The sequence below is a fragment of the Bacillus sp. SJS genome (genome assembly GCF_000732485.2).
Lineage (GTDB): Bacteria > Bacillota > Bacilli > Bacillales > Bacillaceae > Metabacillus_B > Metabacillus_B sediminis.
Map to the genome: position 1 here is coordinate 57,672 of NZ_JAQV02000018.1, position 57,671 is coordinate 115,342.

General features: G+C 43.9%; 54 protein-coding genes, 1 pseudogene and 2 riboswitches (2 of these 57 cut by a window edge). Of the genes and pseudogenes, 28 read left to right on the top strand and 27 right to left on the bottom strand.

The genetic code is table 11. The features are described from left to right. The 3 genes from gerPC to AS29_RS10385 form a co-directional block, all read right to left on the bottom strand. Window positions 1-319, bottom strand: the 5' portion of a protein-coding gene (gene gerPC, locus AS29_RS10375; protein WP_035413751.1) for a spore germination protein GerPC. The gene continues 296 nt to the left of window position 1, outside the view; the window shows 319 of its 615 coding nt (coding positions 1-319); its start codon is at window positions 317-319; its stop codon lies off the left edge, out of view. Window positions 320-393: 74 nt separating this feature from the next. Continuing rightward, window positions 394-621 carry a spore germination protein GerPB gene (locus AS29_RS10380; protein ID WP_035413753.1) on the bottom strand — a complete coding sequence of 76 codons (228 nt, stop codon included), beginning with the start codon at window positions 619-621 and terminating at the stop codon, window positions 394-396. A gap of 11 nt (window positions 622-632) precedes the next feature. Next, complete coding sequence (locus AS29_RS10385; RefSeq protein WP_035413755.1) at window positions 633-854, bottom strand: spore germination protein; 222 nt, start codon at window positions 852-854, stop codon at window positions 633-635. A gap of 134 nt (window positions 855-988) precedes the next feature. Between AS29_RS10385 and AS29_RS10390 the strand changes: the two genes are divergently transcribed. Beyond that, window positions 989-2,134: a DUF418 domain-containing protein gene (locus tag AS29_RS10390; protein WP_035413783.1), complete on the top strand. Its 1,146-nt coding sequence runs from the start codon at window positions 989-991 to the stop codon at window positions 2,132-2,134. 36 nt (window positions 2,135-2,170) lie between these two features. Here AS29_RS10390 and AS29_RS10395 read toward each other — a convergent pair whose 3' ends face one another. Then, the gene (locus AS29_RS10395) at window positions 2,171-2,446 is read right to left on the bottom strand and encodes an aspartyl-phosphate phosphatase Spo0E family protein (RefSeq protein WP_035413757.1); all 276 of its coding nucleotides are present in this window, start codon (window positions 2,444-2,446) and stop codon (window positions 2,171-2,173) included. 120 nt (window positions 2,447-2,566) lie between these two features. Here AS29_RS10395 and AS29_RS10400 point away from each other — a divergent pair, with 120 nt between their 5' ends. Continuing rightward, the gene (locus tag AS29_RS10400) at window positions 2,567-3,391 is read left to right on the top strand and encodes an SPL family radical SAM protein (protein ID WP_035413759.1); all 825 of its coding nucleotides are present in this window, start codon (window positions 2,567-2,569) and stop codon (window positions 3,389-3,391) included. Between the two features lie 197 nt (window positions 3,392-3,588). Next, a complete protein-coding gene (locus AS29_RS10405; protein ID WP_035413761.1) occupies window positions 3,589-4,491 on the top strand; it encodes a fumarylacetoacetate hydrolase family protein in 903 nt (300 codons plus the stop codon). Between the two features lie 186 nt (window positions 4,492-4,677). Here the strand turns inward: AS29_RS10405 and AS29_RS10410 are convergent, their stop codons facing one another. Continuing rightward, window positions 4,678-5,871, bottom strand: a complete 1,194-nt coding sequence (locus AS29_RS10410) for an ornithine--oxo-acid transaminase (RefSeq protein ID WP_035413762.1) — start codon at window positions 5,869-5,871, stop codon at window positions 4,678-4,680. A gap of 323 nt (window positions 5,872-6,194) precedes the next feature. Between AS29_RS10410 and AS29_RS10415 the strand changes: the two genes are divergently transcribed. Continuing rightward, on the top strand, window positions 6,195-6,551 hold the full coding sequence (locus AS29_RS10415; RefSeq protein ID WP_197491599.1) for a YisL family protein: 357 nt from the start codon (window positions 6,195-6,197) through the stop codon (window positions 6,549-6,551). Window positions 6,552-6,604: 53 nt separating this feature from the next. Here AS29_RS10415 and AS29_RS10420 read toward each other — a convergent pair whose 3' ends face one another. Next, window positions 6,605-7,165 (bottom strand): DUF2777 family protein, encoded by a 561-nt coding sequence (locus AS29_RS10420; RefSeq protein WP_035413764.1) that lies wholly within the window; start codon window positions 7,163-7,165, stop codon window positions 6,605-6,607. Between the two features lie 294 nt (window positions 7,166-7,459). On the opposite strand from AS29_RS10420, the gene asnB reads away from it, so the two are divergent. The 6 genes from asnB (at window position 7,460) to AS29_RS10455 (ending at window position 15,182) form a co-directional block, all read left to right on the top strand. Next, window positions 7,460-9,301 carry an asparagine synthase (glutamine-hydrolyzing) gene (gene asnB / locus AS29_RS10425; RefSeq protein ID WP_035413767.1) on the top strand — a complete coding sequence of 614 codons (1,842 nt, stop codon included), beginning with the start codon at window positions 7,460-7,462 and terminating at the stop codon, window positions 9,299-9,301. A gap of 227 nt (window positions 9,302-9,528) precedes the next feature. Then, window positions 9,529-11,055, top strand: a complete 1,527-nt coding sequence (locus AS29_RS10430) for a phytoene desaturase family protein (protein ID WP_035413768.1) — start codon at window positions 9,529-9,531, stop codon at window positions 11,053-11,055. After that, entirely contained in the window at window positions 11,052-12,545 is a 1,494-nt protein-coding gene (locus tag AS29_RS10435; RefSeq protein ID WP_035413769.1) for a phytoene desaturase family protein, read from the top strand. Before AS29_RS10430 ends, AS29_RS10435 begins: the two co-directional genes overlap by 4 nt. Beyond that, window positions 12,511-13,344 (top strand): phytoene/squalene synthase family protein, encoded by an 834-nt coding sequence (locus AS29_RS10440; RefSeq protein ID WP_035413771.1) that lies wholly within the window; start codon window positions 12,511-12,513, stop codon window positions 13,342-13,344. The genes AS29_RS10435 and AS29_RS10440 overlap by 35 nt, the downstream gene beginning before the upstream one ends. A gap of 253 nt (window positions 13,345-13,597) precedes the next feature. Further along, window positions 13,598-13,768: a hypothetical protein gene (locus AS29_RS10450; RefSeq protein ID WP_156505927.1), complete on the top strand. Its 171-nt coding sequence runs from the start codon at window positions 13,598-13,600 to the stop codon at window positions 13,766-13,768. Between the two features lie 259 nt (window positions 13,769-14,027). Then, entirely contained in the window at window positions 14,028-15,182 is a 1,155-nt protein-coding gene (locus tag AS29_RS10455) for an MFS transporter (RefSeq protein WP_035410641.1), read from the top strand. A 279-nt stretch (window positions 15,183-15,461) separates the two neighbouring features. Here the strand turns inward: AS29_RS10455 and AS29_RS10460 are convergent. From AS29_RS10460 to AS29_RS10475, 4 genes and pseudogenes are all read right to left on the bottom strand, one after another. Beyond that, window positions 15,462-15,841, bottom strand: a pseudogene (locus AS29_RS10460) (YybH family protein). Between the two features lies 1 nt (window position 15,842). Then, window positions 15,843-17,327: a phytoene desaturase family protein gene (locus AS29_RS10465; RefSeq protein ID WP_035410644.1), complete on the bottom strand. Its 1,485-nt coding sequence runs from the start codon at window positions 17,325-17,327 to the stop codon at window positions 15,843-15,845. Between the two features lie 15 nt (window positions 17,328-17,342). Further along, the gene (locus AS29_RS10470) at window positions 17,343-17,999 is read right to left on the bottom strand and encodes a lysophospholipid acyltransferase family protein (RefSeq protein WP_035410646.1); all 657 of its coding nucleotides are present in this window, start codon (window positions 17,997-17,999) and stop codon (window positions 17,343-17,345) included. Then, window positions 17,968-18,753, bottom strand: coding sequence for a carotenoid biosynthesis protein (locus AS29_RS10475; RefSeq protein ID WP_035410648.1), 786 nt, complete (start codon window positions 18,751-18,753; stop codon window positions 17,968-17,970). Before AS29_RS10475 ends, AS29_RS10470 begins: the two co-directional genes overlap by 32 nt. Window positions 18,754-18,941: 188 nt before the next feature. On the opposite strand from AS29_RS10475, the gene AS29_RS10480 reads away from it, so the two are divergent. After that, entirely contained in the window at window positions 18,942-19,766 is an 825-nt protein-coding gene (locus AS29_RS10480) for an immunoglobulin-like domain-containing protein (RefSeq protein WP_035410651.1), read from the top strand. Window positions 19,767-19,809: 43 nt separating this feature from the next. On the opposite strand, the gene AS29_RS21360 is transcribed toward AS29_RS10480, so the two are convergent. Then, entirely contained in the window at window positions 19,810-19,944 is a 135-nt protein-coding gene (locus AS29_RS21360; protein ID WP_156505928.1) for a hypothetical protein, read from the bottom strand. A 137-nt stretch (window positions 19,945-20,081) separates the two neighbouring features. Continuing rightward, a riboswitch (cyclic di-AMP (ydaO/yuaA leader) is annotated at window positions 20,082-20,232 on the top strand. A 136-nt stretch (window positions 20,233-20,368) separates the two neighbouring features. Between AS29_RS21360 and AS29_RS10485 the strand changes: the two genes are divergently transcribed. Beyond that, a complete protein-coding gene (locus AS29_RS10485; protein WP_035410654.1) occupies window positions 20,369-22,195 on the top strand; it encodes an APC family permease in 1,827 nt (608 codons plus the stop codon). A 521-nt stretch (window positions 22,196-22,716) separates the two neighbouring features. Here the strand turns inward: AS29_RS10485 and AS29_RS10490 are convergent. Genes AS29_RS10490 through AS29_RS10500 form a run of 3 tightly spaced genes read right to left on the bottom strand, consistent with a single transcriptional unit; the run spans window position 22,717 to window position 24,845 of the window. Next, entirely contained in the window at window positions 22,717-23,523 is an 807-nt protein-coding gene (locus AS29_RS10490) for an SDR family NAD(P)-dependent oxidoreductase (RefSeq protein ID WP_035410657.1), read from the bottom strand. 24 nt (window positions 23,524-23,547) lie between these two features. After that, on the bottom strand, window positions 23,548-24,237 hold the full coding sequence (locus AS29_RS10495) for an SGNH/GDSL hydrolase family protein (protein WP_035410659.1): 690 nt from the start codon (window positions 24,235-24,237) through the stop codon (window positions 23,548-23,550). 11 nt (window positions 24,238-24,248) lie between these two features. Beyond that, entirely contained in the window at window positions 24,249-24,845 is a 597-nt protein-coding gene (locus AS29_RS10500) for a TetR/AcrR family transcriptional regulator (RefSeq protein WP_035410662.1), read from the bottom strand. A gap of 173 nt (window positions 24,846-25,018) precedes the next feature. Between AS29_RS10500 and AS29_RS10505 the strand changes: the two genes are divergently transcribed. Then, window positions 25,019-25,255 (top strand): DUF3977 family protein, encoded by a 237-nt coding sequence (locus AS29_RS10505; protein ID WP_035410664.1) that lies wholly within the window; start codon window positions 25,019-25,021, stop codon window positions 25,253-25,255. Between the two features lie 197 nt (window positions 25,256-25,452). On the opposite strand, the gene AS29_RS10510 is transcribed toward AS29_RS10505, so the two are convergent. Continuing rightward, the gene (locus tag AS29_RS10510; protein ID WP_035410667.1) at window positions 25,453-26,820 is read right to left on the bottom strand and encodes an MATE family efflux transporter; all 1,368 of its coding nucleotides are present in this window, start codon (window positions 26,818-26,820) and stop codon (window positions 25,453-25,455) included. A gap of 124 nt (window positions 26,821-26,944) precedes the next feature. On the opposite strand from AS29_RS10510, the gene AS29_RS10515 reads away from it, so the two are divergent. Next, a complete protein-coding gene (locus tag AS29_RS10515; RefSeq protein WP_035410670.1) occupies window positions 26,945-27,811 on the top strand; it encodes a helix-turn-helix transcriptional regulator in 867 nt (288 codons plus the stop codon). Window positions 27,812-27,903: 92 nt separating this feature from the next. On the opposite strand, the gene AS29_RS10520 is transcribed toward AS29_RS10515, so the two are convergent. Beyond that, window positions 27,904-28,959, bottom strand: a complete 1,056-nt coding sequence (locus tag AS29_RS10520) for an alkene reductase (RefSeq protein WP_035410672.1) — start codon at window positions 28,957-28,959, stop codon at window positions 27,904-27,906. A gap of 131 nt (window positions 28,960-29,090) precedes the next feature. Between AS29_RS10520 and AS29_RS10525 the strand changes: the two genes are divergently transcribed. Both AS29_RS10525 and AS29_RS10530 read left to right on the top strand, forming a co-directional pair. Further along, window positions 29,091-29,642: a GNAT family N-acetyltransferase gene (locus AS29_RS10525; protein ID WP_035410675.1), complete on the top strand. Its 552-nt coding sequence runs from the start codon at window positions 29,091-29,093 to the stop codon at window positions 29,640-29,642. Between the two features lie 215 nt (window positions 29,643-29,857). After that, window positions 29,858-31,264: an amino acid permease gene (locus tag AS29_RS10530; protein ID WP_051860792.1), complete on the top strand. Its 1,407-nt coding sequence runs from the start codon at window positions 29,858-29,860 to the stop codon at window positions 31,262-31,264. Between the two features lie 113 nt (window positions 31,265-31,377). On the opposite strand, the gene AS29_RS10535 is transcribed toward AS29_RS10530, so the two are convergent. Continuing rightward, complete coding sequence (locus AS29_RS10535) at window positions 31,378-32,145, bottom strand: alpha/beta hydrolase (protein ID WP_051860793.1); 768 nt, start codon at window positions 32,143-32,145, stop codon at window positions 31,378-31,380. 3 nt (window positions 32,146-32,148) lie between these two features. Then, window positions 32,149-33,906 (bottom strand): glycoside hydrolase family 13 protein, encoded by a 1,758-nt coding sequence (locus AS29_RS10540; protein ID WP_035410678.1) that lies wholly within the window; start codon window positions 33,904-33,906, stop codon window positions 32,149-32,151. A 298-nt stretch (window positions 33,907-34,204) separates the two neighbouring features. On the opposite strand from AS29_RS10540, the gene AS29_RS10545 reads away from it, so the two are divergent. The 5 genes from AS29_RS10545 to AS29_RS10565 all read left to right on the top strand — a co-directional run bounded on the left by AS29_RS10545 (window position 34,205) and on the right by AS29_RS10565 (window position 40,623). Continuing rightward, on the top strand, window positions 34,205-35,482 hold the full coding sequence (locus AS29_RS10545; RefSeq protein WP_035410681.1) for a sugar ABC transporter substrate-binding protein: 1,278 nt from the start codon (window positions 34,205-34,207) through the stop codon (window positions 35,480-35,482). Between the two features lie 194 nt (window positions 35,483-35,676). After that, window positions 35,677-36,993, top strand: coding sequence for a carbohydrate ABC transporter permease (locus AS29_RS10550; RefSeq protein WP_035410684.1), 1,317 nt, complete (start codon window positions 35,677-35,679; stop codon window positions 36,991-36,993). Next, window positions 36,993-37,835, top strand: coding sequence for a sugar ABC transporter permease (locus AS29_RS10555; RefSeq protein WP_035410687.1), 843 nt, complete (start codon window positions 36,993-36,995; stop codon window positions 37,833-37,835). Before AS29_RS10550 ends, AS29_RS10555 begins: the two co-directional genes overlap by 1 nt. A 91-nt stretch (window positions 37,836-37,926) precedes the next feature. Next, complete coding sequence (locus AS29_RS10560; protein WP_035410735.1) at window positions 37,927-39,459, top strand: alpha-amylase family glycosyl hydrolase; 1,533 nt, start codon at window positions 37,927-37,929, stop codon at window positions 39,457-39,459. A 123-nt stretch (window positions 39,460-39,582) separates the two neighbouring features. Continuing rightward, complete coding sequence (locus tag AS29_RS10565; protein ID WP_035410690.1) at window positions 39,583-40,623, top strand: LacI family DNA-binding transcriptional regulator; 1,041 nt, start codon at window positions 39,583-39,585, stop codon at window positions 40,621-40,623. Window positions 40,624-41,114: 491 nt separating this feature from the next. Here the strand turns inward: AS29_RS10565 and AS29_RS10570 are convergent, their stop codons facing one another. The 4 genes from AS29_RS10570 to AS29_RS10585 all read right to left on the bottom strand — a co-directional run bounded on the left by AS29_RS10570 (window position 41,115) and on the right by AS29_RS10585 (window position 48,339). Continuing rightward, window positions 41,115-41,984 (bottom strand): SDR family oxidoreductase, encoded by an 870-nt coding sequence (locus AS29_RS10570; protein ID WP_035410692.1) that lies wholly within the window; start codon window positions 41,982-41,984, stop codon window positions 41,115-41,117. A 102-nt stretch (window positions 41,985-42,086) separates the two neighbouring features. Continuing rightward, window positions 42,087-45,497, bottom strand: coding sequence for a methionine synthase (gene metH / locus AS29_RS10575; RefSeq protein WP_035410695.1), 3,411 nt, complete (start codon window positions 45,495-45,497; stop codon window positions 42,087-42,089). After that, window positions 45,481-47,337, bottom strand: a complete 1,857-nt coding sequence (locus AS29_RS10580; RefSeq protein WP_035410698.1) for a bifunctional homocysteine S-methyltransferase/methylenetetrahydrofolate reductase — start codon at window positions 47,335-47,337, stop codon at window positions 45,481-45,483. The genes metH and AS29_RS10580 overlap by 17 nt, the downstream gene beginning before the upstream one ends. A 64-nt stretch (window positions 47,338-47,401) precedes the next feature. Beyond that, a riboswitch (SAM riboswitch) is annotated at window positions 47,402-47,514 on the bottom strand. 333 nt (window positions 47,515-47,847) lie between these two features. Beyond that, window positions 47,848-48,339 carry a YajQ family cyclic di-GMP-binding protein gene (locus AS29_RS10585; RefSeq protein ID WP_035410702.1) on the bottom strand — a complete coding sequence of 164 codons (492 nt, stop codon included), beginning with the start codon at window positions 48,337-48,339 and terminating at the stop codon, window positions 47,848-47,850. A gap of 117 nt (window positions 48,340-48,456) precedes the next feature. Between AS29_RS10585 and AS29_RS10590 the strand changes: the two genes are divergently transcribed. From AS29_RS10590 to AS29_RS10605, 4 genes are all read left to right on the top strand, one after another. Next, window positions 48,457-49,311 carry a CvfB family protein gene (locus AS29_RS10590; protein WP_035410704.1) on the top strand — a complete coding sequence of 285 codons (855 nt, stop codon included), beginning with the start codon at window positions 48,457-48,459 and terminating at the stop codon, window positions 49,309-49,311. A 100-nt stretch (window positions 49,312-49,411) separates the two neighbouring features. Then, the gene (locus AS29_RS10595) at window positions 49,412-50,371 is read left to right on the top strand and encodes a BMP family lipoprotein (protein WP_035410706.1); all 960 of its coding nucleotides are present in this window, start codon (window positions 49,412-49,414) and stop codon (window positions 50,369-50,371) included. Continuing rightward, window positions 50,368-52,020 carry a methyl-accepting chemotaxis protein gene (locus AS29_RS10600; protein ID WP_035410709.1) on the top strand — a complete coding sequence of 551 codons (1,653 nt, stop codon included), beginning with the start codon at window positions 50,368-50,370 and terminating at the stop codon, window positions 52,018-52,020. Before AS29_RS10595 ends, AS29_RS10600 begins: the two co-directional genes overlap by 4 nt. Before the next feature lie 120 nt (window positions 52,021-52,140). Continuing rightward, a complete protein-coding gene (locus tag AS29_RS10605) occupies window positions 52,141-53,163 on the top strand; it encodes a hypothetical protein (protein ID WP_035410712.1) in 1,023 nt (340 codons plus the stop codon). Between the two features lie 35 nt (window positions 53,164-53,198). Here AS29_RS10605 and AS29_RS21025 read toward each other — a convergent pair whose 3' ends face one another. Both AS29_RS21025 and AS29_RS10610 read right to left on the bottom strand, forming a co-directional pair. Next, window positions 53,199-53,330 (bottom strand): DUF3941 domain-containing protein, encoded by a 132-nt coding sequence (locus AS29_RS21025; protein ID WP_082883813.1) that lies wholly within the window; start codon window positions 53,328-53,330, stop codon window positions 53,199-53,201. A 63-nt stretch (window positions 53,331-53,393) separates the two neighbouring features. After that, window positions 53,394-54,251, bottom strand: a complete 858-nt coding sequence (locus tag AS29_RS10610) for a DegV family protein (RefSeq protein ID WP_035410715.1) — start codon at window positions 54,249-54,251, stop codon at window positions 53,394-53,396. Window positions 54,252-54,428: 177 nt separating this feature from the next. On the opposite strand from AS29_RS10610, the gene AS29_RS10615 reads away from it, so the two are divergent. Together AS29_RS10615 and AS29_RS10620 are read left to right on the top strand one after the other, a co-directional pair. Further along, a complete protein-coding gene (locus AS29_RS10615) occupies window positions 54,429-55,271 on the top strand; it encodes a YitT family protein (RefSeq protein WP_035410718.1) in 843 nt (280 codons plus the stop codon). Between the two features lie 10 nt (window positions 55,272-55,281). Then, on the top strand, window positions 55,282-55,743 hold the full coding sequence (locus AS29_RS10620) for a BsuPI-related putative proteinase inhibitor (RefSeq protein ID WP_051860794.1): 462 nt from the start codon (window positions 55,282-55,284) through the stop codon (window positions 55,741-55,743). Between the two features lie 32 nt (window positions 55,744-55,775). Here the strand turns inward: AS29_RS10620 and AS29_RS21030 are convergent, their stop codons facing one another. The 3 genes from AS29_RS21030 to AS29_RS10625 all read right to left on the bottom strand — a co-directional run bounded on the left by AS29_RS21030 (window position 55,776) and on the right by AS29_RS10625 (window position 57,029). After that, the gene (locus AS29_RS21030) at window positions 55,776-55,952 is read right to left on the bottom strand and encodes a DUF3813 domain-containing protein (RefSeq protein ID WP_082883815.1); all 177 of its coding nucleotides are present in this window, start codon (window positions 55,950-55,952) and stop codon (window positions 55,776-55,778) included. A gap of 1 nt (window position 55,953) precedes the next feature. Beyond that, window positions 55,954-56,112, bottom strand: a complete 159-nt coding sequence (locus tag AS29_RS21600; protein WP_197491600.1) for a hypothetical protein — start codon at window positions 56,110-56,112, stop codon at window positions 55,954-55,956. Window positions 56,113-56,216: 104 nt separating this feature from the next. Then, window positions 56,217-57,029 (bottom strand): Cof-type HAD-IIB family hydrolase, encoded by an 813-nt coding sequence (locus AS29_RS10625; protein WP_035410741.1) that lies wholly within the window; start codon window positions 57,027-57,029, stop codon window positions 56,217-56,219. 161 nt (window positions 57,030-57,190) lie between these two features. Here AS29_RS10625 and AS29_RS10630 point away from each other — a divergent pair, with 161 nt between their 5' ends. Next, window positions 57,191-57,671 carry the 5' portion of a prolyl oligopeptidase family serine peptidase gene (locus AS29_RS10630; protein ID WP_035410721.1) on the top strand. It continues 305 nt past the right edge of the window, so 481 of the gene's 786 nt are visible here — the first part of the coding sequence; its start codon is at window positions 57,191-57,193; its stop codon lies off the right edge, out of view.

Consider the following 57,671-nt stretch of genomic DNA (forward strand, 5'->3'; position numbering starts at 1 on the left):
GACCATAGGTTTCGCCATTATATTCACGTTCCAGCTTCCCTACCTGCTGGCCTTTTTGAATAACTTCGAAGTTTTCAATCGGTTCAGGATCTGTTGGGTTTAATCCGATATTCAATGTTCCTTCCAATGTTTCCACTTTCAGCTGGTCAAATTTATATTCGATCTTTTCGATGGTAGTGGACGGTTTATCCTTCAATGCCTGGAGGTCGGTGGACATTTGCTGAATCATCGATTCAAGCTGCTGAATTTTGTTCTGCTGTGATTGAATGCAAGCGCACAGCTGCTGCAAATAAGTCCCGACATCATTTCCGTAGTACAAGACAAACACCTCGCAATCCCGATCTATCGTTACTGCATCCTATGCCGGAATGACAAATTGGGTGAATGCCTATTTTACCTGGATGGCGGAGGTGCGAGCGGGACAACAGGGCGTGAAAGAGCCTGAGATAATTCAGCCCGGCGAGTGGCGGGAGGTGCCGCTTCAAAAAATCCGCCTGTATTGTATAAATTGGAAAGCGATTTTATATATCCGGCACTGCCGATTTGAAGGACGGAGGAGTTATTGACCGCACCCACGCGGAGATAGTTGATACAAATGGTTTGATTAATATAAAAATTCATTATGTCCACCCCTATGCATTTCCGGCAATTGGCTGATCAACGATATCCTGGTCAAACGTATTGGTCACACTGTTCTGATTGAAGATGGTCATCCCATCGCCTGTATTAAACGAACCAGCTCCGGAAAAGGTTTTAACACTGCTGACAGGAGCAATTGTAAATACGTCTCCGATATGAAGCACACTGCTCGTTCCGAGACTGTTGACTTTAAATACACCGACAATTGCTGGCATGGCTAACATCCTTTTCATTTTCTTGAAGGGTTGCGGACGTACATGTAGAATTTCTTGAAGAACGAATTTAATTCATCATATGACAGGAGCGGAATCTTGTGATAAACGCGGAGGAGGGACCTAAATTGGCGGACATGAAAGCAGCCTCCATATCAAAGAGCGAGCGGATTCACTCGCTGGATGTTCTGAGAGGATTTTCACTTTTAGGTATATTAATGGTTAACATTTTTGATTTTTCAGGACCGCAGCTTTATCGCTCCTCACTGGTTCAGAGCGGCGGAGGTCTGGACAGGCTGGTTGAAATTTTCGTTTTTGTATTCGCGCAGGCAAGCTTCTACCCGCTTTTTACATTTCTTTTTGGAGCAGGGGGAGTGATGTTTTATAAACGAATCGGAGAGAAGGGGCTTTTTCCTGAAAGGTTCTTTGCCAGGAGGATGACGGGGCTGCTGATAATAGGGGTCCTGCATGCATTCTTTATTTGGCACGGGGATATTCTTATCAGTTATGCTTTGATCGGCTTTTTGTTTATGCTGTTTATTGAAAAGTCAGCTAAAGCGCTCGCTGTTTGGAGCTTGTCGCTTATCTTCATTCCGAACATCCTTTTTAGTCTTTTGCTTGCCGGTGATGGGGCTGTCCCTAATGCAGATGATAACACTGAGAGAATAACAGCAGTCTACCAGAGTGGAAGTTTTTCAGAGATCATGGGTCAGAGAGCAGAGGACTGGTTCTACGTAAATAATCCGATTATGGCCCCATTCATTGTTCTTTCTATATTGCCGATGTTTCTGCTAGGTGCCTATGCTATGAAACGAGGATGGTTTGAACGGAGCCCATCTGAGGAAACCATAAAGAAGTGGTTAGTCATTGCCCTCATAACAGGTCCATCCGGAATACTTATAAAAACGATGCCTGTTCTTGATCCGCAGTCAGGGCTATGGAGTTATCTTCATCAATCGATTGGCGGGCCTTTGCTCACAATGTTTTACATAACAGCTATTTTGGCTGCAGTTCAAAAGCTGGGATTCAAAAAGGTTTACAAACCTTTTGCTTACGCAGGAAGGGCTTCCATGTCAAACTACCTCCTGCAGTCGCTGATCCTCACCATGCTTTTTTACTCATACGGGTTTGGATTATATGGAACCATGACTTCTTTCCAGGCAATTTTAACAGGTACCGGCGTTTATATCATTTTATTGGCTGCAAGCTATTATTGGTTTAAGCGATTTGAGCAGGGACCGGCAGAAAGATGGTGGAGATGGTTTGTGTATCGGAGATCATAAACAGGAAATACGCTGCCATCCTCCGGAGAAAATATTTCAGCGGGCTTGAGATTTACGGTGTCCGCCGTGCTGAAGGTTCGAGTGCCGCTGTTTGATTTCCTGCAAAAGAAGATGATCGAGCTCTTGACTGCATTTGAGCGTCACATCGGAATTTAGCCCATACTTTTGAGCAAGGTCAATTAACGTTTTTCTTTTGGATTCAATTTCATTAAAGGCCATTTCGTCTCCAACTTTCAAAGGTACTTTTCCGTTTATTATGTAGCTGCTGGCAAGCCGTCCTTTTAAAAGCCGGGAAATCGGTTGCAGAAACATTTATGCATGACCAAACAGCTTGTCCTAAAAAATGGATAAGCCTATTATACAATGGAAAATGAATAAGGGGTCAGTTTCGATAAAAAAACATAAAATGTTACAAGAATTTACAAGGGGGACTTGAAAGTGAAGCTTTCGTCAAAGACTCCTAAGTCGTTTTTAACGAAGACCGGGGGATTTTTAAAAGACTATGATTACTCGTTAAACCCTTATACGGGGTGTGCGTTTGGCTGTTCTTATTGCTATGTTAGAAGACTGCCGGTTTCCTTATTCAGAAAAGAAGAATGGGGCACGTGGGTGGATGTTAAAAAGGCAGGAAGGGAGAGTTTTGTCAGGGAACTGAAAAGAGCCAAAAGCATGGGGCCGGTCCGAATTTTTATGTCATCCAGTACAGACCCGTATCAGGGGGAGGAAGCAAAAGAGGAAGTAACGAGAACGCTGCTTTCTGCAATGGCTGAAGAGAAACCGGATTTTTTATTTGTTCAGACAAGAAGTCCGCTTGTCACAAGGGACATTGACATGTTTCAGGAACTTAAAACCCGCATACTGGTAAGCATGACTATCGAAACAGACCGTGATGAGGTACGTAAAGCGTTTGCCCCCTCTTCTCCGCCGCTGGCAGCGAGACTAAAGGCATTGAAACAGTTATCCAGCGCAGGAATACCAACTCAGGCTGCTGTTGCTCCGATGCTTCCCTTCACTGATCATTTTCCTGAAAAGCTAAAACAAGTGACAGACATTGTGACACTTGACGATTTTTTTCAGGGTGATGGTGCAGGCGGTAGACGTTCAGCCTCTCTTGGTGCCCATGATATTCTTATTCAGTTGGAAGAAGGGGATTGGTTCGATCCAGAACGGATTGAAATGGAGCGCACGAGGTTTGAGAGGGTTTTTGAAAAAAAGAATGTGCGGATCAGCCAGAATGGATTCGCGCCATTCCGTTGAAGCTTGGCTGAAATAATGTTCTCCCCTTCTTGATAAAAGACGACTATTAGGAAGCAGGAAGGATTCGGGGCATGGAATGTCGAAATGGTCATAAAGAATGAATAGTATGTCTGCTGAAACAGCTAACAGCTGACCAAAATTTGTGTTCGCGGGATAGTGGATTTTGAGAAGTAAGAATGGCAATGGGGGTTTTTATAATGAAATTTGCAGCAGCCAGACTGAATGGCAGAACGTTTATCGGGCTCATCCAGGAAGAAAACCAAATCTTTGATCTTCAAAGAGCGGAAAAGAAATTTTTTGAAATGGAAACCATTCCGGCAAACCTGGAAGATTGTATGAAAGAAGGGGACAAATTCATCAGTCAGGTTCAGCATTTGGAGCAAAGACTTCAGAAGTCTGACGATCATCAGGAGCTTGTTTATTCTCTGTCTGATGTAGACTTGCTTCCTCCAATACCGCGGCCGCGGAAAAATGTCTTCTGTGTTGGGAAAAATTACAGAGACCATGCGGTAGAGATGGGAAGTGAAGCCGATATACCGAAATTTGTGATGCTCTTCTCTAAAGCGCCAACTTCTGTAATCGGACACGGAGATTTAATTGATCCGCACATCCATCTCACCCGGGAACTTGATTATGAAGGGGAACTCGCTGTCATTATCGGAAAAAAAGGGAAACAGATTCCGGTTGAAGACGCACTCAATTATGTATTTGGCTACTCCATTATAAATGATATTACGGCAAGGGATTTGCAGGCCAACCATAAGCAATTCCTGCTTGGGAAAAGTCTGGATACATCCTGCCCTTTTGGACCGTTCGCTGTACATAAGTCAGCTATACCTGATCCTCATGATCTGCGGATTGAAACACGCGTTAACGGAGAAGTCCGCCAAACCGGACATACAGGAGATATGATTTTTTCAATCGCATCAATTATCTCAACCATATCCCAGGGAACGACACTTGAACCTGGAGATATCATTGCAACCGGAACTCCGAGCGGAGTTGGAAAAGGATTCAATCCTCCAAAATTTTTAAAGTCAGGCGACATGATTGAAATTTCCATCAGCGGCATCGGGACGCTGCAGAATGGTGTGAATTAATTGAAAAACTCCCTCTAGGCATTAGCCATAGAGGGAGTTTTTAATAAGCTCTGGTAAATGTTGCTGCTGATTGCAGTTAGCAGGCGTTCGCTTTCCACTCCAATCAGCAGGTGTTAAAAATCAACACCATACTTTAACATAGCCATTTACTAGATAAAGCCCTCCGGTTCAGGAGAGCTTCGCCTGTTAGGAAAGAACGTTGAATACCTTCTCGATTGCCCAGTCCAAATCCTCTTTAGAAATGGTAAGAGGAGGGGCAAAGCGGATGACAGTGTCATGAGTTTCTTTGCAAAGGAGTCCTTCCTCCTTCAGTTTTTCGCAATAAGGACGCGCTTCTTCATGTAGTTCAACGCCGATGAAAAGTCCCATGCCGCGTACTTCTTTAATAAGCGGGTTTTTAATCTCTCGTAATTTATCCTGGAAATAGTTTCCTAGTTCAAGAGACCGGTCAGCAAGCTTTTCGTCGATCAATACGTCAAGAGCTGCGATGGAGACTGCGCATGCAAGCGGATTGCCTCCAAACGTAGAGCCGTGGGAACCTGGATTGAATACACCAAGAATGTCCTTATTCGCGGCAACACATGAAATCGGGAAAACCCCTCCGCCTAATGCTTTTCCGAGAATATACATATCCGGCTCGATTTGTTCCCAATTACACGTGAACATTTTTCCTGAACGGCCAAGGCCGCACTGAATTTCATCTGCCACAAACAAAACGTTGCTTTCTTTGCAGATCTGCAGCGCTTTCGTAAGGAAGCCCTCTTCCGGAATATTGATTCCAGCTTCGCCTTGAATCGGCTCAATAATAAAGGCCGCCGTATTCGGAGTGATGGCTGCTTCAAGAGCATCCAAATCGCCGTAAGGAATAACCTTGATTCCCGGAAGCATCGGTCCGAACCCGCGCTTGTATTCCTCGCTTGAGGACATGGAAACTGCAGCCATTGTCCGGCCGTGGAAATTATCTTCGCAAACGATGATCTCAGCTTGATCTGTAACGACGCCTTTTACATCATATGCCCAGCGGCGTGCTGTTTTAACAGCTGTTTCGACCGCTTCCGCTCCTGTATTCATTGGCAGAACCATATCTTTTCCAGTAAGCTGAGCTACTTTCTCATACCAGGGTCCCAGCTGATCATTATGGAAGGCGCGGGATGTAAGAGTAATGCGGTCAGCCTGATCCTTAAGCGCCTGAATGATTTTCGGATGGCGGTGCCCCTGGTTAACAGCAGAATAAGCACTTAGCATGTCCATATATTTATTGCCTTCAGGATCCTCTACCCAAACACCTTCTGCTTTTGATATGACGATTGGAAGCGGATGGTAGTTGTTGGCTCCAAATTTTTCGGTTTGTTCAATTACATGTGAAGTTTTAGTTGTCATGAGTTTCCCTCCGTTTTGTAAGAATAGAAGTTATACCGCTTTCAATAATTAGAAAATTCCTATCTATCTATACAATATCTCAGTAGTAGCCAGATGACAATAGAGGCAATTTTCCAGCATCTAAAGCCATTCAGCACAATTGAATAATTATAAGTGTGATCCAGCAGTTTTTGCAGATTTGCGGTGCTTGCAGCGAATATTTATCCATTTAGCACCGGTGGATTATTATAAAGAAAGGATGGGATGATCAATTACTGCTTTGCCAGGAAGATTCATGGTAAAATGAAAAGTGTAGAATTTTGACAAAACAGGGGGAGATTAGAATGATTCATTTGCATATCACATCTTGGATACTTGGACTTGTTTTATTTTTTGCGGCTTACTACTTACATAATTCCGGCAGCGCAAAGCCATTTAAAATCGTTCATATGATTTTAAGAGTGTTCTATATTCTGATTATTATTTCCGGGGTGACGGTCCTTTTAAGTGTATCGGTGCTGAATGCGGAATACATTATTAAAGGGCTTTCCGGACTATGGCTTATTGCTTCAATGGAAATGATCCTTGTGCGTTTAAAAAAGGGCAAGAATGTACGCGGATTTTGGATTCAATTGATCATTGCGCTTGTACTTGTCCTGCTGCTCGGGTGGCGTTTGCCTCTTGGTGTTCTTCATATGTAGAAGCCGAATTCAAAACAAAAAGTCTGCTCCTGCAAAATCCAGGGGCAGACTTTTTACTTTTTAAGCATTAAGATAGAACGCTTTCCATGACTGGTTGTAAATTCGAACCTGTCCAAAATTTGGTCTGTGGGCAGGCAATGATGCTGGACGCCGCATATGCTGTCTTCGTTATCGAATTGATAAAAAGAGGTGCAGGCGGTTTTTAATTTCTTATTCGTAAACAGCAGGTGATTATAACAGTAGATGCAATCATATATAGAGTATCCGAGCTGATTCAGTTCACCTGTAAACCGAATGAATGAATCATCGTCCAGTGAACGGAGTAATTGTTCAAAAGCAAATGGCAGTCTGCGTCGAATTCGAATCATGTGGCTGTCAGTTAAAAACAGTTCTTTAGATTCAATTTTAATTTTTCCCTCTGAAAGCCAGATTGCATGTGTCCATTTTCCATCGTTGAATACTTGCATTTCACTTAAATCCATTGTATCAACCAGTTTGCCTTCATCTGCGTCTTCCTCGAAAAACAGCCATTCTCCTTCAAAGGAGCAGATGTTCCCGGTCATACAGGACCGTTCCTGTGTATGGAGCAATTTTTTTCTTAATGAAGAAGCCACTTCGTTCCCTCCAAGAGCGTAATATCAATCCCGCACGAACAGGCAGTAAAAGTTCATCACTAGACTTTAAGAGAATAAACCGCCCGTAATAGGATGATTGGTTCCATTACCCAATAGCAAGGATCGTGAAAATCCCAGTGCAGAAAGTTCCCTATGTATTAACCGTTTTACCCTTATTCGGCTATCTTTATGCAACAAGTTCTTCATCAGGACAATTCAATCATTCATACACTGTGAATAGGATAGGTACATCGCAGAAGAAAACAGTGAAAATGTTTGGAGGAGATGACGGATATGTGCGGAATCACAGGTTGGGCTGATCAGAAAAATAGTCTTGCAGGGGAACGAAGCGTTGTATCGTCCATGACGGAAACTCTCTCGAAAAGAGGGCCGGATGACACGAATTTATGGTGGCAGCCAAATATTTGGTTTGGCCATAAACGGCTGACGGTAGTGGATCCCGCGAGCGGTGTCCAGCCGATGAGCAAGGAGAGGAACGGAAAAGAGTACACCATTTGCTACAACGGTGAGCTATATAATACAGAAGATATCCGCAAGGTTTTGCTCAGCAAAGGCTATACATTCAGAGGCCACTCTGATACAGAGGTTTTGCTTGCTTCCTACATGGAATGGGAGGAAGACTGTTTAGAGCATTTAAATGGGATTTTTGCCTTCGGTATTTGGGATACATCGAAAAACCGTCTTTTCCTTGCCAGGGACCGGATGGGGGTTAAACCGCTTTTTTACAGGTATGAAGACGGTGCGCTTCAATTCGGATCTGAATTGAAAGCGATTCTTGCCCACCCTGATGTGAAAGCTTCTATTAATAGGGAGGGGCTCTCGGAAATAATGGGACTTGGTCCATCGAGGACGCCCGGGCATGGGGTTTATGAAGGAATTAAAGAACTAAGACCTGCCCATGCACTTGTTTACAGCCGGGATGGATTGAAAACCTGGCGCTACTGGAACGTGAAAAGCAAGCCGCATACTGATTCTTTTGAGGAAACCGTAGAAAAAGTAAGATTCCTTCTGACTGACGCTGTTACCCGCCAGCTTGTATCCGATGTTCCGCTATGCACGTTTTTGTCGGGAGGACTCGATTCAAGTGCGATTACGGCCATTGCAGCGGAATCCTATAAGAAAGAAGGAAAAGGCCAGCTTCATACATTTTCTATCGATTACGAGGAAAATGAGAAATTTTTTAAAGCCAATGATTTTCAGCCAAATTCAGATGGTCCATGGATTCAAAAAATGACCGATACGTTTCATACGGAGCACCATCGCAGTGTGATTAGCCAGGAAACACTGGCGCATTTTTTAACAGAAGCCGTGGAGGTAAGGGATTTGCCTGGAATGGCGGATATTGATTCATCCCTTCTCTGGTTTTGCAGGGAAATTAAGCATGATTTTACAGTGGGACTCTCTGGAGAATGTGCAGATGAAATTTTTGGAGGATATCCATGGTTTCACCGGCCAGGAGAATCCGACGTGTTTCCATGGATGAGATCCACTGCGGCAAGAACGGATTTGCTCAATGATAAATGGAAAAACAAGCTCAATCTTGCTGAGTACGTGAAAGCAAGATTTGATGAGACCGTTGCTGAAACACCTGCACTTGAAGGAGAGAGTGAAACGGACGCGAAAAGGCGCGAGTTATTTTACTTAAATATGCTATGGTTTATGACCACTCTGCTTGATCGCAAGGACCGGATGAGCATGGGAGCAAGCCTTGAGGTGAGGGTACCGTTCGCTGATCACAGGCTCGTGGAATATGTGTGGAATATTCCATGGGAAATGAAAATGCACGGAGACCGGGAAAAGGGAATATTAAGAAAAGCACTGGAGGGTGTGCTGCCGGAAGAGGTTCTGTACCGAAAGAAAAGCCCGTATCCAAAAACATACCACCCTGCTTATACAAAAGCAGTCCGCAACCTGCTTGAAGACAGCTTGAAGCATAAGGATTCAATCCTGCACGAATTATTCCAAAGGGAGAAGCTCGACAGGCTGATTGAAACAAACGGGAGCGACTTTGGCACACCGTGGTTCGGCCAGCTGATGAGCGGTCCCCAGCTTCTTGCACACCTTGGGCAGATTCATGTATGGGCAGAGCGGTACAGAGTGAAAATTAACGTATAGATTCGATTGAAACGCCTTGCCGGTTTCTCAGCATGGCGTTTTTTTGTTTCAAAACCAGTTTTCTAATGAAAATTATTCCATATCTATAATCTTTAAAGGTACATTTACCTGAATGCACTCAATTGTGCAAGGGAATCATGGTACTGGATGGATATTCGTTGTGTTTTCCTTGTGTAATTCGTATAATATTTGTATAACTAATGTACAATTCAGGGGGACGACCCATAATGGCTAGGAAAATCATCGTAATCGGAGCAGGTCCAGGCGGAATGGCTGCCGCTCTTCAGCTGGCGGGAAAAGGCTATGACGTTCATGTTTACGAGAAGCAGAAATATATTGGAGGACGCAATTCTTCTTTTGAAATGAATGGGTTCACTTTTGACTTGGGGCCAACCTTTTTGAGTATGGTACACCTCGCAGAAGAAATCTTCGAAGAGTCCGGAAAGAATTTATATGATTATCTTGATCTTAAAGAGATTGATGATATGTATGAACTGATATTTGATGACAAGAGCCTCCATATGACACGGGATCCGGAGGAAATGAAGCGCAGAATAGAAGCGTTCGCTCCTGGAGACGGAAAAGGCTACATGGCCTTTATCAAGGATACGGAAAAAAAGATGGAACGGCTCACACCTATTTTACAAAACCGGATGGACCGCTTCCGCCATTACTTGAGCTGGAGAGTTCTGAGAGCGATTCCGAAATTGACGCTGACCAAAAGTCTGTATGATGTACTCTCCAAATACTTTCACGATGAGAGGGTGAAGCTTGCCTTTACCTTTCAGTCCAAGTATTTAGGCATGTCTCCGTGGGAATGCCCTGGTGCATTCTCGATTCTTTCTTATATGGAGCATGCGTATGGGGTTTATCATCCAATCGGCGGGGTGAATCAGCTTCCGAAAGCAATGGCTAAAGCTTTTGAAGAGCTTGGGGGGACAATCCATCTCGGCCAGGGAGTTGACAAGCTCATACTGGACGGCCGCAAAGTAAAAGGAGTAAAGCTCCAATCGGGTGAAGAAGTTCCGGCAGATGAAGTGGTGATTAACGGGGATTTCGGGCACGCAGTTACAAATTTAGTGGAAGAAGGATCTCTGAAAAAATATGCGAGAGAAAAGCTGGATAGGAAAAAGTTCTCGTGTTCTACTTTTATGATCTATCTTGGAGTAGATAAAAAATTCGATCTTCCGCATCATACGATTCTTTTTTCGGAAGACTACAAGAAATATGTAGAAGAAATAACAAAAAGCTATTCGCTGCCGGAGGACCTTTCCATCTACGTCCAGAACGCGAGCGTTACAGACCCGACCCTTGCTCCTGAAGGCAAATCTGCTCTTTATATCCTGGCCCCGGTTCCAAGCAACATGAGCGCCATCGACTGGGATAAAGAGAAGGGGGCATTTCGGGATCTCATGCTGAAAACCCTGCATGAGCGTACGGAATTTAAAGATCTGGAGATGCATATTGAAGAGGAAAGGATTCTTACTCCAAAAGATTGGGAGAACGAAATTTTCGTGTATAAGGGTGCAACTTTTAATCTGGCTCATAATTTGACTCAAATGATGGTCTTGAGACCTCACAATGAATTTGAAGAGCTCGATCACGCTTGGCTGGTAGGAGGCGGGACTCATCCGGGAAGCGGTCTTCCGACCATTCTGGAATCTGCAAGAATAACCGCCAATATGATTCATGAAAAGCATGGGGGAAAAACAGTTACCTACAAATCCGGGAAAAGAATGGGGAAAGCGCTATGAAGGCAGCAATAGCAGGCGGCGGCATTGGCGGCTTAATATCAGCATTATTGATGAAAAAGAACGGGTTTAATGTTACGATATTTGAAAAGAGTGACAGGCTGGGAGGCAGACTCGCCTACGTGAAAGAAGGAGAGTACAAGGTGGATGAGGGACCAACCATCGTTCTATTGCCTGAAATGCTTCAAAGCATCCTCCGGGAAGCAGGCATTTCCGATCAGGAGTATGAGCTTGTTTCGCTCGATCCTCTTTATAAACTCCATTTTGCTGACGGAAGCACCTACTCAAAATTTTCAGATTTCGAAAAACAGATGACAGAATTAAAGACGAATTTTCCAGGAGAAGAAGAGGGCTTCAGACGGTTCATGCAGGACATGGATACCCGATTCCGCCTTGGCCAGGATCAATTTCTTGAAAAAACGTTTGTGGACCGCCGCTCCTTTTGGACTCAGAACAACGTTCGGACCCTTATGAAATTGAAAGCGTACCGGAATGTTCACCAGTCTTTGAAGGCGTATTATTCGGATGAACGGCTAAGACAAGCCTACTCCCTTCAAACGCTGTATATTGGAGGGAATCCATATGATACACCAGCGATTTATTCGCTCGTTTCCTATAGTGAGCACAAACATGGTGTGTATTATATGAAAGGCGGATATGCACGGCTTGTTGAGGTGCTTGAAGAGGCCCTTATCCGAACAGGTGCAGTCATACAGAAAAATGCTCTTGTGCAATCCGTCAAGTCAAATGGTGTACGAGCTGAAGGCCTGTACGTAAATGGAGAATTCCATGAAGCAGATTACTTGATCATGAATGGGGATTTTCCTTCTGTATCCCATATGCTGGAGCCTCATACTCCAAAAAAAGACTATGTCCCGTCTTCGGGATGTTTGCTGCTGTACATGGGATTGGACAAAGTATATACCGAAGCAAATGTCCATCAGTTTTTCATGGGAGCGAATTTTCAGGAGCATATGCGCCAGATTTTCGTTTCAAAAGAAGTACCGTCTGATCCGTCGATCTATGCGTTCCATCCTTCCGTCATCGATCCAACCCTTGCTCCTGAAGGTAAAAGTGTTCTTTACGCTTTGATTCCTGTTCCATCGGGGGGCCATATTGACTGGGAGCAGCAAACCGAATTTACGGATACCATTATCCAGAAGCTTGAGGAAAGAGGGTTTCCGGGTTTAAGAAACCATATAGTCTGGAAGAAAATTAAGTCTCCGAATGACGCGAAAAGAGAAGGATTGTTCGAGGGAGGCAGCTTCGGACTTGCTCCATCCCTTTTCCAGTCTGGCGTATTCCGGCCCCAGGTTAAGCCTTCCAAATTGGAAAATGTGTATGCAGCAGGCGCTTCCATTCATCCTGGGGGAGGCATTCCGCTTGTCATGCAGGGAGCAAAAATGATGGTCTCCGTCTTAATGGAGGATGCAAACAAACATAAAGGGGTGAGCCTAAGTGGAAAAGCTGAAAGCAGCATACGCACAATGTGAAGAACTTATAAAGATTCATTCCAAATCCTTTCATAAAGCATTTTCTCTTCTCCCGGCAGAAAAGAAAAAAGCGGTCTGGGCCGTTTATGCCTTTTGCCGGACAGTGGATGACATTGTTGACGAGGGAGCGGAGCCCGAAAAAGAACTTCTTGCCTTTGAAGAAGATTTTAAACGCTTTTTAAATGGCGACCATGACCGCAGCCACTACATATGGCTCGCTCTCGAAGATACGTTCAGCCGTTTTGATATGGACGAAGAAGCATTCTGGGACATGATCAAAGGACAGCGGATGGATTTAACGAAGACACGATATGAAACATTAGAGGAAGTATTTCAATATTCCTACCATGTAGCGAGTACAGTCGGTCTCATGATTTTGCCGATTCTTGCACCAAGAAAAAAGAGCACGCTTCGGAATGGTGCGATCGCTCTTGGGATCGCGATGCAGCTGACAAATATACTAAGGGATATCGGAGAAGACCTGGATCGTGACCGCATTTATCTCCCGAAGGAAGTGCTGGACCAGTTTGGCTATACGAAAGCTGAATTGGAGTCCGGTGTCATTAATGAATCCTTCATATCTGTATGGGAGTATCTTGCGTTTGAAGCGGAAGCCTATTATGAGGAAGCAATGGACACAATTGATGAGTATCCTCTTCATTCCAGAACACCGGTTAAAGCAGCTGCTTTCTTCTATAAAGCGATCCTGAACAAGGTGCGCAGCAATAACTACAGGGTGTTCGGAGAGCGCAACTACGTTACACAGGATGAGAAAATCTCTATATTGTCACAAATGTAAAGGAAGCGTACAGGAGACGCTTCCTTTTCTGTGCTAAAATGAAAGGCATTAAACCGGGCATAGGAGGGATCATTCATGACCCACTATCACATAGCAAGCCGGGTGATTGCCGTGCTTCTTTTTTTTGCTGTGTATTATTTACATAACCATGGGAAGTTAAAGCTTTCGGCAAAATCATTCTTGTTCACCAGAAAAATAATGAATTCATTGCAGTTCAGCCTTATAAAAATAGTGAAGAAGGACCTGTACCGGATTGGTACGGGTTTTTTTGTGCGGAGAATATAGGGAGTGGAAAAAGAAGTTTGGCTGGAAAAGAGGGCGGAACGGCTGGAACCGTGTGGATATCGGCCGGAAAGAGAAGGTTACCGGCCGGAAAAAGATGGCGGCAGACTGGAAAGAAATAGAGACATATATACCGCTTTAGGTAATCTGTATGTTTCTGCTAGGATTCTATTTGCCGCTTGGAATTCATTTTTAATGTTTTTGTTCTGCTAACCGCTACTGACGAACTAAACGGTTATTAAAACAAAGGAATAATCAATCGAAAGACAGAATATGAAAATTTAAGAAGAATAAAGGGGGCTGCATAAATGATCCGCAATAAATCCAGCTGCTGATTTTGACCTTATTCGCGCGGTCCTCCCTAACCCTCCTAGCTAAAAAGGAAAAAAGGAGGGCAGATCATGAAAAATACGGGGAGACTGCTCGCAATTTCGATTTGCGAGGGACTGGTTTTTGCCTATGTAATTGAGCGGCTTTTTGCCGAGTCGCGGGGATTATCCGTTCTGGACATGCAAAACCTGATTGTATTTTACGCGGTAATCAGTGCATTGCTGGAAATACCGTGCGGAGCTTTAGCTGATATTTGGAAAAAGAAGTATGTGCTCGCAGCCGGTCTTTTTATCTGCTATTTCGAGTTTGTGGCTTCTATTTTTGCATATGATCTATTCGGGTTCAGCTTAGCTTACTTAGCAGCTGCAATTGGCGGTTCTCTAAAGTCAGGGGTCATGGAGTCTATTCTTTACATGTCATTGAAGGAACATGGCAGGGTAGAGGAGTATGTGAAGTGGAACGGCCGCTATCAATTTACAGGAAACGCTGTTCTTGGGTTTTCGGGAATAGCTGGAGGATACTTAGCTTATTATACATCGTATGAAATAACCTACTGGCTGTCTCTGATCAGCTTTCCGCTTTGTATCTATTATGCGCTCACTTTGGATGAACCCAAAAATGAGAGGGCAGATGAAAAACCAATCCGCAAAGATATTTGGATTCAACTTACAGCCGGGATCGCCTATACGTTAAAAAACAGGCACCTGCTGGTGATTCTGTTTGTCAGTGGTATTTCTGGCACTGTACTGCACAGTGAGCTTTATGAAATGAGCATGCTTGTCTATCCGGAGATCGGCATTTCGGTTATTTATTTCGGGTACATCAGTTTTGCTATTACCGGCTCAAGTGCAGCGGCTAATCTGCTGGCTAATGCCTATGAAAAACGGGGATTTGGATTGAAACCAGCTTTTGCTGCTGCGGCTCTCGCTGTATTCCTTTTTGGATTTGTAGAGCATTGGAGTGCCGTCCTGTTTGTTATGGCAGCAATTTCAATATTGGAATTGGCAAGCCCTATTCTATCCGGGATGCTTCAGAGCCGCGCAGCGGATGAGTTCAGGGTGACCATTTCGTCCATAGATGCATTTGTGTGCAATATCCTGAGCGTAGCAATCGGACTGGGGTTTGGCTATGCAGCGGAGTTCTATGGTGTTGGGATTGCTTTTCAGTTTTTATCTGTCACTTTGCTTTTGCTGCTCATTTTTAAGGTTGAACCTGAAACCAGCTGATTTTCGCTGCATGGTGCTTTAAGCCTTTCGCAAAAGTCTGCTTTTAAAACTTTTTCCCTCCCTCTCTGCAGCGTTTTTAAAAATTTGGATGTTGGTTGTCAGGCGTAAGATTATCCTTTGGCAGGCTGCGCAAAGCTTCAAGCGCCGCTTTGCGAATGCGGGGTCTCACGCCTTCCACTCCAATCAGCAGGTGTTACAAATCAACAGAGCCAAAATCAAAAAATAACCCAAGAGCACTTATACCTCGAGTGTTCTTGGGTTATGTATGTAAGCTCATTTCTAATTAGAGAGTAGATCTGTACCATATGAATGATCAATGGCACAAAGCCAGTCAGCATTTGAATTTTTCTTAAAGACATAGGTTGCCTTTCGCTCCATGGAAAATTCTGAGTCCTCTTTATCGGCGTCAAGCAGGGTTTGGGAGAGGACTAAGGCCGTGCCTCCCGCTTCCAGAATAATCATCTCCCCCTGTGTGGGCAAGATACTATTGTTGCAATCTCAATAAAGGCTTTTTTAATCTCTTTTTTATCCTGTGCAATTTTACCGGGCTTCACTACAAGAATGGCATCCTCCGTATAATCATTCATCAACGTATCAAAGTCTTCCTGTTTAATAGCAGCATCACATCTTTTGATGACATCTTTTAATTCATGTTCCACATTACCGCCTCTTGGATTCTCTCTTTGCAATCTCTTCAGCCACGTTCATACCGCTTATCGTTACCATCGGTGAACCGCCTCCCGGATGAGTACTTCCTCCTGCAAACGAAAGGTTTTGAATATCAGCAGGGAAGTTTCCCGGCCTCATAAAGGCATCCCACTTCTTATTGGCGGAAATGCCGTATAAAGCACCGCGGTAGGCGCCGAACCGGTCCTGAATATCGAGAGGTGTGAAAAGCTGTTCCTCCATTATTTTGCCGGAAAGTGAAACGCCGGCCTGCTCCAATTTTTCATAAATCAGAGACTTATAATCCTGAGGTGAAATCTGCAGCCTGCCATCCTGGTTGAGCGGAGGAGCGTTTACAAGGATAAATAGATTGCTTCCAGCAGCAGCCTGTGATGGATCTGAGAAGGAGGAATTGCTTATATAGATAGTTGGATCCTCACTGTAGTTCTGATTTTTGAAAAGCTCATCAAATTCTTTCCGGTAGTTTTTTGAAAAAAAGACGCTGTGATGAGCGAGTTTGTCTATTTTTCCTTCTATTCCAGCAAGGATTACAAACGCTGAAATGGAAGGCGAATATCCATTTCGTTTTTTATCGGTAAAATGAGGCCTTTCCGATTCGGCCACCAGCTCAGGAAAGGACTTAAGCAGATCCGCATTCAAGATAACCTCATCAGCTGTCAGCTCCTGGCCGTTTTCAAGCAGTACCGTATTAATGCGTTTATTCGAAATCTGCAGCTCCTGAACCTTTGTATTCATCATGAATTGGACACCCATTTCCTTGGCCAATTCATAAAAAGCTTCTGCAATCTTTGTATTTCCGCCTTTAATATAAAATACTCCCTGCACGAGCTCCAGATAAGCAATCATCGCAAACGTTGCCGGAGATTGATAGGGCGATGAACCGATATAGGTCGCATACCTGTTAAATGCCTGAATGACCTGTTCATTGCCAAAGTATCTTCTGAAAAAATGGTCCATCGTTTCAAGAGGGCGGACGCGCATGAATGCATAGCTGAGGCTTGGTGAGGTGTAATCCAGCACACTTTTAAACATTCTGGGGAAAAAGTGTTTTTCTGACAGTCCGTATAATCTTGTAATCTCAGAAATGAACCGGTCGTAATTCCTGTATCCCTTTGGATCCAGATTCCGGAGCTGCTGCTTCATAGCCGCTTTGTCACTGCTGAGGAAAAAGACGGTCCCATCCGGAAAACAATTTACCGTATGTTTTTGCAGCTTCACCATTTTCAAGTAATCTTGCATTTTTTTGCCGGCCTTATGAAAAACCTCTTCAAAAACCTGAGGCATTGTAATTGTATTCGGACCAAAATCAAAGTGGAAGGATCCGAGTTTCACCGGCATCATTTTTCCGCCCGGATGACTGTTTTTTTCGGCAACGGTAACGTCCCAGCCTTCACTGGCAAGGGTAATGGCTGCAGAAAGACCGCCAAGGCCCGCTCCGATCACTACGGCTTTTTTCATCGCTTTCCTTCTCCTTCAAAGAACGTTTAGAAAATCGTTTGTATCACGTGAAATGACTTTCCTTTTCAGCTCGTCAAGCCCAGCGGTAAACAGATCTTCAAGTATTCTTGTTTTTTCTTTCCGGCTGCCGCTCAAATCTAAATAGGAAATTGGCTCGCCGATGCCAATATATAGCTCCTGTTTCTTTTCGGATCCAAATGAATAGTAAAGGGCAATCGGCAGAATCGGTGTTTCCGGACTGATCTCAGCCATGGCTATGATTCCTGATAGAAATTCTAAAGGGCGCTGTTCAAGATGTCTTTCGTCTCCCTGTGGGAAAATGGCGACACTCTTTCCTTCTTTAAGGAGCGACCCTCCATATTTAACCGATTGAATAATATCTCTCGGGTTTTCACGGTTCACAGAAAACGCCCCGAGCCTGCGGAAGTAGGGGAAATCCTTAAGACCCTTCTCATGCATCATGATATTGAAATCCTGTCTAAGCACCGTCCTGTTTATATAATGAAGGACAAGACCATCCCACCAGGTGCTGTGATTTGCACACCACAGTGCATTCACGGGCAGGTTTTCTTCAGTATGTACATAGATTCCTTTAAAGTGATGTTTGAACAGCCTTTTTGTATATTGGGAAAATCCGAAATCAAACCACTTGCTTTTGCTGGCTTCGATCATGTGAACCCCTCTTTGCTGAGAAAATATAGCTTGCCAGTACGAGCACAGCAGGAACCATGGAGAAGCCGACAGCGAGCCAGAGAGAATGAAGGGCCGCCAGCAGTGCGAACATTAATAGAACTAAAAAGTACACAGCCGTAATCCGATTTTGCCATAGCGGAACGGGTGTGTAGCGCTCTTTTCCCGCCAGCCCAATAATCAAATGGAGAACAAACGCCGTAATGAACCATCCTGAAAAATTTGAAAACGGGATGTTGTAATAAAAACTTTCCGCTGTCCAAACCCAGTATTCCTTTACTTCAGCTGCGACCGGGTCGATGATTAAGTCAATCATTACTGCCAGCAGCCCGCCAATCGCACTGAAAACGATTATGGGAGCATGGGGGAAAAGGGCTTTTAAAATAGCATGTGAACCGCCAATCACCATGAGCCATGCAAAGCCGATCGCAACGGGAACGCCCAGAATTTGAGGACCGAAATCCTTTGTATAATAGTAGTCACCGAAAAGGATTCCGTATTCTACACCCAGATGCTCAGCGAAAATAGAAAGAAGGATGACCGTCAATGATAAGCCAATCCCCATTTTCGTGCCGTATGTATGAAGAAAATATACTCCTCCAAGAATTCCGGCTACTATGAGAAACACAACGTTGGCCCATTCCAGCCAAACAGGCAGAATGTCAAACCCAAGCAAAATAACACCGCAGCCGTACCAAATAAGAAAAAAAACATAAAGCCAATGATCCGCCTTCAAATTCTTCACCTCTTTATCGTCATTATAGGCAAAGGGAGGCAGACAGCACAAGAAATGAGCGGTTGAATGGCTAATTTTGAAACTTTTACCATCCGAAGTCGACTAATTTGATAATGTAACGCTTTTTCCTTACTCCTGTTTCTGCTTTCATTGGAAGGAATTCGACTACTAAATAAGGGAGAGAATTCATGAAGCTAAAAAAAGTCATGGCCTTTTTCATGTTTGCATTATTGGCACTGTCCGGTTGTTCAACTAAGGAAGCTCAAGGATCAGCTTCTGCTGAGGATCAGCTGCCTTCTCAAATCGGAGCTCCTGGTAAGGAACATGAATATTTTGTTTGGCCAGGCAATATTCACAAAAAAACAGAATACGGTCCGCATACAGGAAAGTATTTTAAAAGAAGGGGAGGTTTCCACTTTGACACCTCGGGGTACTATATGTCGGCGAAATCCCCTGTACATGCTGTGCTAAAAGTGTCTTCTGCAGAGAAAACCATCCGGTATCAGCTGACGGAAAGAGATCGGAATTACAAAAAACTTAAATTGATTGCGGAAAAAACAGCAAAAATGGAAAACTTCTCTGCTGTACTGCCTGACAAAGAAAATGCTTTGTATGTGCTCAGTATTGAAATTCTCGGGGATAAAGGACAGGTAGAGGATACAGCCGTTGAGCTCATTTACGTCCCAACAGCGGAAATCAATGCAAAGGTATCCTTTAATAAAAAACAGATAACGAAATCGGACAGCCTTCAATTAACACTGGAAAATTACGGTCCGCAGGAATTATTAACAGGAGTATCGTATCATTACGAAAAATGGACGGGTTGGAAATGGAAACTGGTCAATCTGGATATGGCATTTAATAGTGTAGGAGTTAACATACTTCCTGGAGAATCCCAAACATTAACGCTGAATACATCGGAGCTGCCTGCCGGAAAATACAGAGTGGTTAAGGACGTTCAAAACGAGTTAAACATGAAGGCTGATCTGGCAGCGGAATTTGAAATAAAATAGTCACGGTATTTGTAAAAAGAGCATCTTCTCCTGATGCTCTTTTTTATTGATCAGCCAGTGCGCCCTCTGATGGCATCTCATTCTCCTCAATTGATTGAACTCCGTATAGATCCGAGATCTCCTTTTCTACAGCGTCTAAGAATTCATCAGTTAATAAAGGTTTCTTTTCTTTAAACATGGTCTTTCCTCCACTCTTTTTATGATTTATTGTTTCCGATTCGGAATGTTTTTATCTCTATTTAGCCATTCGAAAATAAAGGGAAAATTTTTATTTACATTTCCTATTGAGGGGAGTATGATAATCAACGGTTTCATGTTTCTAAATCGCTTAAATCGTGTGATACGGGGGACCCGTTACAAATGGATTTTTTACATAATGAATCCTTGGGGTGAATCCTTAACAGGTAGGGCTACTCAATGGCCCGAATCCGGCAGCTAACCTCGTCAGCGTTATATGAGAAGGAAGGTGGAGCTTGTGAGACAGGAATTTACATGTCTGCAAGTCTGTTAATGATGACTTGCAGGCATTTTTATTGTTAGGGTTTAATTTTTACGGGTAAAAAAGGGCAACTTAAGTTTACTACTATATGGCGGTGAAAAATTTGATTCATTCATTAAAAAGGCTTCTAATCGGGCGGCCATTAAAGTCAGGTGAGCTCGGTGAACAGAAGCTTAACAAAAAGAAGGCTCTGGCCATCCTTTCATCTGATGCCCTGTCTTCTGTTGCATATGGTCCGGAGCAGATCTTAATTGTCCTTGTGACAATTAGTGCAGCAGCCTTCTGGTATTCGATTCCGATTGCATTAGGCGTATTGGTTCTACTGACAGCTCTTATATTATCTTATCGTCAAATTATATTTGCGTATCCTCACGGTGGAGGAGCATATGTTGTTTCGAAAAACAACCTTGGTGTCAATCCTGGGCTGATTGCCGGCGGTTCCTTGCTGGTTGATTATATATTAACGGTTGCGGTAAGTGTTTCTGCAGGTACGGATGCTATTACATCTGCGTTTCCGGCTTTGCATCCCTACAATGTTGAGATTGCCATTGTCTTTGTGATCCTTTTGACTATATTAAACTTAAGAGGAGTAACGGAATCTGCTTCTGTTTTGGCTTATCCTGTTTACTTGTTCGTTTTTGCCTTATTCATTTTGATTGGTGCGGGAATATACAATATAGTAACAGGTCATGTATCACCTGATCTCCATACGCCGGTCGGTACTCCTGTTGCAGGAATCAGTTTATTCATTTTACTGAGAGCATTCGCATCAGGGAGTTCAGCCCTGACAGGGGTTGAAGCAATTTCAAATGCGATTCCCAATTTTAAGAATCCCGCGCCTAATAACGCGGCTAAAACCCTAATCGCAATGGGAACCCTGCTCGCGATTCTGTTTACTGGAATTGTGTTTTTAGCTTACTACTATGGAATTATTCCAAATGCAGAGGTAACGGTCGTTTCTCAAATTGCGGAAGAAACCTTCGGCAGGAACTTCATGTATTACTTTATTCAGGGGACAACTGCCCTGATCTTAATTTTAGCGGCGAACACAGGCTACACCGCATTCCCGCTTCTTGCAGTAAATCTTGCGAAGGATAAGTTCATCCCCCGGATGTTTACGGTTCGTGGTGACCGATTAGGCTATTCAAATGGAATTATCATTCTGTCCATTTTGTCTATTATCCTTATTATCGCATTTAAAGGGCAGACAGAGCACCTGATTCCGCTTTATGCAGTTGGAGTATTTATTCCATTTACTCTTTCCCAAACTGGAATGATGGTAAAATGGCTGCGTGAAAAACCAGCAGGCTGGATGCCTAAATTTATTATCAATACAACTGGGGCAGTGATCTGCTTCATTGTAACCATCATTTTCTTTTTAACAAAATTCGGGCAGGTTTGGTCCATTCTGGTGTTCCTGCCAATCATTATCTTGCTGTTCCACCAGATCAGGAAGCATTATGATGCTGTTGGGGACCAGTTGAGAATTTCCACGTGCGAGCCGGCCGTTCCAATTGAAGGGAACGTCATCATCGTACCTGTTGCGGGGATCACACATGTCGTTGAAAATTCATTAAACTATGCTAAATCTCTATCTCCGGATCAAATCATCGCTGTGTATATTTCATTTGAACGAGAGGATGAGAGGAAGTTTGAAGAAAAATGGAAAAAATGGCAGCCGGATGTTCGGATTGTAACCCTGCAATCCCATTATCGCAGCATCATTAATCCATTAACGAAATTCGTCGATACGGTTGAGAAAAAAGCGAGAGAATCCAACTACAAGGTTACAGTGGTCATCCCGCAATTTATCCCGAAAAAAGGCTGGCACAATATTCTTCACAATCAATCCAGCTTATTGATTCGTGCATTCCTGCTTTATAGAAGGAACGTAATTATTACAACCGTACCTTATCATTTAAAAAAATAAAAAGGGAAGGGCCGATTAGCAATTTGATCGGCTCTTTTCTTTTTAAAAGGATAGGCTTCAATTCTGGCAACTGTTCAGGGGCATTATTATATAGGCGATATTATTTTTCAGCTTGCTGCAGCAGTCATTGTGTTTGCAGTAAAGCTCGTTAATGGAATGAAAAGCAGAAATGTTTTTCAGTGGATAGAAGAGAAGTTAGATGAATTTGCATCAGAGAGGAATGAACCAATGGTAAAGCCGGGTTTCAATTAGTATTGGCGCTTGCTGATTGGAGCTGCAGATTGCTTGCTTTCCGCGGGGCGGGCGGTGAGCCTCCTCCTGGCTTCGCCACTGCGGGGTCTCACCTGTCCCGCTGCTCCCGCAGGAGTCGCGCATCTTCCGCTCCAATCAGCCTAACCATAATTATTCTAATTACCTATATAAAAAATACCCCCCTGGAATCTATCATTGCCTCAGGGGGGAGGGGTCAATCTAGATGCAATTATTCTCAGCAACACTATTAGACAGCCGATATCTATTTGTTATGCAGAAATCCGTGCCTTCCTGCTAACCTTGCAAACAAGACGCATGAGGGATGTATGTGCACCCGGGAAAAGGGTGAAGAAGATATCCAATGTTTTTCTAAGGGGCATGGGGCAAATAATCGGCTTATTCCTGTGTATACCTCTTAAAGCAATTTTTGCGAATTTTTCAGGGGACATCATTTTTTGTTTTTTGAACTGCTCCATGATGATGGTTTTATCCAGATTAACAGCTTCTGCTTTGCTGAGAATTGGGGTGTCCACAAAGGCGGGGCAGAGGGTGGTCACCTTCACTCCGAAGGCTTCTGCTTCATAATGCAGCGAAGTCGTTAATCCTACAACGGTATGCTTAGTTGCCGAATATACTGCTGAAACAGGTGATGGACCGAGTCCTGCAGCGGAAGCTGTGTTTGCGATATGACCAAAACCCTGTTTTTTCATTATGGCATACGCAATCTGTGTTCCGTGTATCACTCCCCATACATTCACGTTCATTGTTTTCTTCCAGTGTTCAAGGTTCATATCCGAGAACTCTCCGTACAGGGCAACTCCTGCATTATTAAATAAGTAGTCAAGTTTTCCATATTCCGTACAAACTCCATTAATAATTTGCTCTATGCTGCTAAAATCGGTTACGTCGCAATAAACAAATGTCGAATGGGGTATTGAAGTTTGAGCGGCCATTCCCTCCTCTTCATTAATATCTGCAATAATGACAGCAGCTCCTTGTCTGGATAATTCCATGCATAGTGCTTTGCCAATTCCCGAGGCTCCGCCGGTTACAATTGCGACCTTTTTGTCTTCCATCCCATCATCCCCTGACTGAAAGAGTTATAATGCTGTCTTCTTATTTTCCGTTTCGATAAGTTGTGCATATTCACTGGCAGCGATTTGGGCACCTAGGCTGTTCAAATGTACGCCATCCAGCGTTAAATGGAGACCTCTTTTTTTGGATAGTTCTTCAATTCTTGAAGGTTTTCTGTAAAAAAGAGCATCCGCCATAATCCGAGTAACCTTCACAGAGATATAATCTGAGCTTGTTGTATGGGCAAGGTGGTTTTTAAAAATTGTGTGCAGGTCTAGACAGAGGAGTTTTGGATGATTTTCTGCTGTTGACAGGATGATGGAGGATAAAGCTCTAAGCTGCTTGTTTGCCTGATTGTCAGCATGTTCACCAATTAGGGCTGGTGTGACAAGAACAACCTGTTTCGATGAGGCAAGTATGATTTCCACGCATTTTTTGTACACCTCCTCAAATTCCTTCTCATCTTTGGCAGGAATCTGAGCTTGGGCATTCAGCATTTTCGTGTATACATCGTTCACACCAATCCAAAGAAAGGTGAGATCATATGGAGAGGGAAGTTTCTTTTTGGATAGTCTGGCATACAGGCTCAAGACTGTGTCTCCTCCTTTTCCCAGGTTATCAAACCGGAAACCGGGAAACTGTTCTTTTAACAGCCGGGAAAAAGGAATACCGGGTCTTCCTTCAGTTAAACTGTCGCCAATCAGTGCGATGTTCATCTTTTTTCCTCCTAACTGGATTGGATGGATTTTAAAAATATTGATGTTGCTTCAAGAAATAGCGGTTCCAGGGAAGCTGGCTCCTGAGTGTTTGTAAGCTGGCACAGTCCGCCGAGCCATGTTCCGTAAAGAGCCGTCCATTGGTCAGCGTTCCCATGAGCTGCAAATTCCCCATTTTTGATACCCTCTGTGAATATAGCCCTGTAGGCAGCCATGGGGACCACTGCTAATTCGTACAGCTGTTTAACAGATTCAGGGCTGGACTGCGGATTGGCTGCAAGCTCCTGTCCGGAACGGAGCAGCGGAGTTTGATAATGATAAAGCACGTGTTTCGCCATTCCGTAAAGCTTTTCGCTGGCAGTTTGATAGATCAGTTCTTTTTTCATCCACTTATCATTCCATTCCTTCATTGTTCTCTGTGCAAGCAGCACAAAAAGCTTTTCTTTATTTTCAAAATGATAATAAATGTGGCCTTTGCTGTAGCCGGATGCTTTGGCTAAATCAGCAACTGATGTTTGATTATAACCTTTTTGAGAAAATAAGGTTTGAGCATGCTCTATGATTTCTTTTCTGGTATTCCCGCTGTCATAGCGGCGTGTGCCTGGCATGAGGTGAAATCCCCTCTCTTAAATTGAACGGCCGTTCTAATTTTATTATACATAAGTTCCCTTTAATTGGTCAGATTTTTTGAAGTGTTCATTAAATTGTAAAAATACATGATTAAGAAGAGGATTTTTAGTTGTTAGAAAAAATAATAGGCTCATATAAAGAGACATAAAAAATGAAGTACATAGAATTCGGTATTGGAAATAAGCGGTTAATCAGAACGGAGACTGAGAAAGGGAATGGTATTGAAGTAGAAGAGAAAGGATTATCAGGTCCTATCTATTTCTGTTCGATCTATTTAAGGATCTGGATACATTATGATGTTTTAATCATTGATTACAAGGAAGGCGTTAAGAGGTTGAAGAAGAACCGAAAGTCTTTCAAAATGCTTATGGGGATTGTCAGTTCTTAAACGTTTGCCGGGGATTCTGGTACAGCATGTTTATACAAGAAGTATCTAATAAAAAGGCTCTGTTAAAGCCCGGTATTGATTTTTTACACTGTTGATTGGAGTGGAAAGCGAGCGCCTGCAGCGGAAATCAACAACCAAGTATAACAGTGTTAATAAAAAAGTAAAAAAGCGCCAGCATCATACCGGCGCTCTCCCTGTTAAACCGTCTGCTCCTGCAGGGCGGTTTTTCCCTTTTCTACGAATCCTTTTGATACCCATTTCCTTGATTTCCATCGGATGTACATCATAATGCCTCTTGTCCACTCATCTAGAATAAAAGCGATCCATACGCCTGCAAGACCGTAACCGAAGTGAATACCAAGCAGATAGGCGACCGGGACGCTAATCCCCCACATTGAAATCAGCCCCATATACACAGGGAATTTCACATCGCCGGCTGCTCTAAGTGCTCCAATGATCACGAGATTAAAGGCTCTGCCGGGCTCGAGTAAAATGGTCAGCAGAATCAGCATGCCGCCGGTTTGAATGATTTCCTCGTTATTGGTGAATAAATCAAACAGGTTATCGGAGAAGGTGCTCACTATAACCGCCATGAATAAAGAGGCACCAATCGCAAGGTACAGACTTTTCATGCAGCGTTCATATGCTTCTTCATATTTTTTTGCCCCGACCATTCTTCCAATGAGAATTTGTGTTCCCTGGCTGACGGAGATGCTGAAAAGAAAGATAAACATCATTAAGTTTTGTGCGTAAATTTTTGTGGTCAATGCCTCAGTTCCGATCATGGCAATAAAGAAGGTGATGGCCATCTGGGACATGTTATAGGCAAGCTGTTCCCCTGCAGAGGGAATTCCGATTTTGAGCAGGTTTTTTAAATGGGTCCATTGGAATGCCAAATTCGATTTTAAAGCCGGGATTCGTTTTATAAGGAGTACCGATACAGCGATCAGTCCTAAGACTCTGGAAATCACGGTTGAAACGGCTGCTCCCTTAATGCCCATTTCCGGAAAGCCGAAAGCTCCGAAAATCAGTAAATAGTTCCCGCAAATATTCAGCACGTTCATGCAGATGGTCACGAACATGGTATCCTTCGTATAGCCGTAGCTCCGAAGGATTGAGGCACCTGTCATGATTAAAGCTTGAACGAAAATAAATGTGCCGACAATTCCTAAATATTTGTTCCCTTCTTCCAAGAGAGAAGGGGAAAGGTTCATGATTTGAAGAATGGGTTTACTGAACGCAAAAAGAACGATGCTGACCAGCAGTCCTATTATTAAATTGGCAATTACCGACATAATCGCTACATCTATGGCAGCTTGTTCTTTCCCGGCTCCAATATTCTGTGTTATTAAGATGACGGACCCTGTTGCAATAAATCCAAACATGACAATCACCAGGTTTAAAATCTGATTAGCCACGCCCGCTGCTGCCACTGAATCATCTGTATATTGGCTCAGCATAAATGTGTCGGCGTTTCCCATTAGCATATGAAGAAAAATTTCAATGAAAATCGGCCATGTTAAAGCAAATAAAGTTAATTGTTTTTTATCTATATTTTTAGTCAATCTGTATTCCTCCCCTGCTGTATATAATACAGCGATTCCTAGTTTACAGCGGCTGGATTATAATAGAAAGAGAGCAAACCGATTAAACTTGGAAAAATACGACCTGAGAGGGGCTTGCTATTGTATGTCTTTTCTGACTTTTCATGTTCCGCCATTCCCAACCTTCATAAAAGGCGGCCAATTTTCGTTTAAAGCAGGAAACCGCCATTTTAAAAGAACATTCAGTGTATTTGACATGCTGTATGTGAAGAAAGGTGAACTGCATATGACGGAGAATGGAGTTCCTTATAGTGTGAGGGATGGAGAATACTTGGTTCTGATTCCGGGCCGGGAGCATTATGGCCATCGGGAAAGTACAGTGAATACAGAGGTTTATTGGCTGCATTTTAAAGCCGAAGGGGAATTTGGTGTCCACCATGAGGGACATGACAACTGGCTAGATGCACAAAAGAAAGAGGCTGATTTTGAACAGCCGGCTGAATATCAATTTCGGATTAGGCAAAAGGCTCGGCTTGAACATCCGCTGGCGGCGGAAAAACTGCTTGAAAACCTGCTGAGCATTACAAGCCAATCAGCTGATTTCCCTCTTAGGCAGCAGCTGTATTTTCAGGAATTGATGGTTCATCTGCAAAAAGAGGCACTTAATATTCCGACAGCTGCCGAACAGGTAACAAATGAAGCCATTCAGTACTTACAGGCACATTATCATGAGGAAATCAGAATGGAGGACCTGTCGAGGAACATTCTTTTTCATCAGGATTACATCACCCGCTGCATGCAAAAAACTCTTGGGCTTACTCCGTCACAGTATTTAAACCAATACCGGCTTTCACAGGCGAAGAGGCTTCTAGCTACCACAGATGATAAGATTGCATCCATAGCAGCAGAAACGGGAATCATGGATGCCACCTACTTTTCAAAGCTGTTTCGCAAAACCGAGGGCATGACACCGAATGAGTATCGGAAGGTGATAAACCGGCTGCGGGATTGAGAGTTCAGGAATCGGGATTGCAGGAAAAACGCAGATCCCGCAAATTCAAAATATAAAAAACGCCCGGACAATGTAGTCCGGGCGTTTTCTGCTTAAACGAGTTCAAGCAGGTGTTTTTTTGGTTCATAAGGGGTTAATTCTTTTCCTTCTCTTACTTTTTGCAGGAAATCAGGGTTCGCGATTAGCGGGCGTCCGAATGCTGCAACATCCATAACGCCTTTTTCAAGCATGGCTTCTGCTTTATCAGCATCCAGGCTGCCGACTCCGATGATTGGACCGTCCCAATATTTTCTTGCCAAATCATAGAGTGTTTGGTTTTCAGCAATGTGTTCCTCTGCATCCATGATGGATGGGTGAATAATTTGAATACCGGTTTCTTTGAAAGCTTCAGTATACGTTCTCATCGCTTCATCTGCGTCTTCCCAGCGATAGTCGGGAGCGTCCACTTTATGGGCGGAGAAGCGGATGATCGTGCGGTCTGCGCCAATTTCATCAATTACTGCACGGATTACTTGCTTCATAAACGTCAGTCTTTCGGCAAGCTCTCCGCCGTATTCATCATCGCGCTTATTGGATTGATAACTGTTGAACTGATCAATCAAGTAGCCGTGGGCGCCATGTATTTCAACTCCGTCAAAGCCAGCTTCGATTGCATTTTTTGCTGCTTGGGCATACTGTCCGATTACTTTTTGGACATCTTCTTTGGAAAGTTCTTCAGGCACGGCATATGGTTTGCGGAAGCGCGGCACCTGGCCCTCTGCTGCAATCGCAGACGGTGCTTCAGGTGTTTGCCCGACAATCAATTCAGGATGGCTCAAGCGGCCAACGTGCCAGATTTGGGCAGCAATCGTTCCGCCTTCTTTATGAACAGCTTCGGTCACTTTTTTCCAGCCTTCGATCTGTTCTTGTGTAAAGAGCCCCGGTACGCCAGGGTTGCCTTTTGCACGGCTGCTGATCACAACACCCTCTGTAATAATAAGGCCAATGCCATCCTCTGCGCGTTTCCGATAATATTCCGCTACCTCAGGACCTGGAACTCCTGTCTCATCATTAGAAAAAGAACGGGTCATCGGTGCCATGGCAGAGCGGGTTTTTAATTCAAATGCTCCAATTTTTACAGGTTCGAACAATTTATTATAAGAAGCCATTAATATTACATCTCCCTTTTTAAAAAGAATTACTCAATTAGTGTAGCAGGGAGATATCTCTAATCCAAATATTTTGATTTTAGAGGGAACATCGGGGAGGCTGGAGAAATAAAGGGGGGAGGTGATGGATCATGATTGCTGCAGGGAAAAAAGTAAAGCTTAGCTGGATTGACGAACAGGATTATGAAGAGCTGTATCTTTTAAAATATGGGGAAGCGAATCCTGAATGGAAGAAGTGGGATGCACCGTATTTTCCACTTGAAAGAAAAACATTTGAGGGTTATAAACGGCATATGTCTGAAAAGCCTGCATGTATGGAAGCTAAAATTACAGCAGACATGCAGCTGATAGGAACCGTAACATACTATTGGGAGGACGAACCTTCAAATTGGCTGGAGGCTGGAATCGTGATTTACCATCCGGATTTCTGGAACGGAGGTTACGGATCGGAAGCTTTAAACCTGTGGATTGAACATTTATTTACTTCAATGCCGATTCCAAGGGTCGGTATCACGACGTGGTCAGGCAATGAACGCATGATGCACACCGCTGCAAAACAGGGGATGAAGCTGGAGGGCAGGATGAGAAAATGCAGGCTGTACAACGGTGAATATTACGATTCCATCAGAATGGGTATATTAAGAGAAGAATGGGACGCCCGCAAAAGCAGAAGTCTTTCATAGGCTTCTTTTTTTCTATTATTCTGGAATAACCTTATAAGGAGGAATCGGTATTTCGTTTGTTATCCATAAATGTCCAGATGGCGCACCTGAATGTTTAAATAGAAGGGAGATTGGGTTTGTTTTTGGAAAAAAATAAATTTTCATATAATACTAAATAATGATAAAATAGGAGAGGTTTATTTAAGATGTTATCGCTTACATAGAAGGAGGATCCCATGTCAGAACAGCGTCATGAACTAAAAAAAGAATTAAAAGACAGACATATTTTAATGATTGCCCTTGGAGGGGTAATCGGTACAGGATTATTCTTGAGCACCGGGTTTACAATTGGCGAGGCTGGCCCCGGGGGAGCTATTCTTGCTTACCTGATTGGCGGATTTGTCATGTACTTGACAATGCTTTGCCTTGGTGAATTGGCGGTTGCACTTCCGCATGTAGGATCCTATCAAAAATATGCAACAAAGTTTATCTCACCCGGAGCAGGTTATGTAGTGGGATGGATGGGCTGGCTGAACTGGTCGGTCACCGTCGGTTTAGAACTGCTAACCGTGAGTATATTGATGAAACGGTGGTTTCCGGATGTTCCGGCATGGATTTGGTGCATCATATTTGCTGTCCTGCTATTCAGCATTAACGCGCTATCCTCAAAAAGCTTTGCTGAAGTAGAATTCTGGTTTGCAAGTATAAAAATTATAACGGTTCTTGCATTTATCTTATTAGGAGGAGCAGCTATGTTTGGTTTGCTCCAGATGGGCGGAGGCGATCCTGCACCATTTTTCAGCAATTACACAGATCAAGGAGGTCTGTTTCCGAATGGTCTTGCTGCCGTTTTAATCACCATGATTAGTGTTAACTTTGCTTTTCAGGGGACTGAACTTGTAGGAATCGCAGCGGGAGAAAGTAAAAATCCAGAAAAAACGATCCCAAAAGCTATTAATAACACAGCATGGCGGATTTTGATTTTCTTTATTCTTTCTGTTTTTGTATTGGCAGGACTGTTTCCGTGGAAGGAAGCAGGCGTTATGGAAAGCCCGTTTGTCGTTGTATTTGATAAAATCGGGATCCCATATGCTGCCGATATTATGAACTTTGTTATTATTACCGCTGTCTTGTCAGTTGCAAATTCCGGATTATATGCAACATCACGCATGCTTTGGTCAATGTCCCAAGAAGGGATGATCAATAAAAGATTCGGAAAACTGAGTAAAAGAGGAGTTCCAATCAATGCTTTGATTGCCAGCATGGTAGTTGGCTGTCTATGCCTGCTATGCGGATTTTTTGCAGAAGATACGGTGTACTTATGGCTGCTATCCATAGCAGGATTTGGAGCGGTATTCGTTTGGGCATCGATTGCGCTTTCCAATTACATGGGAAGAAAATCATTTTTGAAAAAAGGCGGAAATATTGAGGAGTTAAAATTTAAAACTCCGCTCTATCCAATTGTCCCTCTGACAGCACTGGCAGCGAATGTTCTTGTTATGATCAGTCTTGCCTTTATCCCAGATCAAAGGATGGCTCTTTACTGCGGAATTCCTTTCTTAGTCGCCTGTGCCTTATATTATCGTTTTTACGCAAAGGGCAAAATGGAGAGGAAAGGTTTCGGAGAAGGAGAAAATCTATAGGTATTTGTTAAAAGAAAAATTGGAAGAGGGTCAGCTCCTTTCCCATCAAGAAGGATTTTCCCGCCCAATATCATAAATAAAGGAAAAAGGACCCATCGCGGGTCCTTTTTCCTTTAATCAAACAAATACCGCAATATCTCAGGAAGTCTTGCTCTCCATGCAGATTCATGATGAATTCCGCCATCGGCAATCTCAAACCGGCAATCTCTTACTTTCCTTTTTATAATTTCATAAACTGGAAGGCTTGAATCTATATAGGTTTGGGCGTTAATAATCGAGGTTTCTTCAGCTGTTCCAACGTCCATATAAAATTTGCCTGCGGAGCTTAAATCACTGCTGCGGATTTTTTCTTCCATCTCAGACTGGTTAAACCAATAAGCAGAGGAGAGGGAAGCTGCTCTTTTGAAAATTTCCGGATACTCGCAAAAGGCATAAGTTGTAATGTGGCCGCCCATTGAGCTTCCCATCATGACGGATTCTTCCGGAATCGTTGGATAGTTCGCATCAATCATCGGCTTGAATTCTTCAGCGAAAAACCGAACATACTCCTTGCCTTCTCCACCCAGCTCTTCATCTACCTTAAACAGGCGCTTTCCAAGACCAGGGCTGACCCACGGACCGTATTCATTAAACCGGCCAAAGCGTTCTTCATTGCAGTCGATGCCAGCCACGATGATCTCAAGCCCTATATCTGCGAGTACATCAGCGACTCCCCAGGAAACGCCATAGCCTGCATCTTCATCCCGAAACAAATTCTGTCCGTCATGCATAAACAAAACGGGATATCTTTTGCCGGAGGTCTTGAAGTCATCCGGCAAATACATACGAACCATTCTTTTTCTATTAAAGGGAGTGAGGGTGATTTCAAATGTTTCGAGCATCCCTTATCTCTCCTTGCTGAATAAGAAAAATTGAGTGCTCATCGGTTCTGCGTGAATGGAATCGGCCGTCAGCGCTGTGCCTTTCAGCAGATCCTCAGCTTCTTTTCCTGTAAGTTCCGCAGGGAATGGAATGGCTAAAGGAACTTCGGATTGATTGACAACTGCAGCCAGAATCTGCTGGTCATTTTCCTTTGCGTAAATCAATGTATTATCCTCACTGTTTGCTTCTAATACCTTAAACTCGCCTTCATTCGCAAAAATAGGGTAGGTTTTGCGGAGCTCAAGCAATTTTTTCACAAAACGATGGAGCTCTCTATCCTGTTCGTCCTCATCCCACACCATGCATGCACGGCAGCCGGGATCGTTCCCGCCGGCCATGCCGATTTCATCTCCATAGTAGATGCAAGGAGAGCCCCCGAAGCTAAGCTGAAAAGCAAACAGCTGCTTTACGCGGTCCTTGCTATCGCCGGCTAATGTAAGGATGCGGTCTGTGTCATGGCTGCCAAGCAGGTTAAAGGCCACTTCGTTTATATTCTTAGGATAAGCATGCAGTCCGTTCACAATGACGGATGCAAATTCTTCAGCACGTATTTTGCCTTTAGCAAAGAAATTCAGGGCACCGTTTGTAAACGGGTAGTTCATCACGGCGTCAAACTGGTCTCCTAAAAGCCACGGCATGCTGTCGTGCCAGATTTCTCCTAATATATAGACATCTTCTTTCACTTCTTTTACAGCTGTTCTGAAGTCTCTCCAAAATGCATGATCGACTTCATTGGCAACATCTAAGCGCCAACCGTCAATATCAAATTCTTTAATCCAATATTGGCCGACATCAAGTAAATATTTTTTCACGTCCGGATGCTGGGTGTTCAGCTTCGGCATGCTCTTTTCATAAGCGAATGTATCATAGCCTGGAAGATTCTCCTTGATCGGCAGCTCGTATATATGGAACCAATCTTTAAACTGAGAAGCTTCGCCTTTTTCAATCACATCCTGGAAGGGTCCGAAGAAGTAGCCGCTGTGATTGAAAACCGCATCCAGCATCACTTTGATTCCTTTTGCATGAGCTTCCTTCACTAGACGTCGGAACGTTTCTTTATCACCGAATTGCGGGTCAATCTCCATATAATCAATCGTATCGTATTTATGATTCGAAAAGGCTCTAAAAATAGGAGTGAAGTAAATGCCGCTAATTCCAAGGTCCTTTAAATAATCAAGATGCTCAATGACCCCTTCAAAATCTCCGCCAAAAAAGTTGGAGGGAGTCGGGTCCGCACTGCCCCACGGAAGAGCACCCTCCGGATCGATATTCGGATTGCCGTTGCCAAACCGTTCAGGGAAAATTTGATACCAGACCGTATCCTTTACCCAATCAGGTGCTTTAAAGCGGTCTGCTGCATGCAAATACGGGAAACAAAAGAAATTTGCAATATCCTCTAGAGGGGCTTCATCAAAAAATCCTTTTTCAGCATAGATTAATTTTTCTGCTCCAGAAACAAGTTCAAATCCATAGCGCATACGGCGGTAAGGGGGCTGGACAGCAATAAACCAGTAATCGAACAAGTGATCACTCCCCGACTTTTCCATTGGGCTTAAGGAAGCAATCCATTTTCCGTCTTCCCAGTCATAAGGATCTCCGTGGATTAGTTCGACAGCTTCTGCGTCTCCTTTTTTGGTTCTCATGCGGATATGTAAGGTTTTATCATCATAAATGTAGGCAAATTCATTTTTGGGCCGGTGATAAATAGCTTCTTTTAGCATAAAAGACTCACTCCTATATTCATAGAACGCAAACGTTTGCGTTCATTTAAGATAATTAAAGATTAGGTGAAAGCACTGTTAATGTCAATTATGGATGATTTTAAAAAATGTGCAAAAGTTATGAAAAAAATGCTTGTCAAAACCCAAATAGGCGCTATAATAAGATTTAGGTTGTGCAATCGTTTTCACAGAAATGCAAGCGCTTAAGTGAAAGCGTTATATTTTGAACAGACCGTGCAAACGCTTGTACATACTACTACTACTTTTTTACTAGACAACAATATTAGGAGGGGTCAGAATGAAGAAAGTCATGTCCTTATTCATGATGGTAATTCTTCTTATCGGCGTATTGGCTGCTTGCGGTCCAGACGCGAAAAAGGGAGCATCAACGGAAGGCAATAACGAGAAATCCGGAGAAGCAGCAAAACCGGAAAAACTAATTGTTTGGGAAGATAAAGATAAATCCAAATGGCTAGAAAAAGCCGCTGCTGATTTTGAAAAAGAAAACGGTATCAAAATTGAGTTTAAAGAAGTTGAAATGGCAACAAAAATGCGTGATCAGCTTCGTCTTGACGGACCAGCTGGAACAGGTCCTGACGTAGTAACACTTCCGCATGACCAAATCGGCCAGGTAGCAACAGAAGGTCTGATTGCACCGCTTACTGTAGACAAAGCAGTAACAGATGCGTTCACTGAATCTTCTATTACATCTCAAACTTACGACGGCAAACTATACGGACTTCCAAAGTCTACTGAAACTCCAGTACTTATCTATAACAAAGCATTAGCAACTGAAGTTCCTGCAACAATGGAAGATCTTCAAGCGAAAGCAAAAGAACTTACAACTGGCGGCAAATACGGCTTCCTTGCTTTATTCGATAACTTCTACTTTGCAAACGCTGTTATTGGCGGTATGGGTGGTTATGTATTCGGTGAAGAAGGCGGCAAGCCAAATCCGAAAGATCTTGGACTTAACAATGATGGCGCTGTTAAAGGTGCAGAATTCATTCAAACTTTCTACACAGACGGTCTTTTCCCTAAAGGAATCATCGGTGAAAATGGCGGATCTGCTCTTGACGGACTTTTCAATGAGGGCAAAGCTGCTTACGTAATGAACGGACCATGGGCATTCCAATCTTATAAAGATTCTGGAATTGACATTGGTGTAGCACCGCTTCCAAAATTCGCAAACGGCGAACCTATGAAAACTTTCGTTGGTGTTAAAGGATGGCATGTAAGTGCATTCTCTAAAAACCAGGAATGGGCAACTAAATTCGTTGAGTATGTAACAAGCGAAGATGTAGCAAAAGCACGTTATGAGCAAACGTTTGAAATTCCTCCGGTAAAAGCACTTGCTGAGGATCCAATCATTGCTGATAATCCAGAAGCTAAAGCAGTAGCAGATCAATCTGCTGTAGGTATCCCAATGCCTAACATCCCAGAAATGGGTGAAGTATGGAAGCCAATGGCTGACAACCTTCAAACACTTGTAACAGGCAAAACAGAGCCGAAAGCTTCTCTTGATGCGGCTACAAAAGCAATCGAGCAAAACATTACAGCGAACCACTCTAAATAAGCATGACTTGAGAAGTAGTACCTCTGTCCAGGGGTACTGCTTCCTTTCCTAAAAAGGATAAAGAAAGCGGAGCAGGCTTTTAAGAAGCGGTAAATCAGCAAAGATTACTGTTTCCTAAGAGCCTGGCTCTTCCAAAGAATGATCAGTCAGCAGCAGGCAACCGTGTTCTGCTAGAAAGAAAGGGGAATACCGACATGGCAGATTTAGCTTACAAGCCAAACCAAGAACCAGCAGAGCTCGTTCATCAGTCCAGCCACAGAAAAAAAGCAGCAGCCCTTTCCATCATCCCTGGATTAGGTCAAATTTATAACAAGCAATATGTGAAAGCTGCAGCGTTCCTAGTAATTGCGGCATCCTTCCTATTTGTAACATGGGATATGCTCGATATCGGAATTTGGGGACTCATGACCCTTGGAACCGAAACTCCAAGAGATCATTCTATTTTCCTTTTAGTCTACGGAATCATTGCTCTATTTATTGTAGCTTTTGGATTAGCCTTTTATTTTATCAATATACGCGATGCTTATAAAAATGGGGAGAAGAGGGACCTGAATATTCCTTTGAGCTCCATTAAAGAACAGTATAGAAATCTTGTAGATAACGGATTCCCATATTTAATTATGACACCAGGCTTTATGCTCCTCGCCTTTGTTGTCATTCTGCCGATTATTTTTATCGTCCTCCTTTCCTTTACTAACTATGATCTTTACCACTCTCCGCCCGCTAAGCTTGTAGATTGGGTTGGATTCCAGAATTTCGTTGATATATTCAGCATTGACATTTGGCGTCAAACATTCTTCTCTGTATTCGCCTGGACGATTGTATGGACGTTTGGTGCAACGACTTTGCAAGTAGCGCTTGGGATTTTCCTTGCTATTCTCGTAAACCAAAAGGATCTAAAGGGGAAAGCCATTATCCGTACGGTTTTCATCTTGCCTTGGGCAGTACCTTCCTTTGTTTCAATTCTAATCTTTGCCGGTCTATTTAATGAGTCATTCGGAGCGATCAACGTTGATATCCTATCAATCTTTGGAATCGATCCCATTCCCTGGATGACAGAGCCGATGTATGCAAGAATTGCTCTGATCTTCATTCAGTGCTGGCTTGGATTCCCGTTCATCTTCGCCATGACGACAGGTGTTCTTCAATCCATACCGGATGAGCTTTATGAGGCAGCTACAGTAGATGGAGCCAACACATGGCAGAAGTTCAAAGGCATTACGCTTCCGCTTGTGCTATTCTCAACAGCACCAATCATCATCACTCAATACACATTTAACTTTAATAACTTTAACGTCATCTATCTGTTCAATGGCGGCGGACCTGCAGTAGCAGAACAAAATGCAGGATCAACGGATATCCTGATTTCCTGGATTTACCGCCTGACGATGTCATCTGCCCAGTATTCGAAAGCAGCAGCCATCACATTAATGCTTTCGTCAATTGTTATCATTGTAGCAATCTGGCAATTTAGAAGAACAAAATCATTCCAAGAGGAGGATATGATGTAATGAGCTCAAAACAGCAGAAATTAGTCAGACTAACGTTATCCTACCTCGTGATCCTGTTTATGTTTGCGGTCATTCTTTATCCTGTTGCTTGGGTGGTTGGGTCTTCTTTTAACCCGGGAAACAGCTTATCGGGGTCAACGATCATCCCGAAAAATCCTTCTCTGAAGCACTATCAGTTCTTGTTTGATATAAAAGAGAGCAACTACTTATTCTGGTACTGGAACTCACTGAAAATCAGCGTAATGACGATGCTTTTGACGCTCATTATGGTTTCATTAACTGCCTATTCTTTTTCCCGCTACCGCTTTGTCGGCCGGAAAAACGGATTAATGACGTTCCTGATTCTTCAAATGATTCCAAACTTCGCAGCATTGATTGCGATTTATGTTCTTGCTCTCGTTACAGGACTTCTTGATTCCCATTTCGGATTAATTCTTGTCTATGTGGGCGGACAAATTCCGATGAATACGTATTTAATGAAGGGATATCTGGACACAATCCCGAAAGAATTAGATGAGTCTGCAAGAATGGACGGCGCCGGCCACCTTCGGATCTTCTTCCAGATTGTCATGCCGCTTGCGAAGCCAATTATTGCGGTAGTCGGATTGTTCTCATTCATCGCACCGCTTACAGACTTTATTATTGCGAGCGTGCTGCTCCGTTCAGAGAAAAACTTTACATTGGCAGTCGGCCTTTATGACATGGTTGCAAAGCAATTTGGAGCGGAATTTACAAAGTTCGCAGCAGGTTCTGTGTTAATTGCCGTACCAATCGCCATTCTGTTCCTGTCCTTGCAGAGATATTTCGTCTCCGGACTTACAGCTGGAGGAACAAAAGGATAAGCATTTAAAGAAAGGTTCGGAGAAAAGGGCGCAGGCCCGTGCTTTCCCCGAACCTTTTTTTGAAGAAAAAACAAAGGGGTAAGACATGTTTATGAATAAAAAGCAGATAATCCTATGCTTTGCACTGCTGCTGATTCTGCCGTTTCAAACGGTTTCTGCGGCAGACAGCGATGCATCAGGCTGGCAGGATGAACGGATTTATTTCCTTGTGGTAGACCGGTTTGCAAATGGAGATCCGGCAAATGATCTCGATGCGGACCGCAGTAATCCATCTGCCTATCATGGGGGAGATTTTAAAGGGATTACAAAAAAACTCGATTATTTGAAAGAGATGGGGTTTACGGCTATCTGGCTCACTCCTGTGTTTGAGAATGAAGGACAGGGCTACCACGGCTACTGGATTTCTGATTTCAGAAACACGGAAAAGCATTTCGGAACGATGGAAGAGTTTAAAACCCTTGTGAAGGAAGCCCACAAAAGGGACATAAAGGTTCTGCTTGATTTTGTCGTCAACCATACTGGCTATCAGCATGAATGGCTAAACGATTCGAATAAGAAAAACTGGTTCCATGAAAAACAGGAACTAACCAACTGGGAGAGCCAGAAGGATCTTGAAAACAATTGGCTCTATGGGCTTCCGGATTTAAATCAGGAAAATCCAGAAACGAGAAAGTACCTTCTTGACACGGCAAAATGGTGGATTACTGAAACAGACATTGATGGATACAGACTGGATACAGTCCGCCACGTACCAAAAGACTTTTGGGCTGAATTTGCGAAAGAGGTCAAATCAGTTAAAAAGGATTTCTTCCTGCTCGGTGAGGTATGGTCCGATGATCCGGCCTATTTAGCAGAATACGAAAAAACTGGGATTGATTCTTTCGTTGACTATCCGTTTTACGAGGAAGCCTCTGAAATTTTCTCCAAATCCGGACAATCAGCTGCTCCTCTCATTGATGTATGGAAGCGTAATGAGCACTACTATAAGTCACCCTATCTGCTCGGTACTTTCCTGGACAATCATGATAACATCCGATTTACGAGAAAAGCGCTGATTAATCAGGAACCGCCTGGCATCAGATGGAAGCTTGGATTAACGTATTTGTTCACAGCACCAGGAATACCGATCGTTTATTATGGCAGTGAAATTGCCCTTGACGGAGCAGCGGATCCGGATAATCGCAGAATGATGGATTTCCGTGCAGATAAAGAACTGATAACGTATATAACGAAGCTAAACAGCATTCGAGGTCATGAATCTGCACTTGTAAAAGGAAATATGGAAAAACTGTATGATGATAAGGGGCTGACAGTCTTCAAACGTTCCTACAAGGGAGACACCGTTGTTGTAGCTATAAACAATTCAGATAAAACAGGTAAGGCAGCACTCCCAGCGGATGTTCTGGCAAAAGGGAAAGAGCTGAATGGGTATTTAACAGGTGAAGCGGTAAAGGAATCGGACAAGGGATACGAGCTGGTCCTTGATCGCGAGACAGCCGAAATTTATAAGCTTGAGGACAAATCAGGTCCGCATTGGGGTTTAATCACCGCAACCGTATTTGTACCAGTCCTGTTTGGTGGATTTTTTTATGCGGCAGGCAGAAGGAGAAAGGCAAATTCATAAGCGCTTTTGTTTCTCAGGGCTGAATATGTTATAACAACATGATAGAGTCATGTACGGAACAATATAATGTAAGCATTTTCTTTTTTGTTGAAATGGATTGGGTGGGAGAGAGGAAGTGGGAAAATGGCGACAATAAAAGACGTGGCAAAATTGGCAAAAGTGGCGCCATCTACAGTGTCGAGGGTCATTGCGAACAACCCTCGCATCAGTGACCGGACAAAGGAACGCGTACGCGAGGCGATGAAGAACCTTGGGTATCATCCGAATTTTATTGCAAGAAGCCTTGCAAATCAGTCTACGCAGGCAATCGGCATCGTCCTGCCAAGCTCAGCAGACAAAGCGTTCCAAAATCCATTTTTTCCTGAAGTCATAAGAGGAATAAGCAAAGCTGCTCATCAAAAACAGTATGCCCTATATATGTCAACTGGTGAAACAGAAGAAGAGATATATGATGGTGTCGTCCATATGGTTGAAGGGAAAAGAGTGGATGGAATTGTTCTTCTTTACTCCAGTGTGAATGACAAGCTGACACTCTTTCTCCGGAAAAAGGAGTTTCCTTTCGTCATAGTCGGCAAGCCGTTTAAGGATGTTAATGAAATTACCCATGTTGATAATGATAACTACCGTGCTTCTAAGGAAGTAACCGAGCATTTAATTGAGATAGGTCATGAGCAAATTGCCTTTATCGGAGGAGATTTGAACCTTGTCGTCACCATCGATCGTCTGCTAGGCTATGAAAAAGCAGTGCGAAATGCCGGCCTGCCTTACAAGGATGAATATATTGTCCACGAGGAATTTTTAAAAGAGGGCGGACAGGAAGCGGTTAAGGAGCTGTTCGGCTTAAGCCAACCTCCAACAGCCCTGGTCGTGGCCGATGACCTCATGGCAGTCGGCGTCCTGAAAATGCTTTTCAAAATGGGGATCCGCGTACCGGAAGATGTCTCCGTGGTCTCATTTAACAACATCATGATGGCTGAACTGTCACAGCCTCCGCTCACAACCGTCGACATCAACATCTTCCAGCTCGGCTGCGAATCGGCGAGAAGCATCATTCAGACAATCGAGTATCCGATGGAACCGGCAAGACGAATCATCATTCCTCATAAAGTTGTTAAGCGCCAGTCTTGTAAAGCTAGGGACACGGCTGAATTGAAGGAAGCTTAATAAGGAAAAGCCCGCTGGTGGTGCAGCGGGCTTTTTGTGTGCTCACGGGAGCGGGAGATTGTATGGGGTCAGAAATGGTTGAAAAATGAAATGTTCAAATGATGGTCTTAAATGGCTAAATAAGTGGGAGGAATGTCTAGATTGCAAGGCGGAGCGGACAGATAAGGGGCGCGAACGGACAAAAAAAGGGGACGGCCAAATAAAGGTTCTGACCGGCTAAATAAGAAGGGAGAACGGCTAAATTGTAAAGTGGAGCGGACAGATAAGGGGCGCGAACGGACAAATAAAAGGGGATGGCCAAATAAAGGTTCTGACCGGCTAAATAAGAAGGGAGAACGGCTAAATTGTAAGGCGGAACGGCCAGATTAAGGGCGCGAGCGGACAAATAAAAGGGGACGGCCAAATTATAAATTTAACCGTCCGAATAAAGGTCGATTCGAGGCAAAAAAATTCTCCCGCTTCTAAGAATGGGAGAATTATCTCTGTTTATATTAACCGTTTACGACTTTCCCGCCATTTACATGCAGGACCTGTCCTGTAACATATGTGGAGTCTGCGCTTGCCAGGTAAACATAGCTTGGTGCCAATTCTTCAGGCTGTCCCGGTCTTTGCATTGGAGTATCCGCACCAAACTCGGCAACCTTATCTTCCGGGAAAGTGGATGGAATCAGCGGTGTCCAAATAGGACCCGGTGCAACGCCGTTCACACGAATTCCTTTTTTTATCAGGTTGCCTGATAAAGAACGGGTAAAGGAGGTGATGGCCCCTTTCGTTGCAGAGTAGTCGATTAGCCCCGGTGAGCCGGCGTATGCTGTAATCGATGTTGTATTGATGATGGAGCTGCCTTCCTTAAGATGCGGAAGGGATGCTTTTGTTAGATGGAACATGGAGAAGATGTTTGTTTTAAATGTCCGCTCAAGCTGTTCAGCTGTAATGTCTTCGAAATTGTCTTGTGGATGCTGTTCGGCTGCGTTGTTTACGAGTATATCAAGTTTGCCGAATTTGACGATGGTTTCCCTTACAACCTGTTTGCAAAATCCTTCATCGCCTATATCTCCGGCAATAATAAAGCAGCTGCGGCCTTCCTTTTCCACTAAACGCTTCGTTTCAGATGCGTCATCATGTTCATTTAAGTAAGCGATGGTGACGTCTGCGCCTTCTCTTGCAAAAAATACGGCTACGGCGCGTCCGATTCCGCTGTCTCCGCCAGTAATAATAGCAGTTTTCCCTTCCAGCTTCCCGCTGCCTTTGTAGAAGTCACCAGCAAATTTAGGGGCTGGATTCATCAAGGTTTCCTGTCCCGGCTGAACATCCTGTTCCTGTGCCGGCATCGTTTGCTTTTGTTCATTTTGTCCGCTCATTTTTTCCACTCCTTATATATCAGTGATTCTCTCATACTTGATGATTCCCCAAGAATGGAAAATAAAACATTACAAAAACAGAACCGGCAAACGCCGGCTCTGTTACATGACATTAAAATACCTTGCATCGGGATGGGAGACGACGATCGCTGAAACCGATGCTTCCGGTTCCATCATAAATCCGTCCGTCAATTCAATGCCGATCGTTTCAGGGCGGATCAGTCTGAATAGCTTAGCCTGATCATCGAGATCCGGACAGGCAGGATAGCCGAATGAGTAGCGCTGTCCCTGATACTTAGCTGAGAATCGCTGATCCATTGTAAAGTCCGTTGCGTCCGGGAAGCCCCACCGGTCACGGATGAGCTGATGGGTCCGTTCAGCAAGGCCCTCTGCCATTTCAAGCGCCAATGCCTGGACCGCATGGCTCTTCAGGTAATCACCCTGTTCCTTAAATCGGTTCGCGGCTTTTCTGACATTGCGTCCAGCTGTTACTGCGAAGAAGGAGACATAGTCTTCGCCTTCGCTTTCCTCCCGGACGTAGTCTGAGATACAGCGGTTCGGAAGCTTCACCTGTCTCGGGAAATCAAAGGTTTCAAGCGGAGAGCCGGCTTCTTCAGAAAAAATGTGAAGCTTGTTGCCTTCGCTTTGAGCTCGGAAAAACTGATACACAAAAGCGGGTTCAAACCAATTTTCTTCTTTTCCCTGGACAATCAGGTCTTCAATCAGCTGCTTGAGTGCCAGTGTTTTTTCATCTTTTTTTGCAATCAATTCTTTGATTTTTCCTTTAACCCCTAAATGGTGGCCAAGGAGCATTTGCATGTTAATGTACGGCAGGATATGCTCAAGACTGATGGATTTTACCACATGCCGTTTACAGTCGGCCGGCTTGAGAAGCTCCGCCGCCGTTATGGTTTTTCTTTTTTCCAATAGTGTTGCCACTGCAGAGGATGGCTCTCTTGTGACCGTAATGGTTTCCGGTATTTCTTTTTTCACAAATTGTCCAGGGTCTTGCCTCAGTCTGTTTGCCAAAGAGAGGCCATCCATGGCATCTTTTGCATACAGCACGGTTCCTTGATATTCAGGAGAAATTTTATAATCCGTAAACTTTCTTGAAAGAGCTGCACCGCCGACCATAATCGGAGTTTCAATGTCAGCCTGCTTTAAATCCTGTGCCGTCAGAACCATTTGCTGGGCCGATTTTACAAGAAGGCCCGATAAGCCAATTACATCTGGTTTTTCCCTGCGGACAGCTTCGATGATTTCCTGCGGTGTGACTTTGATACCGAGGTCGACAACTCGAAACCCGTTATTGCTCAAGATTATCTCCACTAGATTTTTGCCGATATCATGAACGTCACCTTTTACGGTGGCCAGCAGAATTTTCCCTTTCCCGCTGTCATCCTTGATTTCCATGTGCGGCTCAAGATACGAGACGGAGGTTTTCATAACCTCAGCACTTTGCAGAACCTCGGCTACAATGAGCTGATTCGTGTTGAACAGCACGCCAACCTCCGCCATGCCATCCATTAACGGGCCATTAATAATATCAAGCGGGTCAGGATATTTCTGAAGGGCTTCCTCCAAATCCGGAAGCAGTCCTTCTTTTGTTCCTTCTACTATATAAGTGGCCAAACGCTCTTCCAGTGTCAGAGTTTCCGCCGGTTTCTTAACCGTTTTCTTCTTTTCCCGGTAAAAGTTCGTGAAGAGAGCCAGGTTTTCATCGGTTGTATGGAAGAGCAGATCTTCCGCCATCTTGATTTCTTCCGCCGGGATGCTCGCGAAACGCTCCAGTTTTTCGGTGTTTACGATCGCATAGTCAAGCCCGGCCTTCGTACAGTGATACAAATATACGGCGTTTAAAATTTCACGCCCTACCGGAGGAAGACCGAATGATACATTGCTGACCCCGAGAATCGTCAGGCAATCAGGAAGTTCCTTCTTGATCAGTTCCAAGCCTTTGACGGTTTCCGCTGCGGATCCGATGTATTGTTCATCACCCGTACCGACTGGGAACACAAGCGGATCAAAAATAATGTCGGAGGATTTTAAGCCGTGTTTGTTCACAAGCAGCTCATGAGATCGTTTTGCAATCTCAAGTTTTCTTTCGGCTGTTGTGGCCATTCCAACTTCATCAATGGTTCCAACTACAAGAGCAGCACCGTATTTTTTTACAAGGGGGAGCACCGCTTCAAAACGCTCCTCGCCGTCCTCAAGGTTAATGGAATTAATGATGGCTTTCCCTTGTGAATATTTTAAAGCAGTCTCTATGACGATATGATCGGTGGAATCAATGACAAGCGGAACTTTAATTTTCTTTGTGATTTCCTGGATAAACTGCTCCATATCCTCGTTTTCTTCCCGGTCCGGATCTGCCAGACAAATATCAATGACGTGGGCTCCGTTTTTCACTTGAAGCCGGGCGATTTCAGCGGCCTCTTCAAATTTCTGTTCGGAGATGAGGCGTTTAAATTTCCTGGATCCGATGACATTCGTACGTTCTCCAACAAATAGCGGTCTCATGGAATCGTCATACACGAGCGGCTCAATCCCGGAAACGGTATGCTGCTTAAGCTGCTCCCTGACTGGACGAGGTGCAAGGTCTTTAACGGCTTCAGCTAAGGCTTCAATATGTGCGGGAGTGGTTCCGCAGCAGCCGCCGACAATGTTCAGCCAGCCTTTTTCCGCAAATCCCCTTATTTTAGCTGCAAGGGTTGAAGGGGATTCATGATAATTTCCTTCTTCATCAGGAAGACCGGCGTTAGGATAACAGCTGACTGCTGTTCCCGCCATATCCGAGAGAGTACGAATGTGATCGGTCATAAATTCCGGTCCGGTTGCACAGTTAAGACCGACAGAGAGCGGGTTCATGTGCTCTAATGAGATATAGAAGGAATCGATTGTCTGGCCTGCAAGCGTCGTACCCATCGGTTCGATCGTTCCGGATACCATCAGCGGAAGCTCCTTGCCGGTCTTGGCGAAGGCCTCTTTAATCCCGAGAAAGCCCGCTTTTACATTGAGCATATCCTGGCTCGTTTCAAGCAAAAGCAAATCGGAGCCTCCGTCAATCAGCCCCCGCGCCTGCTCTTCATAATTGGCGATTAACCGGTCAAACGTCGTGCCGCCTGTAACAGATAAAGTTTTGGTAGTCGGCCCCATGGAGCCTGCGACATACCGGGGACGCTCAGCTGACGAAAAAGCTTCCGCAGCCTGTTTGGCAAGCTGTGCCCCCTTGAAATTGATTTCATAAGCAAGGTGGCCGAGCTCGTATTCATCTAAAACAATGGCCGTTCCGCCGAACGTATTCGTTTCAATAATATCGGCCCCAGCCTGCAAATATGTTTCATGGATTCGGGAAATGACCTCAGGCCTGGTTAAGGTCAAGTACTCATTACACCCGTCATAAGCCTCTCCGCCAAAATCATCGGCTGTTAAATTCGCGTCTTGAATCATCGTTCCCATTGCTCCGTCTAGTACTAGAATTCTTTTTGTGATTTGTTCACGAATGCTGGACATGTGAAAACTCCCTTTCTGAACGCTGCTTCTCTTTTTCCCGGATGTACTCTGCAAGCTCAACAGAGTATTCGTATTTTAAAAACGGTGTAATCAGATAAATGCCGTTAAATAAGTCAAAAGCGGCATCAATCAGGTCTTTTGCAATTGCAATGCCTTCTTTTTTTGATTGAAGAGGATCAGTGCCTGCTTTTGCCATCGTTTCGCGAATGCTGTCTGAAAGCTTGATGCCTGGGATTTCATGATGGATAAATTCGGCGTTCCGGCTGCTTGTCAACGGCATGATCCCGATATACAGCGGTGCAGGCAGATGCTTGACCGCGTCATGCACCTCTTCCATCTGCTGGATGGAATAAATCGGCTGAGAGATAAAATAATCCGCTCCGCAGGCAATTTTTTTCTCCAGGCGTTCTGCTGCTTTATCTAAATGGCGGACATTCGGATTGAAGGCTCCTGCCACAGTGAAATTCGTTTTGCCGCCGAGTGCTTTTCCTGAGTAGGATAACCCTTCATTGAACTGCTTGATCAGTGAAATCAAGTCGAAGGATGAAAGATCATAAACGGAGGTAGCCCCCGGGAAATCCCCAATTTTAGATGGATCGCCAGTAATCGCCAATACGTCCGTAAGTCCAAGGGAATGGAGTCCCATTAGATGCGATTGAAGGCCGATCAAATTCCGGTCGCGGCAGGTGAGGTGAATAAGAGGCCTCATATCATGCTTTTCCTTTAACTGTGTTCCAACCGCCGCATTGCTGACTCTCGGTGAAGCAAGTGAATTGTCAGCAAGTGTGATACTGTCGATACCGGTCTTTTTCAGCTCTTCAGCTCCTTTAAAAAACTTTTCCAAACTGAGCGTTTTCGGAGGATCCAGTTCGACGATAACAGACCTGCGCTCCTTCACAATCTGGTGGAGCGGGGGATAGGCAGGCTCCAGCCGTTCATGAACGGTTACGGGCTTCCGCTGCTTAACTGCCTTTTCCTTGATAGGTGCAAGCCCTCTTAGCGCATCAGCCATCGCTTTTATATGTTTAGGCGTCGTACCGCAGCAGCCGCCGATCAGTCTTGCGCCTTGGTTACGGAAGGCTAGGGCGCTTTCTGCAAAATAGCCTTCGTCCGATTCATAAACGAGTCTTCCTTCTTCCACAGATGGAAGACTGCCATTTGGGTAGACAGAGAGAAACGCCTTTTCAAGGAGCGGAACCTCTTCAAGTGATTCGAGCATATGATACGGCCCAAGCCTGCAGTTCAGGCCGACTGCATCTGCGCCGAGTGCTTCCAATTCTTTTAAGCCTTTTTCAAGAGGTGTTCCATCCTGCAGCACCCCTGTCTCATGCAGTGAAACATTGGCGACAATCGGCTTACTGGTTTCTTTTCTCGCAATTTCAAGAACCGTTTTCAGCTCTTCCAAATCGTAAAAGGTTTCAAGCAGAAGTCCATCAATGTCTTCATTCAGAAGGACATATAGCTGCTCGCGGAAGCTGCGTTTCAGCTCATCCAGTGTATGGGAGCTTTTTTTGAAAGCACGGACTCCGCCCATTGTGGCGAGAACATAGGCCTGGCTGCCTGCTGCCTTTCTTGCAAGCCTGGCCGCTTTCGAATTGATGGCCCTGATATCATCTTCTAGTCCATAGCGGGATAGTTTAATATGATTTCCGCCGTATGTGTTCGTTTGAATAACCCGTGCACCAGCGTTGATGTATGCCTCATGGATGCTCTGGACCTGATCAGGGTTTGACAGATTCAATTCTTCAAAACATCGGTCAATCCCATGGGAGTATAGAAGGGTCCCCATCGCCCCGTCCGCTATTAAAATTTCATTTTGTAAATCCTCTAGAAAACCCACTGCTGATACCCCCTCTAAAAATAAAAAGCCCTCTTATAGAAGAAGGCTTTAACATTCGGACTTCTTCTTATCTTCCAAGCAAAACGCTTAGCTGGATTTAGCACCTTGGCACGCGCGCTTGCATGACCGGTTGCTGAAGCGTCATCGGGCCAGTCCCTCAGCTTCTCTTGATAAGAACGATATGGAGTTGTTTAAAAATAGATTACTCCCAATTTACCTAATTTTTCGAAAACATTCAAGGGGGAAGGGGAGGTTTTTTACAAAACGGTCTTAAATATGGGGCGGATGAACAGGGAATGAATTCAGGAGGTCACTGAAGGTACTGAATGTAAAGGGGAATGCTGGGGGGGATGGTAATTGCTGACTTTACTGAGATAATTGCTGACTTTTTTAAAAGAATTGCTGACTATCTAAGGTAATTGCTGACTATCCGAAATCAATGCGAACCTGCAAAAAATATCCCAAAACCAATAAAAAAGACCGCTCACCCAAAGCGGTCCACTACAAAAATTATCGGTAATTAATAAATTGCACATCGATTGGAAGTTCAGCCTGTCTGATCGCGGCGATCACCTGCTGCAAATCATCACGGTTTTTTCCGGTGACGCGCACCTGGTCATCCTGAACCTGGGATTTCACTTTCAGTCCGGAGTTTTTAATGATCGTATTAATACGCTTTGCATTGTCCTTATCGATCCCTTGAACCAGCTTGCCGCGCTGGCGTACTGTGCCGCCTGATGCACCTTCTACTTTGCCGTACTGAATGTTCTTTACCGGTACTTCACGGCGGATTAGTTTGCTGATGAGTACATCTTTCAGCTGTTCGAGTTTGTAGTCATCGTCGGATACTAGAACAAGCTCTTCTTTTTCAAGTTTAATATCGCTTTTGCTTCCTTTGAAGTCATAGCGGTTTTGAACTTCCTTTAAAGCTACAACAATGGCATTCTGAACTTCCGGCAATTCAACCTTTGAAACGATGTCAAATGAGTTTTCCTTAGACATGGACATTCCTCCCGAATGAAACCCTCCAGTAAAGGGAAGTTTCACTTTATGTATTGATTATAGTAGAATTAAACATGCCATACAACATGTACGAGGTACAGAAAGGTTAGGTGACTTGTGAGAGCAGGCACATATGAACGATTGGAAATTGATGAGCGTTTGGATTTCGGGTATTTCCTGACGGATGGGGAGACGAGAGTTCTTCTTCATGACAGTGAAATAACGGAGCCAATTGAAGATAAAGATTTTGTCGATGTATTTCTTTACCTTGATTATGAGAGCAGATTGGCTGCAACAATGAAGATGCCGACTCTCCGTGAAGGAGAATACGGCTGGGTAGAAGCGATGGATGCAGTGGATCACATGGGTGTATTTGTGAATATTGGTCTTTCGAAGGATGCCCTTATAGCGAACGATATTCTGCCTGAGGATCGGCTGATTTGGCCTGAAAAGGGAGATCATCTCTATTGTACGATGAGAATTACTGAAAATGGGCGCTTTTTTGCAAGATTGGCATCAGAGGATATCATAAGCGAAAAATTTGTTCAGGCGACGCGCGAGGTTTTTAATAAGAGTGTTTCTGGCCATGTATACCGCCATATTGAAGCGGGCTGCTTCTTTATTTCTGTAGAAGGCTATAAAGGGTTTATTCACTCTAGCCAAATGACAAGGGAACCGCGTCTTGGGGAACTGGTTGAGGGCAGAGTGATTGATGTGAAGGAAGACGGGTCCATTAATGTGTCTCTTCTGCCAAGGAAGCAGGATGCAATGAGTTCGGATGCGGAAAAAATTCTGGACTACATGGGTCTTAGAAACGGAGCTATGCCGTATTGGGATAAATCAGATCCAGAGGACATTAAAGAACGGTTTGGAATGAGCAAGGCTGCATTCAAACGGGCACTCGGCCAACTTATGAAAGAAAGAAGAGTCTATCAGGAAAATGGATGGACATATTTCGCAAAAGAGCAATAAGCCAAGCCGGCTTGTGCTCTTTTTTTGGACATATTAACTCCTCTCTAAAATTGCCGATAAAGTAGGTGTAGTTATAAATAGATAAAAGGGGAGTACCATTTTGCGAAAATATATATCCATCCTTTTTTGTTTGATGCTTCTGGCAGGATGCATGCAGCAGCCTGTCCAAAGTTCAACGGAAAAGAAAATGAAAGTGGGCATTATGCTATCGGATGTCGGACTTGGAGATCAATCCTTCAGTGACTCTGCGTTCAGAGGGCTGCAGAAATCAAGAGATGAGCTGGGCATTCAATTTGATTATAAAGAATTAAAAGATTCGAAAACCTATGAAAAAGGTTTAGAGGATTTAGTCAAAGCAGGAAATGATGTGGTGGTCGGCCTCGGTTTTATGGTTCAGGAGGATCTTGAAAAAGTAGCCAAACAGTATCCGAAACAGCGCTTTATTCTGATTGATGCGGTATCGGAGCTAAAAAATATTACATCCCTGACCTTTAAGGAAGATGAGGGAAGCTATTTAGCAGGAGCGCTTGCAGCCATGAAATCAAAGTCAGCTGTAATTGGCTTCGTTGGAGGAGCGGACGTCCCGCTGATCCGAAAATTTTTAGATGGCTTTCAAAAAGGAGCCATGGCGATTAATCCGGAAGTTCAAGTGAAATCCGTTTTTGCCGAGAATTTCGGAGATGATAAACTCGGAGCAAAGCTCGCCTCCGATTTAATTAAAGAGGATGCAGATCTTTTGTATGCTGCCGCCGGATTTACTGGGGTAGGTGTGCTAAAAGAGGCGCAAAGACAGGGTGTATATGGAATCGGAGTGGACAGTGACCAATATTTCTATGCAGAAAAAGCGGTTATTACATCGATGCTGAAAAACGTAGATGTTGCCATTTATGAAATGATAAAGAATTACAAGAAAAGCGGGAAGCTGCCTGAAGGGCATGTGGAATTCGGCATTGCAGAAAATGGTGTCGCCCTGGCTCCAATTCGCATTTTGGAACTGTCTTCTGAAGAGCAAAGCAAGCTGGACAGTATGATCCAAGAATTCGGAGGGACAGCAAAATGACGATACGCAAACGCCTGATGATCAATATTTTGGGGATGATGGGGCTCGCTGCCGGACTGATCGTTTTCATCATTATAAGTATGCTTTCCATTCAATCCTCCAACCAGGATTATGTTCCGATTATGATGGATGTTCAGCAGCTTGATGCCGATATGAACGGTCTTAAACAAAGCATCAGCAACTTCTCGTTTTCTTTAACAGATGCGCAAAAGGATGAGTCACTGCTAGGAATGAAAAAAGTAGAAAATCGAATTTCGAGCTTGGACAAAAGACTGGGGAAGGATACAGACGCAGTATTATTTACCCGTGCTAAGCAAAAATATGAGGCTTGGAAGCCGGAAGCAATGGCCGCTCTGCAATCCAAAAACTCAGCTGAGGCAAAGCGCCAATCCATCCGAATTGAAGGCATTCAAAATGACATCTATATGCTGAATGATCAATCCAAAGCTTATTATGATGCGCTTCAAAAAGATTTAAAAAACCAAATTACCTTTGTTATTTTTTCAGCCATAATCGGGAGTCTTCTTCTGTTAATCGTTTCCGCGGTAATTGCAGTCCGGATTACATCCAGGATTACGAAACCGCTCAAAAAACTTTCAGAAAATGCGAAGCAAATTACTGAAGGAAATCTTTTGGTGGAAGAAGTTCCGTATAAAGGGAAGGATGAAATTGGCGTTTTAAATGAAGCGTTTGGACAAATGACCAATCAGCTAAAGGCCCTCCTTTTCTCCATCGACAGTGTGAGCAAGGATGTCGAGGGGTTTGCGAAGCAGCTTGAGACCGATAACCGTGCACTAACCGAAATCAGCAACCAGGTGGCGGTTTCAACTGATGAATTGTCCGCAGGTTCGCAATCCATATCTGAGGATCTGCAGGATGCTGTCAACCTGATTGATGAGATGGACCGCAGTTTTCAAAAGAACGTTGAGACAAGCAACCTTGTCTTTAATCATGGAAAGATTGCACAGGAGGCTGTTCACACAGGCAAGGCCGCAATTGATAATCAGAAATCGCTGATTAGGAGCAACCTGGAAGCAAGCGAATATATCCAAAAAACCTCCATGGAATTTGCAGGCTATACAGCTAAAATTGAAGACATGGCAAAAATCGTATCAGGGATAGCGGATCAAACCAATTTGCTTGCCCTTAATGCAGCCATTGAAGCAGCAAGAGCGGGTGAAGCTGGAAAAGGCTTTGCTGTTGTGGCGGAGGAAGTAAGAAAGCTCGCTGAACAATCTGCCAGTTCTACTCATCAGATTTTTGATATGGCCGCCATGATCAAAAAAGGCATTACTGAAGTTTCAGCCGCTGTTGACGGAGGCATGAATCTTGCCCATAAGCAGGAGGATACCATGATGGAGACAACCCAGACCTTTATGGATATCGAGAAAGCTATGAATGATATATCAGAAGAGTTGAGTTTATTAAACACTGGCCTTGTGAATTCAAAGGATTTAGGCGGCAAGGTGCTTAATAATGTTGAAAGCATCAGCGCGGTTGTAGAGGAAACAGCTGCGGGAAGCGAGGAAATTTCCGCTTCCACAACTGAACAGCTTGCGGCTTTTGAAAAACTGACAGCTAAAGTAACGGAGCTGAGAGTGCTGACAGATGATTTGAATATTACACTTGCTCAATTTACGATTAAATAAGGATGAAAGCTCCCCTTTTTTGGGGGGCTTTTTTTGTCGGAAACCCTCTAATTCCCAGATTAACAAGGCTGAATTCAGGGAAAAAGTATCGATATCTGCATCTTAAGGAGAGGTCCAACTGTGTTGATCAACTTTATTCTTGGCATCGCATCAAAAGCTCTGAGCAAGCTGTTCAGCTTTGCGACTGCCTCTTTTCTTGGCCGGGTTCCTTCAAAAGACGATTCCAAAGTGAGCCTGATTGGAGTGCTCTCTTTTTATTGGCTGCTGGTCGCTATCACATTTATTTTCCCGAAAGCATCCCGAAGCCTTATTCCGCTCGCGCCCGATGATCCTAACCTGGTAAGGCTTATGGCCGCTGTCCTGCTGATTGGTATCCCGCTATTCAATGGCTGGTTGACCACCCGGGTGGAAAATTATTCGGGTAATCACCACTCCTTCTTTATGCAAATACTGATGGGATTCCCTGTTACCATCATTATGAGTTTTTTGGTGGTGTCGCTTGTGATTACGATTCCAATTATTAAAGCACCTTATATTATCAACATGTATTATCTGGACACCATAAAAATTATGATTAAAAAAGGGCAATTTGATCAGGTGTATGATCAAATGAAGGAGATTTTGTCTGATTTTACATTTAAAGAAGAGGATCCCCCGAAAGTGATGCAATACCAATTTAACTTTTTAACCTGGGTTCAAAGCAAAATCTTCCATAAGCACATGTCCAAGGATATGAGGGTTTTAAAGGGGGAGGAAGATGGAGAGCATTTTCAGATTATCCTCCATGCTACGGATATCGCCATTACGGCTAAAAGAAAAACAGCAACGAAGCTCCGTTCGATCCTTGCTGAAAGCATAAATGAAGAGTACGTATACTTTTCATGGGACGATCCTTCCCATGAAATTGAGGATGAAATCCTGAAATATAAGCATAGGCTTGCAAATAACGAAGACGTCAGTGCTGAAAATATTAAGCGTTTAGCGGAGAAAATTAAAGAAACCGGTCTTTCCCAGGAAGAGTGGAACTCGATCCGCAGACAGATTTATAAGCTGCAAATTGCGTATTATGACCGGGAAACTGGAGATCTGCCGAGCAAAATAACGGTTGTACCTGATTATTTAATGGCATCAAAAGAACATTAAAAAAAGAGACAGCGGATGAATTCCCGCTGTCTCTTTTACAAATGATCCGTTTTTTTGGAAAACTGTTTTTTTCCGGCTTTACGGTTTTGATCTTCGAGCATATTTTTTGCATGCTCTTTTGCGTTGTTATCTTTCGCCTTTTTATCGTTATCACTTGTTTGCGGCATCTTTCATCCCGCTCCTTTCGAATGGAGATGGTGTTAGGATAACCGCCAGGCTTTCAGATTATGTCACAGATCCTTGTTTAGAAAAAAGAGTGCAATCGTTCCCGGTCCAGAATGGGATCCAACGGCTGAACCAATCATATTAATAAAGACTTCCTTTGGGGAAAACTCCTCAAGGATCATAGCCTTCAGTTCTTCAGCCGTTTCAAGGTCATCTCCATGGCTGATGGCAATGACTTGGTTATCTATTCCCTGGCCCCGTTCCTTCATGAGATCCACCATCCGGCGGAAAACCTTTTTGCGCCCTCTGATTTTCTCTAGAGGAATGAGTTTCCCGTCTTCAACATGCAGGAGCGGCTTGATATTCAGCAGGCCGCCTACAAACGCGGAAGCCTTGCTTACCCGTCCGCCGCGTGCCAGATATTCAAGATCATCTACTGTAAAAAGATGCTCCATATGCTCAGCATAGTTTTTTACAGATTCCTCAATTTCATCTAGAGAGTGACCAGCATTGGAAAGCTCCAATGCCCGTCTTACAGCAAGTCCGCATCCGAGAGAAGCACATTTTGTATCGATAATTGAAAGCTTGAAGTCCGGATATTCCTCCCTCACTTCATTTGCAACCATCACAGCTGTCTGATAGGTCCCGGACAGTTCAGAAGAAAAAGCTACGTATAGCGCGGTTTGGCCTTTTTCTGCAAGCCCCGTAAACACTTCCTTTACTGTCATCGGGTTGCACTGGGATGTTTTAGCCGTATGTCCTGCTTTCATCTCATCATAAATATCTTTAGATTGAATGGTCAGCAAATCTTCATAGTCTTCGCCTTTAAGATGAACTCCAAGAGGAAGGAGGATCACACCGGTATTCTCGAAAAAATCCAATGGCAGATCGCTTGCACTGTCCGCTATAATTTGAACGTTCATATGTACACCTCAGTTTTTCAATTATTTTCTATATTTTACTTGATATTAAATAAAAAGAATACGAATAAATTCACTACACATTGTATAGCAAGGAGCAAGCCTTGACAAACAATGTATTTGGAAACGCATAAATGGGGTAAACCAAAATAAGAACATCGTCTCGGGAGGTATCCAATAATGATTAAAGAAGAATCCAGAAAAATTATCGTCGTCATTTTCGGGGCGCTGCTGAATGCAATTGCGCTGAATTTGTTCCTAATCCCCGCAAAAGTGTATGCAAGCGGATTTACCGGCGTCGCGCAGCTCATTTCAAATATACTGACCCGGTATACGCCGTTTAACGTTTCCACAGGGATCCTGCTGCTTCTACTCAACATCCCGGTATTCTTTTTAGGCTGGAAGATGGTTGGTAAGTCGTTTACCATTTACAGTATAATAAGCGTAGCTGCTACAACTGTTTTTCTCGGATTCATCCCGCTTCAGGGAATTTCGGGGGACATATTGCTTAATGCTGTATTTGGCGGTGTCATTGCCGCGGTAGGTGTCGGTTTAACACTAAAATACGGTGCTTCCACAGGGGGGCTGGATATTGTCGCCATGGTGCTGTCCAGGATGAAGGACAAGCCTGTCGGCACGTATTTTTTCATGCTGAATGCCGTCATTATCTTCTCAGCGGGCGTATTGTTCGGGTGGGAAAAAGCCCTATACACTTTAGTTGCTCTTTATGCATCCACTCGCGTCATTGATGCTATTCATACCAGATATGAAAAATTGACAGCTATGATCGTAACGAAAAAGAGTGAGGAATTAAAAAAAGCAATTCATGCCAAGCTGGTACGGGGAATTACAGCAGTTCCCGCAAAAGGCGGTTTTACAAACGAAACAAAGGAAATGCTGGTAATGGTCATCACAAGATACGAGCTGTATGACCTTGAAAAAACCATTCAGGAAGTGGATCCCCATGCCTTTACCAATATCGTGGAAACAACAGGGATTGTCGGTTCCTTCCGAAAAGACTAAGAGGTGTATAATGAAAAAAACGCTCCTGTTTCTGTGCATAATCCTGCTCTCAGCCTGCACCAATAAGACGGATGAAGGAAAAGAGGTGACTGCACCGATGGAGAAAACAAATCAGGTACTATTGAAAGCATCAGCGGAGGGAAGTGCTGATCAGGCTGTTTTAAAGCTAATCATCCAAAATGATACGGACATAAAAAAAACCTTTTCCTTTCAGACTGGACAAACCTATGAACTGACCGTGCTGGATTCTGAAGGAAAGGAAATGTACAAATATTCCAAAGGTAAGATGTTTACGCAGGCTTTAAGAGAAATAGCACTCGAGCCCGGGGAGAAAAAGGTATATCAGGAAGTTTGGGGATATGATAAAAAGGTCTCACCTGGCGAATATAAGGTGATAGCAGTATTCCTTGGAAAAGAAAAAGGCGGAGAGACTTTGACGGCAAAAGGCACACTGGAAATACCTGAATCGTAAATGAAAACCGCCCGGGTAAGGGCGGTTTTCATTTACTCCGTGCGGCTTTCTAAATCCTGCTGAAACTCCTGAAGCTGGGCTTTTTCAGCCTCAGAACTGTTGGCATAAGCAGAAGATAGGGCATTTTTAGCACGATCGATGGAGGCCTGATCGTGAGGAGCAGCTTCATTTACGGATTCCCGCGCTTTTTGAAATAATTTATTCCCCATCTTAAAACCCTCCGAGAGAAAGATCTTCCGCTTGTTCCTGCTTGCGGCTGACCTGTTCTTCTGCTTCGGCCATTGTCAAATGGTAAGGAATGCGTTCATCGTGCAGAGCAACCGCATTTTTTCCTTGCTGAATAAAACGTCTCGATTTTCCGCTGCCCATCATTACCAGCTCCTCAGGGTTTAGAATAAAAGGGACTCCTCCAGAACGAAGGAATCCCTTTTATCTTTAGCTTAATCCACTATCTTATGGGTGGGAATTTACGCTTATAAATCCAATTCTTTTTTCAAATAAACCGCAACTCCATCATCCATATTGGATAGCGTTTCTTTGTTGGCCGTTTCTTTTACAATATCAATCGCATTTCCCATCGCGACACCCTGGCCGGCAAACTCGAGCATCTCCAAATCGTTATCTTCATCTCCAAACGCAATCACACGCTCAGGAGGAATACCAAAGTGATCTGTAAGCTTTTTCAGTCCGACCGCTTTATTCATGCCGGCTTTAATAATTTCAATGACGTGCCATGGCGCTGCCCATCTCCGGTGCTCAACCACTTCTGCATGAACGTCTGATAAATAAGAACGGATCTTATCTACGTTTTGCTCTTCAGCGTGGATGAGAATACTCGTAACATCCTCACCGAGCGTTTCGCCAAGATGGCCAATCGTCATTTCAGGATCGCCCATGCTGAACACATCCAGAAGCCGCTCATCATGTTTATGGAAATAAACGCGGTCCTTAACCTCAGCAAGCATATTATGTACACCGTGTTTATCCGCAGTTTTTACAATTTCCTGAACGACATCAAGCTCAAGAGTCGTATGAAACATACCCCAGCTGTCATCCTTTGGGTGATGAACGAACGCTCCATTAAAATTAACAATCGGAGTATCCAGTGCAAGCTCTCTGTAATAAAGCGAGCTTGAACGGTAAGGCCTGCCTGTGGCGATGCAAACAATGTGCCCGGCTGCCCTTGCTTTTTGTATGATTTCCTTTGAGTAGCTGGAAATCGTTTTATCATCGCGCAAAAGTGTTCCATCTAAGTCCAATGCAATCAAATAAGGTTTGTTATCCATAAGTTCTCCCTTAATCATCATTTTCTTAGTCCCTATGGTTATTATATCAAAAATACTCCAGTCTTAACGAATTCTAAAGACTGCGGATTTTTTTAAAAGAAACCAAAAGCATGATACACTATATTCAGATAAGGTGTTAGCACAACAAGGAGGATGCTTTAGTGGTCATTGTGGAGAGAATAATCGCGGGCGGAGTACCAAGTCTGCATGTTGTTAAAGAAGAGCTGAAAAATGAGCAAACACCGTTTGTGCTTTTTGTGCACGGTTTTACAAGTGCAAAGGAACACAATTTGCACTATGCATACCTGCTCGCTGAAAAAGGAGCCAGAGTTGTCCTTCCGGAAGCCTTATATCATGGTGAACGATCAGAATCCATGCCGCCAATGGAATTGAACGTCCGCTTTTGGGACATCGTAATGAATACCATTCATGAACTGAAGGCGATCAAGGATTTCTTTCTGAATGAGGGATTGATTGATGAATCCAGAATTGGCGTATCCGGAACCTCTATGGGTGGAATTGTTACGCTTGGGGCACTTACCCAATATCAATGGATTACCGCAGGAGTCAGCTTAATGGGCAGTCCCCACTACGTCCACTTTTTACGAAAACAGGTGGACTATTTGAGAGATGCAGGGCATG

Coding starts and splice junctions, on each gene's coding strand:
- AS29_RS21030 (WP_082883815.1), bottom strand. CDS start 55,952: ATGGGGAATAAATTATTTCAAAAAGCGCGGGAATCCGTAAATGAAGCT.
- AS29_RS10555 (WP_035410687.1), top strand. CDS start 36,993: ATGAGCTCAAAACAGCAGAAATTAGTCAGACTAACGTTATCCTACCTC.
- AS29_RS10405 (WP_035413761.1), top strand. CDS start 3,589: ATGAAATTTGCAGCAGCCAGACTGAATGGCAGAACGTTTATCGGGCTC.
- AS29_RS10490 (WP_035410657.1), bottom strand. CDS start 23,523: ATGGAAGACAAAAAGGTCGCAATTGTAACCGGCGGAGCCTCGGGAATT.
- AS29_RS21600 (WP_197491600.1), bottom strand. CDS start 56,112: ATGGGCAGCGGAAAATCGAGACGTTTTATTCAGCAAGGAAAAAATGCG.
- AS29_RS10495 (WP_035410659.1), bottom strand. CDS start 24,237: ATGAACATCGCACTGATTGGCGACAGTTTAACTGAAGGAAGACCCGGT.
- AS29_RS10430 (WP_035413768.1), top strand. CDS start 9,529: ATGGCTAGGAAAATCATCGTAATCGGAGCAGGTCCAGGCGGAATGGCT.
- AS29_RS10625 (WP_035410741.1), bottom strand. CDS start 57,029: ATGGATAACAAACCTTATTTGATTGCATTGGACTTAGATGGAACACTT.
- AS29_RS10565 (WP_035410690.1), top strand. CDS start 39,583: ATGGCGACAATAAAAGACGTGGCAAAATTGGCAAAAGTGGCGCCATCT.
- AS29_RS10515 (WP_035410670.1), top strand. CDS start 26,945: ATGTCTTTTCTGACTTTTCATGTTCCGCCATTCCCAACCTTCATAAAA.
- AS29_RS10395 (WP_035413757.1), bottom strand. CDS start 2,446: ATGTTTCTGCAACCGATTTCCCGGCTTTTAAAAGGACGGCTTGCCAGC.
- AS29_RS10455 (WP_035410641.1), top strand. CDS start 14,028: ATGAAAAATACGGGGAGACTGCTCGCAATTTCGATTTGCGAGGGACTG.
- AS29_RS10410 (WP_035413762.1), bottom strand. CDS start 5,871: ATGACAACTAAAACTTCACATGTAATTGAACAAACCGAAAAATTTGGA.
- AS29_RS21360 (WP_156505928.1), bottom strand. CDS start 19,944: ATGTTTAAAGAAAAGAAACCTTTATTAACTGATGAATTCTTAGACGCT.
- AS29_RS21025 (WP_082883813.1), bottom strand. CDS start 53,330: ATGCCGCAAACAAGTGATAACGATAAAAAGGCGAAAGATAACAACGCA.
- AS29_RS10530 (WP_051860792.1), top strand. CDS start 29,858: ATGTCAGAACAGCGTCATGAACTAAAAAAAGAATTAAAAGACAGACAT.
- AS29_RS10500 (WP_035410662.1), bottom strand. CDS start 24,845: ATGCCAGGCACACGCCGCTATGACAGCGGGAATACCAGAAAAGAAATC.
- AS29_RS10535 (WP_051860793.1), bottom strand. CDS start 32,145: ATGCTCGAAACATTTGAAATCACCCTCACTCCCTTTAATAGAAAAAGA.
- AS29_RS10560 (WP_035410735.1), top strand. CDS start 37,927: ATGAATAAAAAGCAGATAATCCTATGCTTTGCACTGCTGCTGATTCTG.
- AS29_RS10480 (WP_035410651.1), top strand. CDS start 18,942: ATGAAGCTAAAAAAAGTCATGGCCTTTTTCATGTTTGCATTATTGGCA.
- AS29_RS10380 (WP_035413753.1), bottom strand. CDS start 621: ATGAATTTTTATATTAATCAAACCATTTGTATCAACTATCTCCGCGTG.
- AS29_RS10520 (WP_035410672.1), bottom strand. CDS start 28,959: ATGGCTTCTTATAATAAATTGTTCGAACCTGTAAAAATTGGAGCATTT.
- AS29_RS10550 (WP_035410684.1), top strand. CDS start 35,677: ATGGCAGATTTAGCTTACAAGCCAAACCAAGAACCAGCAGAGCTCGTT.
- AS29_RS10435 (WP_035413769.1), top strand. CDS start 11,052: ATGAAGGCAGCAATAGCAGGCGGCGGCATTGGCGGCTTAATATCAGCA.
- AS29_RS10615 (WP_035410718.1), top strand. CDS start 54,429: ATGATTAAAGAAGAATCCAGAAAAATTATCGTCGTCATTTTCGGGGCG.
- AS29_RS10610 (WP_035410715.1), bottom strand. CDS start 54,251: ATGAACGTTCAAATTATAGCGGACAGTGCAAGCGATCTGCCATTGGAT.
- asnB (WP_035413767.1), top strand. CDS start 7,460: ATGTGCGGAATCACAGGTTGGGCTGATCAGAAAAATAGTCTTGCAGGG.
- metH (WP_035410695.1), bottom strand. CDS start 45,497: ATGTCCAGCATTCGTGAACAAATCACAAAAAGAATTCTAGTACTAGAC.
- AS29_RS10390 (WP_035413783.1), top strand. CDS start 989: ATGAAAGCAGCCTCCATATCAAAGAGCGAGCGGATTCACTCGCTGGAT.
- AS29_RS10620 (WP_051860794.1), top strand. CDS start 55,282: ATGAAAAAAACGCTCCTGTTTCTGTGCATAATCCTGCTCTCAGCCTGC.
- AS29_RS10600 (WP_035410709.1), top strand. CDS start 50,368: ATGACGATACGCAAACGCCTGATGATCAATATTTTGGGGATGATGGGG.
- AS29_RS10415 (WP_197491599.1), top strand. CDS start 6,195: ATGATTCATTTGCATATCACATCTTGGATACTTGGACTTGTTTTATTT.
- AS29_RS10570 (WP_035410692.1), bottom strand. CDS start 41,984: ATGAGCGGACAAAATGAACAAAAGCAAACGATGCCGGCACAGGAACAG.
- AS29_RS10585 (WP_035410702.1), bottom strand. CDS start 48,339: ATGTCTAAGGAAAACTCATTTGACATCGTTTCAAAGGTTGAATTGCCG.
- AS29_RS10540 (WP_035410678.1), bottom strand. CDS start 33,906: ATGCTAAAAGAAGCTATTTATCACCGGCCCAAAAATGAATTTGCCTAC.
- AS29_RS10525 (WP_035410675.1), top strand. CDS start 29,091: ATGATTGCTGCAGGGAAAAAAGTAAAGCTTAGCTGGATTGACGAACAG.
- AS29_RS10545 (WP_035410681.1), top strand. CDS start 34,205: ATGAAGAAAGTCATGTCCTTATTCATGATGGTAATTCTTCTTATCGGC.
- AS29_RS10385 (WP_035413755.1), bottom strand. CDS start 854: ATGCCAGCAATTGTCGGTGTATTTAAAGTCAACAGTCTCGGAACGAGC.
- AS29_RS10470 (WP_035410646.1), bottom strand. CDS start 17,999: ATGATCGAAGCCAGCAAAAGCAAGTGGTTTGATTTCGGATTTTCCCAA.
- AS29_RS10465 (WP_035410644.1), bottom strand. CDS start 17,327: ATGAAAAAAGCCGTAGTGATCGGAGCGGGCCTTGGCGGTCTTTCTGCA.
- AS29_RS10505 (WP_035410664.1), top strand. CDS start 25,019: ATGAAGTACATAGAATTCGGTATTGGAAATAAGCGGTTAATCAGAACG.